The organism is Ruegeria sp. HKCCSA071 (assembly GCF_017872555.1).
In the GTDB taxonomy this organism is placed as follows: domain Bacteria; phylum Pseudomonadota; class Alphaproteobacteria; order Rhodobacterales; family Rhodobacteraceae; genus Ruegeria.
In genome coordinates, this window is the sequence record NZ_JAEDOX010000003.1 from 109,801 (window position 1) to 166,947 (window position 57,147).

The window sequence follows — 57,147 nt, forward strand, 5'->3', positions numbered from 1 at the left end:
TGAAAGCGCGACGTGGAAGAGCACGATTGAACAGGTGACCGCGACAGACGCCTCTGATGCGGGTGAATAATATATGCGAAATGGGCGACATCGTCGCCCATTTCCCTACAATTGGTTCTTTTGCGCCCAATTCTTGCCCAACTTCAGAGCAACTTTGTGAACAATAGGGTGACCTGCGGCCAAATTTGACCGTATTGGGGCGACAGCACATCAATCTGGCGGAATTCGTTCATATGACATGCTGAGCCCTCACGACGAGGATAGTGTTTATGACCAGCGCAACGCCGCAAGACGAAAATTCTGCAATCCTGGCCTGCACCATAAGCCGGGATGTCCAGAACTTTGACCTTCTGATTGAAGACATGGAAACCATTCTGGGCGAGCGCTGGGGCGACCTGGGCTTTGCCGAAGCGCTGGCCTTTTTCAGCCAGCCAGAAGCCGAAGCGCTTGAATTCGTTGCATTGGCAATCGACGGGGAAGATGAAGACAACCTGTCATTGATGGGTGAAATCATCACGCGGGCCAAGGAAAAGAAGATCAAGGTCGTCCTGATCGCAGAAGACGTCACACCAGCTTCGCTCCACCAATTGCTGCGCAAGGGCGCGGACGAATTTGTCCCCTACCCGCTGCCGGAAGGTGAATTGCAGGAAGCGGTCGAACGCATGAAGCAGCCCGATCCGGTTGTCATGGCGCAAGCGGCAGCTGTTCCACTGGCGAATGGCGAATCGAAAGAAGGCGCGCTGTTCGTCGTTCAGGGACTGGCCGGTGGCGTTGGATCCACGACTTTGGCGGTAAATCTGGCTTGGGAACTGGCCTGTGCGTCGGACAAGGATGCACCATCTGTCTGTCTGATCGATCTAGATCTGCAATACGGCACGGTCTCAACCTATTTGGACCTCGCACGCCGCGAAACGGTGTTCGAAATGCTGTCCGATACGGATTCGATGGACAGCGAGGTTTTCTCGCAAGCTCTTCAAACATATGAAGAAAAACTGCAAGTTCTGACCGCTCCATCCGACATGGTGCCGTTGGATCTGATTACCCCCGAAGACATCCAGCGCGTAATCGACATGGCGCGCACGCATTTCGACTATGTGATTGTGGATATGCCCAAGACGCTGGTCTTGTGGTCGGAAACGGTCTTGCAGGCGGCGCATGTGTATTTTGCGATGATCGAACTCGACATGCGGTCCGCTCAGAACGCCCTGCGCCTCAAGCGCGCATTGCAGGCCGAAGAACTGCCCTTCAACAAGCTGCGCTTTGCGCTGAACCGGGCCCCCAAATTCACCGATTTGAATGGAAAAAGCCGCGTGAAACGTATGGGGGAAAGCCTTGGCATCTCAATTGACCTGCTGCTGCCTGATGGGGGCAAACCTGTCATGCAAAGTGGCGATCATGGCCTGCCGCTGGCAAATTCGGCCGCCAAGAACCCGCTTCGCCGGGAAATCGCGAAGCTGGCAAAATCACTTCACAGCCTTGGCAGCAGCAGCGCTGAAGCTGCGTAACATCATCCCAAGGGGGGATCGCCGTGTTCTCAAGATATAAAAAACAGCCAGCAGCGCAGCCGGTAAAAGCAGCTGCGCAGCCAGCCGAGACAGCGGCACCCGCCGCACAAGCGGCCCCCACCCCCGCAGCAACTGCCGTCGCACGCAGACCTCAGAAGAAAGCCGCCGAGGTTGCTGGGGCCGACCGTGATCGAAAGCGCAAAGAGCGGTTGAGTGAGATCAAGATCGAACTGCACCGCGAGTTGCTGGAAAACCTGAACCTCGCGGCTTTGGAGACCGCAGCAGAAGCGGAACTGCGGGCTGAAATCAGCGCGATCGCCAGCGAAGTTCTGGAAACCAGGAACATCGTTCTGAATCGCGACGACCGATCGCAGCTGAACAAAGAACTTTATGATGAAGTAACAGGCCTTGGCCCGCTTGAGACGCTGCTGCAGGACGATACGGTCAACGATATTCTGGTCAACGGACCGCATCAGATATTCGTGGAACGTGCCGGCAAGCTGGAAATCAGCGACATCACGTTCAAGGATGAAAAGCACCTGATGCGGATCATCGATAAAATCGTGTCCGCGGTAGGCCGTCGAGTCGATGAATCCAACCCCTATGTTGACGCCCGACTGGCCGATGGATCGCGTTTCAACGCCATGGTGCCCCCTATCGCGGTTGATGGGTCTCTGGTTTCGATTCGTAAGTTCAAAAAAGACAAGCTGGGTATTGATGATCTGGTCAACTTCGGTGCGTTCACCGAAGAAATGGCCGCCTACTTGCAAGCTGCCGTGTCGACCCGCCTGAACGTCATTGTGTCGGGCGGTACCGGTTCTGGTAAAACGACCACACTCAACGCTCTGTCCAGCTTTATCGACGATGCCGAACGCATCCTGACCATCGAGGATACAGCGGAACTCCAGCTGCAACAGACGCATGTGGGCCGGATGGAAAGCCGCCCGCCCAACGTGGAAGGCAAAGGTGAAGTCAGCCCGCGCGACTGTCTAAAAAACGCCCTGCGTATGCGTCCTGACCGCATCATCGTGGGCGAGACACGCGGCGCCGAGGTGATCGACATGTTGCAGGCCATGAACACTGGTCACGACGGTTCGATGACCACGATCCACGCGAACTCGGCCCGTGACGGGATTTCACGTTTGGAAAACATGATCGCGATGGCCGGCATCGAAATGCCCATCAAGGCAGTCCGCAGCCAGATCGCAAGCGCTGTGAACCTGATTGTTCAGGCCAGCCGATTGCAGGATGGTTCGCGCCGGATGACCTCGATCACCGAGATTACCGGCATGGAAGGTGACGTGATTTCGATGCAGGAAATCTTTCGTTTTCAACGTGTTGGCCTTACACCTGACAACAAGATCATCGGTCACTTTACGGCTACTGGTGTGCGCAGCCACTATTCGGAACGCTTCCGTCTGTGGGGTTTTGATCTGCCCGCATCCATCTACGACCCAACCACAATGTAGGAGAACCGGGTATGCAATTGCCTATGGAGGCGATCATCTATGTCGCCATCTTTGTGGGGGTTCTTGCCCTGGTCGAGGGCATCTATCTGGTTGCGTTCGGCAAATCCATCAGCCTGAACAGCCGGGTAAACCGGCGTCTGGACATGCTGGAAAAGGGTGCCGGGCGCGAACAGGTTCTGGAGCAGCTGCGCAAGGAAATGCAGCAACACATGAAATCACAGAGCATCCCTCTGTATTCGCTGCTTGCTGACAAAGCTCAAAAAGCCGCGATTGCGTTTTCTCCCCGTCAGCTGATCATGATCATGGCGCTGGTCTCGGCCATGGCGTTTGTCGGTCTGAGCATCGGTACCGCGACAGAAACGGCGCTGCGCGCCGCGATTTCAATCGCCATCGGTATTGGCGGTGTTTACGCGTGGGTGAACCACAAGGCCAAGAAACGTATGGGCATGATCGAAGAGCAACTGCCTGACGCGGTTGAGCTGATGGTGCGTTCGCTGCGTGTGGGTAATCCCTTTGTTTCGACAATTCAGGTTGTTTCGAACGAAGTTCAGGATCCGCTGGGTACCGAGTTTGGCGTTATCGCGGATGAATGCGCCTATGGTCGCGATGTGGGCGAGGCGCTGAAGGATATGGCTGAACGTCTGGATATGCAGGATTTGCGGTTCCTGGCGGTTGCAGTGGGTATACAGCAGCAGTCCGGTGGTAACCTAGCCGAGATTCTGGCTGGATTGGCACAGGTGATCCGCGCGCGGTTCCGCCTGTTCCGACGCGTCAAGGCCATCACGGCCGAAGCACAGTGGTCCGGCAAGTTCCTGTCTGGCTTCCCAATTGCGTGTCTGATTTTCATCCTGGTCAAGGATCCGGGGTATTATGACGAAGTGTTGGATCACCCCTGGTTCATCCCTGCGTGTTTCGTTGTCGGCATTTTGCTGACACTGAACCTGATCGTTATGAAGATCATCACCAACATCAAGGTCTGAGGGCAGCACAATGGAATTTCTGACTAACATCAATGACCTGCTGACCCAACACCTGGGTGAGTTCGGCCCCCTTATCGTAGTGGGTGTACTTGGCCTGATCATGGTTCTTGTCGCTGTCTCACTGATCATGAGCCAGCCAGAAGATCCTCTGAAAAAGCTTCAGCGGTCGAATGCGGCCCCCCGGGCAACGAAAAAAAGCAAGAAAGAGCAACTGCGTAACTCTAGCCGCAATGAGCAGCTTGAGAAATTCGCGACCTTCCTGGAGCCAAAAAACGAAGAAGAGTATTCGGCGGTTGAGCTGAAGCTGCGTCAGGCGGGTTACCGGTCAAAAGATGCGGTCCGGTTCTTTCACTTTGCGCAATTTTCGCTGGGTATCATTGGTATCGTTGTCGGTGTACTGCTGATTACGATCCTGTCAAACGGCCAGGAATTCACCGGCCAGCAAATGATGATCCGGGTGTTCGTGCCAGCCGCAATTGGTTATTTCGCCCCGAAATACTGGATCACGCGCCGGGTCGAAGCACGCAAAGAGGCGATTACCGCAGGTTTTCCGGATACGCTTGACCTGATGCTGGTCTGCGTTGAGGCCGGGCAGTCACTGGACCAGGCCATCGTGCGCGTGTCCGGTGAAATGAAATCCTCCTACCCCGATATCGCTCAGGAATTCGAAACCGTCGCACACGAGATGAAAGCCGGTAAGGACAAAGACACTGTTTTGCGCGATTTCGGAGTGCGCTGCGGCGTACAGGACGTGAACTCATTCGTCACCGTGATGATCCAGTCGGCCACTTTCGGTACATCCATTGCCGAGGCATTGCGGGTATACGCCGCTGAAATGCGCGACAAACGCGTGATGCGGGCCGAAGAGGCTGCGAACAAGTTGCCTACCAAGATGACTCTTGTCACAATGATGCTGACAGTTCCGCCTCTGCTGATCATTCTGGTCGGCCCGTCGGCGAACGTCATTTCGACTTTCGGACGTGCAGGATGATAAAACCCTATGAAAGCTGAATTCTGGTGCTTCCCATCCGGGTTTCGCCGAATACTTAAGGCCACCGTGGTTTGCGCCATGGTGGCTTCTTGCACAGAAGGCCTGACACCAAACGGCCTGGATGCGCCGGGAGTTGATCCCAGGGGACAAGCAGAAGACAATATCGAGGTTGGAAACCGGCTGATGGCTGCCGGTGAATACGAACTGGCGCTTGAGACCTTTACCCGTGCCGCGTTGGATCAGGGCATGACGACACAGGTCCTGACTTCTCTGGGTACCGCCAATCTTGGGTTGCGGCGTTTAGGGCAGGCCGAAGAACTGCTGCGCCGCGCCGTGGAAGACGATCCGGATTGGCCTGTTGCATGGAATAATCTGGGCGTTCTGCTGATCGAGAAACAGGAATACCCCGAAGCGGCGCAGGTCTTTCAACGGGCTTATGCGCTGGACAATGGCGAAAGTGACGCAATCCGCGACAATCTGCGCTTAGCGCTCGCAAAAATGGAAAATCCTGTTAATAATATCCCGCAAGAACAACAAGAATTTACACTGGAGCAGCTTGGCGACGGGCAATTCGCGCTACGCAAGATCCAGTAATCGAGGCAAGAGCAGTAAAGGACGCAAAAATGCGCCAGCAATTCTTGATTCCGACTGTTATTATCAGCGGTTTGATCCTTTCGGCCTGTGCAAAGGAAACCGAAGAGGAAAAGGTGGAACGGACGTTTCAGGAAGTGAACGTCATTGACGAAACCAACCTGAACGATGTGTTGTTGAATGCCGCCGACCCGAACGAGGCGGTGACCTATTTTCACGGTGCCGCACTCAAAAACCCTGATCGCATCGACCTTCAGCGCGGGCTGGCAATATCCCTGGGTCGCGCAAAACGCACCACCGAAGCGGCAGCAGCGTGGAAGCGCGTGACGACAATGAAGGGTACGAACGCCGCGGACAAGGTCGAGTACGCCGATGCGCTAGTGCGAAATGGCGACTGGTCTCAGGCCAAAACCATTCTGGATTCGGTTCCTCCAACTTTCGAAACCTTCAAACGCTACCGCCTTGAGGCGGTGGTCGCGGATTCCCGGAAAGAATGGAAGCGGGCTGATCATTTCTATGAAACGGCCGTAGGGCTAACCACCCGCCCGGGCAGCGTGATGAACAATTGGGGGTACTCGAAGCTGACCCGCGGCCAGTATGCCGAAGCCGAACGCCTGTTCACCGACGCAGTTCGCCAGGACAGCTCTCTGTTCACTGCCAAGAACAATCTGGTGTTGGCCCGGTCAGCGCAAGGCAACTACAGCCTTCCGGTGGTTCCAATGACCCAGGTCGAACGGGCCCAACTGTTGAACACGATGGGGATTTCCGCAGTCAAGCAGGGCGACGTAGAAACCGCGAAAAACCTGTTCCGCGAGGCCATTGCCACCCATCCGCAGCATTTCGATGAAGCGGTCCGCTCGCTTCGTGCACTTGAAGAGGCCTGACACATGCAAATCCCCGCTGCGGCGGCGGCATGGTTCCTGCCCTTCGTGCTGCCGATCTGCTTTTACGTGGCCTTTACGGATATGCGTGAGATGCGGATCAAGAACCACGCAGTAGTTGCCCTGGCACTGATTTTTGTCGTGGTCGGGCTGATTGCTATCCCGCCGTGGTCCACCGGCGCGGTTAGCGGCCATCTGCTGCTGATCAATGTGTCGATGCCGATCTATTTCTGGCACCTTCTACATATCCTCGTGGTGTTGATTTTCGGCATTCTCCTGAACGCTTCGGGAGCGATGGGTGCGGGCGACGCGAAATTTCTTGCCGCATCCGCGCCGTTTGTCTGGCTTGGCGATCTGAAGCTGGTTCTGCTTATTCTGACCGCCTGTATTCTGGCCGCTGTGGTCACGCACCGTTTGGCGAAAATCACAAGGTTGCGTACCATTGCTCCACATTGGGAAAGCTGGGATCGGGGCAAACAGTTCCCCATGGGGTTCGCACTGGGTGGATCGTTGGCCATGTATCTGATTCTGGGTACTGTTCTCGGTTCGTAAACTATCATCAGCGCGCCTTGCCGCTGCCTTTGTCCCGCCACAAAGCTGGGTCACTTTTCCTTCAAGTCGCCCTTATTCGGGCAGTTGGCGTTACAATTTGACGAACGAGCACCGCGCATGAATATGCAGACTTCCTCTGTTATGGCCCCCCCTGCCCCGAAGGGGTTAGGCGAAATGAAGCTTCCGCTGGTGATGATGCGGGACATCTTGCTGAAGACCATATTCCGCAAGAATGCGAGCACAGTGTCAGAAGTTTCAGCAGCCATATGTCTGCCCGGCGCAGTCACGCAGGAACTGATCGATATCGCGCGCGAGCAAAAGCTGCTTGAGGCTACGGGGACGCTGAACGCCAACAGTGGCAACGAGATGGGATATCAGCTGACTGATGCCGGCAAGGCCCGCGCACTGGATGCCCTCAGCCAGTCCGAGTATTTCGGTGCGATGCCCGTGCCGCTGGACGTCTATCGCGAGCAGGTCAAGCGCCAGTCGATCCGCAACATTCAGGTCACGCGCGACCAGCTGACCAATGCGATGGGGCACCTGGTTCTGCCCGACAGCCTGCTAGATCATCTGGGCCCGGCGGTCAGCGCAGGCCGGTCGATCCTGATGTATGGCCCGCCGGGCAACGGTAAGTCGTCCATCTCGAACGGCATTCGCGATGCGTTGGGGGACAATGTCTATGTCCCCTATGCCATCGAATATGCGGGGCAGGTGATCACAGTCTACGACCCGATCGTGCATACCGCGATCGAGCAGGAAGCCGACGACCCGAACAGCCTGCGCCGCCGCAAGCGGTTCGACTCACGCTATGTGCAGTGTGAACGCCCAACCGTTGTCACCGGCGGCGAACTGTCGCTTAGTATGCTGGACCTTGTCTACAACCCCACGGCAAGAACCTATCAGGCACCGCTACAGCTGAAATCCACGGGCGGCATCTTTATCGTGGACGACCTTGGCCGTCAGGCCGAACCGCCGCAGGCGCTGGTCAACCGCTGGATTGTTCCACTGGAAGAAAACAAGGATATCCTGGGCCTGCAATCGGGTGAGAAATTCGAAGTTCCGTTTGATACGCTGGTCATCTTCTCGACCAACTTCCACCCGAACGAGATCTTTGACCAGGCAGCCCTGCGCCGGATTTTCTTCAAGATCAAGATCGACGGTCCGAATCAGGAGAACTTTCTGAAGATTTTCGCCATGGTTGCGCGTAAACGCGGGATGCCGCTGGATGAGGCGGCGCTGGTGCATCTGCTGAAGGTCAAATACCCGACCATCAACAACATCTACGCCAACTATCAACCGATCTTTCTGATCGACCAGATGATCTCGATCTGCGAGTTCGAAGGCATCCCCTATCAGATGAGCCCGGAACTGATCGACCGGGCCTGGGCCAACATGTTCGTCAAAGACGAGAAAATCGTCAAATAACGCCGTGCCATTACCACTCCGGGGCGGGTAGTCTGCGTTCATGACGCAGATTCCCGCACGGATTGCCGCGTGGTTTTCCACCAAAGGCTGGTCCATCCACCCGCATCAGCAAGAGATGTTCGACCGCGCATGCAGCCCGGCGACACTGTTGATTGCACCCACCGGTGGCGGCAAGACCATGGCCGGTTTTCTGCCGTCGCTTGCCGAACTTGCGGACGCTGGTCACAATGGATTGCACACGATCTATGTCTCGCCGCTCAAGGCGCTGGCCGCCGACATAAAACGCAATCTGCGTACCCCGGTGGATGAGATCGGCCTGCCTGTCAGGATCGAAGACCGAACCGGTGATACCTCGGCCACGCAAAAGAAACGCCAGCGGGCCGATCCGCCGCATATCCTGTTGACCACGCCGGAAAGTCTGGCGTTGCTGACCTCGTACGAGGATGCCCCGCGTATGTTTGAAGGGGTGCAGCGGATCATTGTCGATGAAATCCACGCACTGGCTGAAAGCAAGCGCGGAGATCAGTTGATGCTGGCGCTGGCGCGTCTGCAACACCTCAATCCCGATCTGCGCCGCGTCGGGTTGTCGGCGACGGTGGAAGATCCTGCTGCGGTTGCCCGCTTTCTGACCCGCCACCCTGATCCCTGCCAGATTGTACAGGCCGACCCCGGCCCGGACCCGGATATCCGAATGCTGGAAACGTCACAGATGCCACCCTGGTCTGGTGGTGGCGCGGCTTATGCGATTCCAACTGTGCTGGAGCAGATCAAGCATCACAAGACCACGTTGATCTTTCACAATACTCGCGCCCAGGCCGAGATTTTCTTTCACAATCTTTGGCTGGCCAATGATGACGGTCTGCCCATCGGCATCCATCACGGCAGTCTGGACCGGCAGCAGCGCGAGCGGGTCGAGGCGGCAATGGTTCGAGGTGACTTGCGCGCGATCGTCTGCACCGGTTCGCTGGATCTGGGCATCGATTGGGGGGATGTCGATCTGGTAATCCAGATCGGCGCGCCCAAGAATGTCAAACGGCTGGTGCAAAGGATAGGACGGGCCAACCACCGCTATAACGCACCTTCCAAGGCGCTTTTGGTGCCTGCCAATCGCTTCGAAGTGGTCGAATGCGTCGCCGCGCTAGAGGCCGCCAAAGCCCATGAATTGGATGGGGAACCCCGCGGTCGCGGCCCGCGCGATGTTTTGTGCCAGCATATCCTGATTGCCGCCTGTGCCGGGCCGTTTAACGCAGATGATCTATATGCCGAGATGACATCCGCCGGGCCTTACGCTCAGCTGAAGCGGGCAGAGTTTGACGCCTGCCTGAATTTCTGCGCCACCGGCGGCTATGCTCTGCAAGCCTATGATCGCTGGCAAAGGTTGCAGCAGCGTACCGACGGGCAATGGCAGTTGCGCGACCCACGCGCCGCATCGCGCATTCGTATGAATCTAGGCACTATTCAGGACACGGATACGCTCAAAGTTCGTCTGAAACGTAACCGGGGCGGTAAACCGTTGGGCGAAGTCGAGGAAGCATTCGCTGCCTCGCTGACGCCCGGCGACACCTTCCTGATCGGCGGGCAAATCGTGCGGTATGAGGGACTGCGCGAGATGGTGGTCGAAGTCTCGCGGCGCGCAGACCGAAAGCCAAAGATTGCGACCTTTTCGGGCACGAAATTCGCAACCTCCACGCAACTCAGCGACCGCATTCTGCGCATGTTTGCCCAAACTGACTGGCCACAGCTTCCCCCTCATACGGCTGAATGGCTGGATTTGCAGCGCCAGATGTCCCGCCTGCCCCAGCGTGATCGTCTGCTGATCGAGAGCTTTCCCAGCGATGGGCGTGAACATCTGTGCGTCTACGGATTTGCTGGTCGCAACGCGCAACAAACACTGGGCCTGCTGCTGACCAAACGGATGGAGGAAACCGGACTGGCCCCGCTGGGGTTTGTCGCCACGGACTATGCCACGCTGATCTGGGGTCTGGACGCGGTTACCGATCCCCGCCCGTTGCTTCAACCCGATGCGCTGCGCGACGGACTGGACACCTGGCTGGCAGGTAACGCCGTTATGAAGCGCACGTTTCGTGCATCGGCCACCATTGCGGGTCTGATCGAACGCAACATGGCAGGGCAACGCAAAAGCGGGCGGCAGGCTACGTTTTCGTCAGATATCCTGTATGACACCTTGCTGAAATACGATCCCGATCACCTATTGATGCAGATCACCCGCGAAGAAGCCATGCGCGGGCTTGTCGATTTCGGTCGGATCGAAACAATGTTGGCCCGAATTGGCGACAGAATCGATCTGGTGCGGCTCGAGCGTGTCTCGCCCTTGTCAGCACCACTGTTTCTGGAGGTTGGCAAAGTGCCGGTGAAAGGCAGTGCCGAAGAAAGGCTTCTGGCGGAGGAAAGCGCACGGCTGCTGCAAGAGGCGGGGTTGGAACAGCTTTGATCTGCTTGCGCCGGGTGCTGAAACAGGTCAAGAACGTATCATGAACGAACTTGAGTTTCCGTTTGCGGGTCAGTGCTTGTGTGCTTTGCCGTCCGGTGCGCTTTGGTGGCCCGACGAAAACTTGCTGTGCGTGTCGGACCTGCATCTGGGCAAATCCGAGCGCGTGGCGCGGCGTGGTGGACCTTCGCTTCCACCTTATGACAGCCGTGAAACGCTGGACCGCCTGAAGGATGATCTGGCGCACACGAACGCCAAAACCGTTGTATGTCTGGGCGACAGCTTCGACGATCTTGAAGCTGCCCGGGCGCTGCCAAAATCAGAAATGCTGAGGATCGCGACCTTACAGTCCGGACGTCAGTGGATCTGGATTGAGGGGAACCACGATCCCGGTCCTATTGAGTTGGGTGGAACCCATCTGTTCGAATGGCACCGTGGTCCGCTTGTTTTCCGTCATATCGCGCAGGATCCCGCGCGAGGAGAAGTTTCCGGCCATTACCATCCAAAAGTCCGGGTCAGGGTCAAGGGGCGTCATATTTCACGGCCCGCCTTTCTGCTGAACGATCATCGCCTGATACTTCCGGCTTATGGCACCTTTACCGGGGGGCTGCGCAGTACGGATAATGTGCTGTCGGCACTCATGGGTTCGCAGGCGATGGCGATCCTCACAGGCCCGCATCCTCACTTGATGCCAATGCCGCGATAGGTTCAGATCAGACCGTCCTCTTCCAGCATGGGTTTGTATTTCCGGCTGACCGGAACCAGATCGTCATTGACCAGTTTCAGAAAGATTTTACCACCTTTTCTTTCGACACTTACAATGGACGCGTCGGTAACCCAATGCGAACGGTGCGAACAATGACCCGGGACAGGTTCCATTTCGGCAATGGCATCCGTGAAACGCGACCTAAGCGTGAAGGTGCCTTCTGAGGTGACAACATCTACATTGTGATCCCGAACGGTCAGGCGATAGATTTTCCCGTTGAACCCGGGTGGCAAGCGTTTGACAAGGCGTGGTTTTTCAGGATCAGATTCAGTACTTGCCGCAGCGTTCAGATCGTTGCGCTGAACAAGCATCAAGCCAGTCGCGAACAAAGCGCCATAAACCACAACCCTTTCGGCGTCCGGTGCCATATATCCACCACAGGTGAAAAGAACCCAGGCCAACATCCAAAGTGAGGGCGTGAACAATGCCAGGGTCAAAGTAACAAATGCCAGGTCCCGCGCCGGAACATTTAGGAAAACGGGATTCTTCCGCATCAGCTTTCTGGCAAGCCCGGTCACCGTCAAAGCAAGGACCATCACTCCGGCCCAGAATACAAGCCGCAATCCAAATGACAGGTCAGAATCATGGAAGGGTGGAAACGCATATGCAAGTAAAGGAAGAAAGACCAAACCCGCTACGACACGCTGCGGCGAAAATGCCTTCTGGATTATACTTATTTTAGACGTCATACCGCTTTTGTGCATGAATTAGCATAGCTCAACCCGAACGCGTCAGACACAATAGTGTCTTCACCTGTAACCAACTGGGATTACAGGGATATCACGATTCATTCGGCTGTCAAACCCATTCAGGGCGCTTTGCCCATGCAGTCAGGGGGCGGTCAGGGAGCAATTTGGCTGGAACTTTGCCTGCCAAAAAAAGGGGGCCGGTCCGAAGTGTCCGATCCGGCCCCCGCGTATATCACGCGGTCAGGCCTTCTGGTTCGGGGAGTTTGTTTGCGCGGCAGCAGGCGGTGAGGGTGTTGGCCAGCAGGCAGGCGATGGTCATGGGGCCGACGCCGCCGGGGACGGGGGTGATGGCGCCGGCGCGTTCGGCAGCGCTGGCATAGTCGACGTCGCCGACCAGCTTGGTCTTGCCATCCCGCTCGATGCGGTTGATGCCCACGTCGATCACGGTGGCGCCTTCCTTGATCCAGTCGCCAGGCACCATTTCGGGGCGGCCAACAGCGGCCACGACGATATCGGCGCGGCGGACCACATCAGGCAGATCTTTGGTGCGCGAATGCGCGATGGTCACGGTGCAGCTGTCCCCCAGCAGCAGCTGCGCCATCGGCTTGCCCACGATGTTCGAGCGACCGATGACAACCGCATCCATGCCCGACAGCGAACCGTGGTGATCGCGCAGCATCATCAGGCAGCCCAGCGGTGTGCAGGGCACCATCGACTTCTGACCAGTGCCCAAAAGACCCACATTCGAGATGTGAAACCCGTCCACATCCTTCGCCGGATCGATCGAATTGATCACCAGATCCTCGTTCAAGTGCTTGGGCAGCGGCAACTGGACCAGAATGCCATGCACCGCCGGATCAGTGTTCAGTTTGTCGATCAGTGCCAGCAGCTCCGCCTCAGAGGTCTCCGCATCCAGCTTGTGCTCGTAGCTGTTCATGCCGACCTCGACGGTCATTTTGCCTTTCGAGCGGACATAGACCTGGCTGGCCGGATCCTCGCCCACCAGAACCACGGCCAGGCCGGGGGTGATGCCGTTTTCCTCTTTCAGCTTTGCAACCTGATCGGCCACCTGCGCGCGCACTTTGGCGGCAAAGGCCTTCCCGTCGATAACCTGCGCTACCATCCTTTGGTTCCTTCTTTCAAAACCCAAACGGGCGCAGAACGCGCCCGGTCTTTACTCGGGGCCGAGCACACGTTCCTCACGTGCAATCGACCAGTCAATCAGAATGCGCCAGAGCGTTTCGGACAAATCGGGGTCCATCCCCGCCGCCTGCGAACTGTCGCGCACCTTTTGCACCACATCCTCGACCCGGTCCGGGATGCGGGCGGGCAGGCCCTCACCCGGCTTCAGCTCAGTCGCGCGGTCGATATAGCTTGCGCGCCTCACCAGCATCCCGATCAGCTGGCGGTCCAGCCTGTCGATCTGAACCCGCAGATCCCGCATCGAATGGCAATCCTGCGGCGGTGTCAGAGTGGGCATCATCGTCTCCTCATGGCCCGGGGGTCCCGGACCACGAGATGTCTTATTCAGCGGCTTAGAACAAGCCCTCAATCTCACCTGCGTCATTGAGGCAGATGGTTTCCGCGGCCGGTTTGCGGGGCAGGCCCGGCATGGTCATGATCTCACCGCAGACAACCACGACAAAGCCCGCGCCCGCGCTCAGGCGGACCTCACGCACCGGAACCGAATGGCCGGTGGGCGCGCCCCGCAGGCTCGGGTCGGTCGAGAAGCTGTACTGGGTTTTCGCCATGCAGACCGGCAGGTTGCCATACCCCGCAGCTTCCCATTCTTTCAGCTGGGTGCGGATCTTGTTGTCGGCCAGAACCTCGTCGGCGCGGTAGATGCGCTTGGCGATGGTTTCGATCTTCTCAAACAGCGGCATCTCGTCCGGGTAGATCGGCGCGAAGTTCGCAGAGCCCCCTTCGACGATTTCCACAACCTTGCGGGCCAGATCGGCGGAGCCCTCCGAGCCCAGCTCCCAATGGCGCGACAGAACCGCCTCGACCCCATGAGAGGCGCAATAATCCTTCACCGCCTGAACCTCGGCATCGGTGTCGGTGACAAAGTGGTTGATGGCGACAACAACCGGCACACCGAACGACTTCACGTTCTCGATATGGCGGCCCAGGTTGGCGCAGCCCGCCTTGACCGCAGCGACATTCTCGGCACCCAGATCGGCCTTGGCGACACCGCCATTCATCTTCATCGCGCGCACGGTGGCAACCAGAACCACGGCAGAGGGCGCAATGCCCGCCTTGCGGCACTTGATGTTCATGAACTTCTCGGCACCCAGATCGGCGCCAAAGCCCGCCTCGGTCACCACATAGTCAGCCACTTTCAGCGCAGTCTTGGTCGCGATCACCGAGTTGCAGCCATGCGCAATGTTCGCGAACGGGCCACCGTGGACAAAGGCCGGGTTGTTTTCCAGCGTCTGCACCAGGTTCGGCTGCATTGCGTCTTTCAGCAGAACGGTCATCGCGCCTTCGGCCTTGATGTCGCGGCAATAGACCGGCGTCTTGTCGCGGCGATAGGCCACGATGATATCACCCAGACGCTTTTCCAGGTCCTTTAGGTCGTTTGACAGGCACAGGATCGCCATGACCTCGGACGCCACGGTGATGTCAAAACCTGTTTCGCGCGGGAACCCGTTCGACACGCCGCCCAGGCTGGCGGTGATCTGGCGCAGGGCACGGTCGTTCATGTCGACCACACGACGCCATGCGACCCGGCGGGTGTCGATCTCGCATTCATTGCCCCAGTAGATGTGGTTGTCGATCATCGCCGACAGCAGCGAATGGGCCGAGGTGATCGCATGAAAATCGCCGGTGAAGTGCAGGTTCATCTCTTCCATCGGAACAACCTGCGCATAGCCGCCACCCGCTGCGCCACCCTTCATGCCGAAGTTCGGGCCCAGCGAGGCCTCGCGGATACAGATCATCGCGTTCTTGCCGATGCGGTTCAGGCCATCACCCAGACCAACCGTTGTGGTCGTCTTCCCCTCACCCGCAGGTGTCGGGTTGATCGCCGTCACCAGCACCAGCTTGCCGTCCTCACGACCCTGCACCGAGTTGATGAACTCCTGGCTCACCTTCGCCTTGTCATGCCCATACGGCAACAGATCGTCACTGGATATTCCAAGCTTCGCGCCGATCTCCTGGATCGGCTTCTTATTCGCTTCACGCGCAATTTCGATGTCGGATTTATAGCTCATTGGCCGGGGTCCTTGATTGAATACCGTGCAAAACCGACGTCTAACGTCGGCGCTACGCATTCCATACCCTTGTGTACAATCTGATTAGCCATGGATTCCGACATTCTGGCGTCGCGAAGCGTCGTCAGGTCAATTCATCTGTAACTAATCGGAAACCTGCATATTTTCAGGGCTCCAGGCAGGCTGGTCTGGAACAAAGAGCTTGAGGTGATCGCCCAGTTGAATGCGCCCAGGACGTTCGACCCAGCCCGTGACACCGCGGCGCCCGACGGCAGCAGGTTTGAACCCTGCACCATACCCCTGATGATCCGCTTCGATTTCGCGACCGGGCAATACGCAGGGTGCGTTTTCCATATCCACAGTAATCGTCAGCCCGTTGACCGCCTGAAGACGCGAGGACGGCGGAATGTGCGAGAAATCCGGTATACCTTTCAGCACTATGGATGCGCCGAGATAAGACGGGTCAAGCTGGTCCAGCCCCATGTTCTGCGCGATCTGCTGCAACTCTTCCAAGGACAGCACCGACAGTTGACGAACATTGCGGATTTCTGTGCCCTTGGGATAGAGGTTCGAGACCCGAACACAGGACGCACGGCTCAGACCTTCGTGCCGTTCGCCTTTCGCACCCTCAAACCCAAGATCCAACAACTCCACGGGCTTGGCACGCAGCGATCCGCCGGCAGGAACAAGACCCAGCCAAACGACTTCGGCTGCAAATTCGGTTTCCCGTAAAAACGGCATACGCGTTTCCCTTCCCATTGGTGTCTGCCAGCGCATAATGCCCAGTAACGCTCTGATGGAAAGAGAATAACCCGGGTCAGAGCCCGGGTTCTTGCTGGTTATGCTGTCGGTTCAGGTTCCATCCCGCCCTCAGGCGGTGATTTCTTGGCCTTGGTCTTGGGGATGGCTGTCACGCTGGGCGCACTGCCCTCGTCCGACTTGTCATTCTGGTCATCGCTGTCGCCGGGCGACTCCCCGTTCATGACGCGTTTGATTTCGTCACCGGTCAGCGTTTCGTATTCCAGCAAACCTTGGGCCAAACGCTCCCATTCCTCGTTCTGATCGGTCAGAATCTTGTGCGCCTGTTCATAGCCTTGCTGGATCAGGCGCTTTACCTCTTCTTCAATCAGCTCCTTGGTATGAGCCGATACCGAGAACCCGGCAGTATTGCCCTGGTATCCCTCATGCGCCTCGGCATAGTCGATATTGCCAACCTTGTCTGACATACCCCAGCGCATCACCATGGCACGTGCCAGTTGGCTGGCCTGCATGATGTCCCCGGCAGGACCGTTCGACACGTGATCTTCGCCATACTTGATGACTTCGGCAGCTTTACCCGCCATGGTCATCGCCAGCTTCTGTTCGCATTCATCACGGTGATAGTTCAGGCGATCCATTTCCGGCAGCGAAACCACCATACCCAGCGCGCCTCCGCGCGGTATGATTGTCGCCTTGTAGACCGGATCGCACATGGGCAGAGACAGACCAACAACAGCATGACCCGCTTCGTGATAGGCTGTTTTTTCCTTCTGATCCTGCGTCAGCACCATCGAGCGGCGCTCGGCCCCCATCATCACCTTGTCCTTGGCGTTTTCAAAATCTTCCATGGTGACAAAGCGACGGCCCACGCGCGCGGCCATCAACGCAGCCTCGTTCACGAGGTTGGCCAAATCCGCACCCGAAAAGCCCGGCGTACCGCGCGCGATGATGCGCAGATCAACATCCGGGCCCAGCGGCGTCTTACGTGCGTGAACGCCCAGAATTTTCTCGCGGCCCTTGATGTCCGGGTTGCCCACTGTGACCTGACGGTCGAACCGGCCCGGTCGCAGCAGCGCAGGGTCCAGAACATCCTTGCGGTTTGTCGCCGCCAGAATGATTACACCTTCGTTGGCCTCAAACCCGTCCATTTCGACCAGCAACTGGTTGAGCGTTTGTTCCCGCTCGTCATTGCCGCCGCCATACCCGGCACCACGATGGCGGCCCACAGCGTCAATCTCGTCGATAAAGACGATACAGGGTGCATTCTTTTTTGCCTGCTCGAACATGTCGCGCACGCGGGACGCACCGACACCAACGAACATTTCGACAAAATCCGAACCCGAGATGGTGAAGAACGGCACGCCTGCCTCACCCGCAATGGCACGGGCCAACAGCGTCTTACCGGTACCCGGAGGGCCGACAAGCAATGCGCCCTTGGGGATCTTGCCACCAAGGCGGCTGAACTTCTGCGGGTTGCGCAGGAATTCGACAATCTCTTCCAGCTCTTCCTTGGCCTCGTCGATACCGGCAACATCGTCAAAGGTCACGCGGCCATGCTTTTCAGTCAGCATCTTGGCCTTGGATTTGCCAAAGCCCATCGCGCCACCTTTGCCACCGCCCTGCATCCGGTTCATGAAATAGACCCAGACACCGATCAGTAACAGGAAAGGCAGCAGCGTGATCAGGAATGACTGAAAGCCTGATTGCTGTTGCTTTACAGCCTGAACGGGGATGTTTTCCTCTATCAGAAGCTTGGTCACTTCGGCGTCGCCGGGTTTGATCGTGACATAGCTTGCACCGCTTTGCATGGTATAGCGAATCTGTTCACCATCCAGGGTCACGTTCTTGACTTCACCGCTTTGGACGGCACCGACAAAGTCGGAATAGGTTTTCTCGTTGCTCTGAAGCGTTCCGCCCGGTCCACTGAACAGATTGAACAGTGCAAGAATGAGCAGGAACAAAACGACCCAAAACGCGATATTGCGAGCGTTGCCCAAGGAAATTCTCCTAAAAGTTCCGGCAGGTGAGACGCTGCCAAGTTACCTCTTAAAATAGAGAGGATTGTCGTATGTTCAATGCGATAAAAAAGATGCGTGGAACTCGGGCCAATCTGACGCAAGCCTAGCCTGCCAACCATTCGCAAGACCCGCAAGCGGGGCGGCCAGCACCCTGTCCGCATTCCAAACCGCAGGCGTCGCCGTCAAAGCTATCCTGGGACGTCCGGTTGCACGCCACTCGGGCACCTGTTGCAACCCTTCACCCCCCAAAGCACGGATTTCTGCGCCCATTGTTGCGGGTCCACTGACCCGCCATTTGCCATCCCACACAGCACCGGGCGCCGCCATCTGAGATTTCACGGCATTAAATTCCCTGCAAATCCAAACACTCCCGCCTTGTGGAACAATCAGACAACCGCCCACTGACGCCGGTTGCCCATTCGCAACTGCATCCATCGCCCGATCCACTGCCGCCTGACGCGGGGGATAACCCGACCCAGCAATCCATGAGAGGATTCCCAGCAGGACACGACGCCGAATCTCAAGGGGCAACGCGGCAAATCCGGCCCGGTTCACCCTCACGTCACTTTGATCGACCTGCGCCACGGACCGTGCGGATTCTTGCGCACAGACGCCAAGTGCCGTGTGTGCCTGCGCCAGATTGTCCGCCACGCGGGACAATGAAAGCGCATCAATTCCCAAAGGTTCTAGACCACCCAAAGCTTCGCGCGCCTTGATCCGGTCGAAACTGGCATCCTGATTCGAAGGATCGTCCACCCATGCCACGCCAGTCTCAGTCAGATAGGTGCGCAGCTGTTCACGGGTGATCCCCAGCATCGGACGCAGCAACGTCAGCCCCTGCTGTTTCCGAATAGCCGACATGCCGGACAGGCCCGTGACCCCGGATGATCGGCCCAACCGCATCAACAGTGTTTCCGCCTGATCATCTGCGGTGTGGCCTAGCGCAATGGCATCGATTCCGCGACCCTTTGCCCATTCGGATAATAAATCATACCGCGCCTGACGTGCCCGGTCCTGCAAGTTGCCAGTACCGTCCCATCCCGACCAACGCAGCGTATCATGAGACATCCCCAACGCAGCAGCCTGCCGGGATACCGTTTCGGCCTCGCGCGCGGATTCGGGGCGCAACCCGTGGTCGACCGTGGTAACGAAAAGGGTGATGGCCTCATCCTGCGCCACCTGATGCAAAAGTTGCATCAAGGCGACGGAATCGCCGCCTCCCGAAACTGCAATCCCCAACTTGCGCGGAAGTGTTTCGGGTAGCCGGGCGCGAAGGTCTGCAAGTAGTTTGCCGGAGTGATGGTTCAAGTACATCCCAACGCGGTCATCTCCTGCGTGGCGCTCGAAAACTCTGGCGCAGAAGGAAAGCGTACTCCGACCTCGTTCAGCGTGATGCAGGCCTGATCGGTCTGTCCCAAACGGCCAAGCGCCGCGCCCAGTTCGTACAGTGCCTCGGGTGCAAATGCGCCCTCGGAATCACCCGTGAAGCTGGCCAGGAATGCCCGGGCTGCTTCTCGTGTGTCGCCAATCCCTTCTAGGGCATGACCGCGTTTCAGGTTGGCTTCGGGCGCCAGCGGACTGCCGGGATAGCTTGTTTCAAACTGCGCAAACAACGTGGCAGCAGTCTGGAAATCGCCGTCGGCCAACGCTTGCGAAGCTGCGTCAAAATCAGCGCGTTCACCTATGGCCAGTTCACCATGATCAGTTGCCGTTGGCGTTTCGATACTTGTTGGCCCGGTTATAGCAGTGGCCGTGTCACCACCAAGTGTCGAGGTCTCACCCAACGTCGACAAATCGCCGCCTTCCAGTTCAACCAGCCTGAACTCAAGGTCACCGATTCGGTTGGTGCCGTCAGTGACAATGTTCTGCACCCGCTGGTTCAATTGCTCGGTCTGGCGGGTCAGGCGCTGCAATTCGGCCTCGATGGCATCCACCCGTTCAAGGACCGAACTGCCGGACAGGTTTGGTGCGGGCGAACCCGTAGTGGAAAACTCGCGCTTCAAACGCTGAATTTCCACATGCAATACCGTCAGTTCCTGACGGATATCCGCAAGGGTCTGTTGATCCTGTGCCTGTGCAACACCAGCCGTCGCCACAACCGCCGCCAAAACCCATCCTGCAATGCGCATCATCTTACCCCAGAGTTGACCCGGTCAGAACTGTTACTGCACGACGGTTCTTGGAATAACATTCCTCGGTGCTGCAAATCTCGATCGGGCGTTCCTTGCCATAGCTCACGGTGTTCAGGCGGCTGCCCGCAACGCCGCGCGAAATCAGGTACTCACGCGCAGCGTTCGCCCGGCGTGCGCCCAGTGCAAGGTTGTATTCCCGCGTGCCCTGCTCATCCGCGTGGCCTTCGATCGTTGCGACAAAATCCGGATTGGCCAGCAGCCAGTCCGCCTGCCCTTGCAGCACTGTTTGCGCCTCGGGCGACAGGGTTGACTGGTCAACGGCAAACAGGACACGGTCCCCGACTGTTTGCTGGAAATACGCGGGCGAGCGCGGATCACTCGGTGATCCGGGGACAATGGATCCAATGCCCCCGTTACCACCACCGCCACCCAAGGCTGAGGGGTCATTGTTTGTGCAGGCGGCGATCACACTCAGCGCGCCCAGCGCCAGAACTTTGCTCAATACGTTCATTTCAGGTGCCTCGTGTTATGTTTATTGCCGCCTGTCTACCACAGGGACGATTTGTTGTGAACTTTGCTGCGATCAATTCTGCAATGGACCCCAGGACGGATCGCTGCCGCCGTCCGGTGTACGTACCGGGCGCAGGTTCCTGCCCGAGATATCCACCGAGTAAAGCGATGCCCTACCACTGGCCCCCTGCGTTTCGCGGGTAAACATGATGACCCGGCCATTGGGCGACCACGTGGGGCCTTCATCCAGGAAAGAGGCTGTCAGCAAACGTTCTTCTGACCCGTCGATGCGCATCACGCCGATATGGAACCGGCCCTGGTTCTGCTTGGTAAAGGCGATCAGGTCGCCGCGCGGTGACCAGACCGGGGTACCATAGCGGCCCGCGCCAAAGCTGATCCGCGTGGCCTCGCCCCCGTTTGCTGCCATCACGTACAATTGCGGTGTGCCGGAGCGGTCGCTTTCAAAGACGATCCGGCTGCCATCAGGTGAATAGCTGGGGGCCGTTTCAATTGCAGGCGTGTTGGTCAGGCGCGTACTTTGCCCCGAGGCGATATCCATCTTCCACAGATCGGTATTGCCGCCCTGAATCAGCGAATAGACAATCGACCGGCCATCTGGCGAGAACCGTGGCGAAAAGCTCATCGTCCCGTCCTGCGTCTTCAGTTCCCGTGGTTTCGGGCGCCCGACTTCAGTCACGTAAATGCGCGGGCTGCCGCTTTCATAACTTGTATAAAGCAGCCGGTCACCGGTGGGTGAGAACCGAGGCGCCAGAACGATTGCGGCGCTGTCAGTCATGTACTGCACATTCGCGCCATCGTAATCCATGATCGCCAAACGCTTCAGGCGCTGGTCCTTCGGCCCGCTTTCCGAAACAAAGGCAACGCGGCTGTCAAAATAACCGCCTTCACCTGTGATCCGGCTATAGACCTGATCGGCCACCTTATGCGCCATGCGCCGCCACCCCTCGGTGGTACCTGCCAGTTGAAGGCCATTGCCCAGTTCCTGGCCCGAAAACACATCCCACACCCGGAACCGGACCGTCAGTTTCTGACCGGACACATTGACAGCGCCCGTGACCAGCGCGTCAGCGTTGATCGCCTTCCAATCCGCAAACTGAACCGGAGCTTCGAAGCTGCTGACCCGGCTGATGAACGCATCCGAGGAGATTTCGCGGAACAACCCGGTCCCGGTCAGGTCAGCCGCCACCACGCGCGAGATATCCTGCGCGAACTGAGCTGCGGCCGGACTGTCCGGCACAAAATCCGGAACGGCAAAGGGCAAGGGTTCGATAATCCCCTCATCCAGTTCCAGACGCAAGGGCCCGTTCTGTGCATAAACCGGCGCAGACATCAGTGTCAGGCCGACAAAGAGGCTGGTCAGAAGCTTCATCATTTGATCCGCATCCTCTCGGGGTTAAATGTAATCTCAACATCCTGCCAATGTTCGTATTTGTCAGCAGGCAAATCATATCCTTTGGCTCCGCAGCGCAAAATAGCGCGTCGCGCGGCTTCGTAGGCTTGTTTAACGGCTCCTGCCGAGCCGCCAGAGCTGTCCAGCATCCGAACACTGCCGTCGACGACCGTACCATCGCGGTTCAGTGAGAACGCAACAACAACCACAATGTTCAGCGCATCCGTGGACAAGGAACCCACATTCCAACATCCAGAAACAGCCAGTCGCATCGCGTCTTTCTCTCCGCTGGTCAGCGGTGGGCCAGAAGGTTCGGACCCGCTGCCCAAGGCTTCGGCCAGGGCGTCGTTGATTGCCGTTTCATCGGTTTGTTTTTCGGGTTCCGCGGTCGCCTCAGGCGTTTTGACCACAGCGGGTTCCTGCGGCGGGTTTGGCCGGTTTGGACGCACGCGCGGCCGCGGAGATGTCAGGGGCGACTGTTCCTTGGCTTCCTCTGCCTCGGTCACAATCTCCGGGGCTGCCTCTTGCGGCGCGGTCTGATCCTGCTGTTCCTGCTGAACCTCTGCGCCTTCATCCAGGGATACCGGCGGCGTTTCAAAATCATCAGGCTTTGCCTCGGGCGGTGGCAGAGCTATCGCCTCGGGCGCGACGCGATCTGATGGACGCGGCTGTGCCTCCGGACCGGGCGGCGCAGGCTGTGCAACAGGTTCGACCTGAGGTTCCGTCAGAACCGGAGGCTCGTCAGGAACCTCCGGTTCTGGCGGCGCTTCCACGATGATGGGCTCTGGCTCTGGTTCTGGTTCAGCCGGTGCAACAGGTTCAGGGCGGGGCTGTTCATCAATCTTGGGTTCCGGCGGCTTGGTCACAGCCTCCGGCTCGGGCGGTTGCTGCAACGCGGTCGGCACTTCGGGGAGTTCCGGCGCATCCCGCTGGGCCGTCATGGCCGCGAATTGTTCAGCCGTGATCACTGAGACATCCTGCACAGCCATCGGCAACGGTTCGGACCGGAAGGTACCGCCGAACATCGCCCATCCGATCAGGCTGACATGCGCAATCGCTGAAATCTTGGTGCCGGTATCCACCGTGCGACCTCACTCTCCACCTTCATCCAGCGTCGGCCCGCCGGTATCGGTTACAAGGCCAACGTTGGAAAACCCGCCCGCGTTCAGCGCACCCATGACCTGCATCACCTGTGCGTAAGGGATTGCACCATCGGCCCGCAGGAAAACCCGGTCACTGCTCCGCTCTGCCGCAATGGCACGCAGTTTACCAATCAATTCTTCGCGCAACACATCGGTGGTCTGGATCTGCACGCGGCCGTCTGCGGTCAGGGTCACGGTCAAAGGCTCTTCATTGTCACCGGGCAGCGCGCTGGCTGCGGTCTTGGGCAGATCGACCGGAACGCCAACCGTCAGCAATGGCGCGGCCACCATGAAGATGATCAGCAACACCAGCATGACATCCACGAATGGCGTCACATTGATCTCGGCCATCGGCTGTGCGCGACCGCGACGCCGACCACGTCTGCGCCCTTTGCCGCCCGACGATTGCTGGATCGCAGCGCCCATCGTCAGCTGTCCAACTGGCGCGACAGGATGGTTGCGAATTCATCCGCAAAAGCTTCATAGCCGCCAACGATCCGGTCACTATCAGCGCTGAGTTTGTTATAGAAAATCACCGCCGGGATCGCCGCCAAAAGGCCCAAACCTGTCGCCATCAACGCCTCGGCAATACCAGGGGCCACAACGGCAAGGTTGGTGTTTTGCTGTTCGGCAATCTCGATGAACGCATTCATGATACCCCAAACGGTGCCAAACAGCCCGATAAACGGAGCCGTGGAGCCAACAGTCGCCAGTATGGGAAGCCCTTTTTGCAGGGTTTCCGCCTCTTTCGCGATAGCGACATCCATCGACCGGTCGATCCGCGCGGTTGCCCCGGCAATCAGCCCGCCATCATTGCGATGCGACCTGCGCCATTCGATCATGCCTGATGCAAAGATTTTTTCCGAGCTGCCATCCGGCTGGGTTCCGATCTGCTCGAACAACTCATCCAACGGGTTGCCCGACCAGAAGCTTTCATCAAAAACCTGCGCCTCGCGTCGGGCCGCGCGATAGTTGATCAGCTTCTGAATGATGATCCCCCAGGACCAGATGGATGCGCCGGTAAGTACCAGCATCACCAGTTTGACGATAAAGGTCGCGCGGGCAAACAGCCCCCACATGGAGAAGTCGATCTCCTGCGCCAGCGCCAGCGTTTCAGCTTCCATGAACCTGCTCTTTGTTTTGCCTGATGGCCGTTCGTTTGGCCTTGTTTTGCCAAACGCTATCTCAGTTGGTCATGAAAAGCCAACAGAACCACCCATGGTCCGCAAATTGTTACATCAATGCGCGAATCTCTGCCGGCAAACGGATCGGCTTGCCTGCTTTATTGATGCAAACGGCCGTGACAGATGCACGAAATATTTCGGTCTCACCGCGTCGGACAAGCTGCGCCATGGTCAGACGCACGCCCGAAATTTCGGTGACTTCGGTTTCGACGATCAATTCATCATCGAACCTCGCAGGTGCCAGATACTCGGCCTCGACCCGCCGCACAACCCAAACAATGCCCTCGTCCCGCATGGCGTTTTGGTCATTGCCCAGATTACGCACCCAGTCCGAGCGCGCGCGTTCGATATAGCGCAGGTAGTTCGCGTGATAGACAACCCCGCCCATGTCGGTGTCTTCATAATACACGCGGATGGGGTAGGTGTGTTTCATTGCAACGCCTCCAGTCGGGCAAACAGCCTTAACGCGTGCGAGGCATCCTGTGCCGCCCGTGGCAAAACCGGATCATAGGCCGCCCGGATCAAGGCCGCGATGTCGGGACGCAGGATCGTGGCCTTACCTGCGATTGCCAGTGGCGATTGATTGCGAAATGCAGTGTCCGACCAGAGCAAGATGGTCTGCACGACCTGATTGAGCGCAAGGGTTTCCGCCGGAACCTTGCACAATTCCTTGTTCATGCGCAGAAAAACAAACGCTGCGCGGATCGCGCCATCTTCTTCGAACCGGAAAATGCGGTACTGGTTTGCATCTGCCGCGACCAGACGCGCGACCAAAGGTTCCAGATCCGGGATCAATCGATCAAGGTCCGGTACCTCCAGCAGCTCCTGCCAGTCCCGGAAAAAGAAAACCATGCAGTTCGCGCCAAGCTCAGGGTCCGTCTCAGCCATTTGGTGACCGGCCAGCGTGACAACCGCCTCAAAAGCCCCCTTTACGGTGGCCAGCGTCTCGTCCTCGACGCCGAAAACGATCGGAACAATTGGCCGCCCCCAACGCGCAAACAGAAACTCGCCGCTTTCGCGTGTGAACAGCGCTTCAATTTCTTCCGGTGTCACCGCCTGCCCTTCATCTTTTCAAAAATACTCTCGCCGAAAGGCATAAAATCTAAGCGCGCGGGCTTCAACCGAACAGATCGCTTTGCCGTTTGGGCGCGGCCATCCCAAGATGCGTCCACGCTTTCTGCGCCAGCATCCGCCCGCGCGGAGTACGTTGGATCAGCCCCTGTTGCAGCAAATACGGCTCAATCACTTCCTCAAGCGAGTCGCGGCTTTCGGACAGCGCGGCAGACAGGGTTTCAATCCCTACCGGGCCGCCCGCATAGTTTTCGGCAATCAGCTTCAGATACCGCCGGTCTGCACCATCAAGACCCAGATTATCGACGCCGAGACGGGTCAAGGCACCATCGGCCAGGTCCCGTGTAATCCGCCCATCCCCTTCGACAATCGCGAAATCCACAACACGCCTCAGCAATCGCCCGGCGATACGCGGCGTTCCGCGCGACCGGCGTGCGATTTCGCGCGCACCATCGTTATCCGCGGGCGCGCCCAGTTTCCGCGCGTTCCGGGTGACGATTTCGTGCAATTCATCGACCGTGTAGAACTGAAGCCGGGTCGGGATACCAAACCGGTCACGCAAGGGCGTTGTCAGCAGACCCATCCGCGTGGTGGCCCCCACCAGCGTGAATGGTTGCAATTCGATCCGAACGGTGCGCGCAGCAGGACCTTCACCAATAACAAGATCCAGCTCGAAATCTTCCATCGCCGGGTACAGCACTTCTTCCACCGCCGGGTTGAGCCTGTGAATCTCGTCGATGAACAGCACGTCACGCGATTCAAGATTGGTTAGGATCGCCGCCAGATCCCCCGCCTTGGCCAGAACCGGGCCTGAGGTCATGCGGAAGTTCACCCCCAATTCACGTGCCATGATCTGCGCGAGGGTCGTCTTACCCAAACCCGGAGGTCCGTGAAACAAGGTGTGGTCCATCGCCTCGCCGCGTTGCCGGGCAGACTGGATAAAGATGCGCAAGTTGGCGCGCGCCTCAGCCTGACCAATGAATTCATCCAGCCCCTGAGGACGCAAAGCGCGGTCATTGTCTTCCGGCAGGGGTTCCGGGCGCAGGGTGGGATCAGCTTCAACCATTCACTTACCCTTTCGGAGCCAACAGCCTGAGGGCCGCGCGGATCAGATCAGCCTCGTCCGCATCCGGCTGACTGGCAGCCGCTTCAGCCACGGCACCTGCCGCCTCGGACGGCCCATATCCAAGGTTGGCCAACGCCGACAACGCCCCGGCAGACGCGGCCGCTGCACCCGATGGCGGTTTCGGAACACGTCTCGGCGCGGGCGTAGCGTCATTTGGTTCAACAACCTCGAGTTCCGGCCCGTCCATCGCCTGAGCAATCGTGCCGCCCATGGCCATCACGCCAGGTGCCTTATCCTTGAGGTCCAACACGATCCGCTGGGCGGTTTTTGGCCCGACGCCCTTGGCCGCCTTGACCGCGCCCCAGTCCCCAAGGGCAATTGCGCGGCTGACACCGTCGGGCCCCAGTGCACTCAGGATCGCCAGCGACACCTTCGCGCCGACCCCCTGGACCGAGCACAGCAGGCGGTGCCACTCTTTCTCGACAAGCGACAGAAACCCGTAAAGCTGCATCAGGTCTTCGCGGACAACCATGTCGGTGTAGATCGATACCGCCTCGCCCGCCCCCGGCAATGCCGCCAAGGTCCGGTCGGAACAATAGACAAGATAGCCGACGCCCCGGACATCGATCAGCACATGGTCCGCCGCGCGGTAATCCAGCCGCCCCGTCAGTTTGCCGATCATGCCCGCACCTCTTTCACACGCGCCTGTTGCGTCTTTCCGTAATAGGCGTGGCAGATTGCAATCGCCAGTGCATCCGCCGCGTCGGCCCCTTTCGGCAAACAGCCCGGTAATTGCAGTTTGACCATGTGCAAAACCTGCTCTTTCTCGGCGTGGCCCACACCCACCACGGTCTTTTTGACCCGGTTGGGGGCATATTCGCCCACCGGCAGACCAGCTTGTGCCAGCGTCAGCAACGCCACGCCACGCGCTTGCCCAAGCTTGAGAGTTCCGGCCCCGTCCTTATTTACGAATGTCTGTTCGATAGCGGCCTGATCGGGCTTGTGATCCGCAATAACTTCGACAATCTGATTGTGCAGCGACAGCAGCCGCTCGCCCAGATCGTCCCCATCCGATTTGCACAATCCATTGGCCACATGGCTCAGGCGGCTGCCATTTGATTCGATGACGCCCCATCCCAGGGTTCTAAGCCCCGGATCGATGCCCAGAATTCGCATATTTTGCCTCGGCCTGCTCGGGTTGTGTGATCTTTTTTCAACGCCTAGCACGAAGCGTGAACATTTTCCAAGCGAATTGACCCCAGGGCTAAAAACGACACGCGTGTCTCAGGCGCGACTTCGAGCGCGTTTTGCGACCCAGTGAAGTCTGAATTCGACACTTTCCCAAAGGCTTTTTCACCAATTGTTAAAGGGGGTTACAGCTTCGTGAAGCCTTGCAGAAAACGCATAGGACACATGCAAAAACTGAACTTGTGCGGACGAAGTTACAGCACTAGATGCCCGGCAGATCGCAGAAATGCAATGTGAACACTAACCAGAAGGAAACAGGATATGGCTGCACTGGACACAACCCGCGTCGCTACCACTGGCTCGTTCGGCCTTGTTGGCCGTATCGGCGCATTTTTCGTATCGGCCGTTAACGCCGCAGTTGAATGGAATGACGCCCGCGTAACCCGCAACGCGCTGACCGGTCTGACCGATCGCGAATTGGATGATATCGGCCTGTGCCGTGGTGACATCGACACCATCGCCGAAGGTCGCCGCTAAGAACCGACCCCAACACTTATTTGCCCCTTCCTCCTCCCTTGAGGGGCACACAAAAACACCGCGCACCGTAAGGGTACGCGGTGTTTTTTTAATCCGAGGGAGCGGATTAGTAGAAAACTTTGTTCAGCTGAGCGGCGAGGGCTTGCGACACTGGATCGATTTGCATCACCCAGGCACCGGCTTTTTCGACCGGCGTTCCTTCGTTCAGGCTGTCGATCCGATATTGATAGCCAGTCGGGCCAAGGTGGGACAAAAGAAATGCTTTGAAGGCGAAGAAACCCACAAGCGTAAGCAACAGTACCTTTGCTGGCACCGCCGAGCTCACCCGCTGCGGTTTCATCACCACCAGGCCATCCTTGCGCATCGTCGCGCGATAGCCACGGCTCATTTTTTGGTGTTTCTTGTTCAGGCGACTTACGCGCTGATTGAATTCCAGTTGTTTACCCGTCATGGCAGCCTCCAAAAAACCGCCCCCCTCGACTTCATTCAGAAAACGGTAAAAAGAGATTGCGACAAAAACGTGGCAAAAACCTATAAAACTCCTGCAAATGGCCTAATTCGCGCCCTGTTTGGTTAAAATTAGGGTCGTCCACTCACCAATCTCGGCCCTATAGGTCTGATTGAACCCGTTTTGTGAATAAACGAAAACCACGTCATCGGCCTGTTCGTTAAGGATTCCCGACAGGATCGCGTGCCCACCTGGGCGGAGATTCGCTGCCATTTCGGGTGACAAAGCCACCAAAGGCCCTTTGAGGATATTGGCAAAGATCAGATCGTATGGCGCGTGCGCCTTGAGGTCGGGATGGTCGAAACCTGCGGCTTCAACACATTGAACCGCGCCGGACATACCGTTTGCCTTCAGGTTGGCTTCGGCCACCTCAACGGCCACCTCGTCGATATCGCTGGCAATGAAATCGCCGTCCCATACCCGGGCTGCCGCCATGGCCAGAACCGCCGTGCCGCAACCGATATCCGCTACTTTCGAGGCACTGAACCCTTCATCCAACAACCGGTCCAGAGCTTTCAGACATCCCAGCGTGGTGCCATGATGTCCGGTGCCAAAGGCCATTGCCGCCTCGATCAGCAGTGGAATGCGACCGTCGGGCAGCTTGTCGGCATCGTGGCTGCCATAAACAAAAAAGCGGCCCGCCTGAACCGGGGCAAGCTCGCGCCGCACATGGGCCACCCAATCGGTTTCAGGCAATTCCGACACAACAAAAGGTTTGGCTTCAAAGGCAACTGCCAGAACGGCCAATGCGGTCTCGTCCGGGGCTTCGGTGAAATATCCACCCACTTCCCACAGACCCGAGCCGTCTTCGACCTCGAACACACCGACGCCGGTGGGTTCGGGCTCCAACCGCTCCATCGCTTCGCCCAGACCTTCGGCGGCTTTCTTACCTGTCAACGTGGTCAGCGCAGTGAATGTGGGCATGGGGGCCTCCTGTGTCAGTTGGCACTGCGCGTAGGACGGCGCGCCGCCAACGTCAAGCTTTGCGACCTACTCCGCCAGGGCCGGTGCGTACTTGCTCAGGATGGTCTCATTACCCGGTTCGGGGTGGCGTGGGACCAGCAGGGACAACAGCAGAGAAACGACCGCCATAGCCGCCGCAAGGCCAAACACAGCACCTGGTGACACGACCCAGAGCAAACCCAGCAACGCGGGCAAGAAAACCGCGGCGATATGGTTGATCGTGAACGCGACTGCGGCAGTTGGCGCAATATCCGCCGGATCGGCGATTTTCTGAAAATAGGTTTTCAGTGCAAGCGCCAGCGCGAACAGCACATGGTCGATGACATAGAGTATCGCCGCCAACAGCACGCCCCAGCCGAACCAGTAGATGCCACCATAGGCCGCGAACACGATTGCCAGACCGGTATATTCAAAAATCAATGTACGCCGTTCGCCAAACTTGGCCACCGCTTTACCCAGCAACGGAGCAACCATCATGTTGATCATCAGGTTGATCAGATACAGGCTGGTCAGCTCATGAACTTCAAAGCCGAACTTCTCGACCATCATGAACCCGGCAAACACGACAAAAATCTGTCGCCGCGCACCCGCCATGAATTGCAGCGCGTAATACAACCAGTATCGACGGCGTACGATCAGTTTCTTTGTTTGCGGCGTGGGGGCATCGAATTGCGGGAAGGCAAACAGGCAAAACAGGGCCAGCAAAGCTGTTGCACCGCCAGCAGCCATGAAGACAAAGTTGTACGACAGATCGAACCGCTCCCAGGTCAGAACGATCAGCCCGTACACCACCATCGTTGCAGCCGAGCCCATTGCGACCAGCCATCCCAAAATCTGCGGCGCGCGATCCTTGGGAAGCCATTGCAACTGAAGCGACTGGTTTACAGTCTCATAGTAGTGAAACCCGATTGAACTGAACAAGGTCACGAACAGCAATCCGCCAAGGCTTGGGAACCAGGCTGTCAAAGCCGTTGCGATCCCAAGCATCATCAGCGAGATCATGGCCAGCACCTGCTCGCGAATGAAAATGATGACGGCAATCACGCCGACCGCCAGAAAGCCCGGAATCTCGCGCACCGTGTGCAGCAGGCCGATATCGGCCCCGTCGAATTTCGCTGCCTCAATGACGAAGTTGTTCAACAGCGCGCTCCACGCGTTGAACGCGATGGGCATGGTCAAGGCCATCACGAACAGAAGCGTGACAGGGCGACGCCAGAACGGAAGGCTCTGCGCCTCGGCAAGGGGCATGGGTTTCAGCATGAGAGTCCTCTACGCCCATTTCACTGCTTTGGCGAGAGGGAAGCGGTCTGCGCACAATCACCCTGCACAGATGCAGAGGTCAGTAAAAACTTTGTGGGTCGATATCGACGGTCAGGCGAATATCACCCTTGAGACGCAAAGGGGCGATCCAGCGGGCAATGGCATCCTGAATCGGCGCCCCTTTCGGGGCTTTCACCAACAAGCGCACTCTGTGGCGGCCGCGTATACGCGCAATGGGTGCAGGCGCGGGGCCAAAGACCTGAGCATCGATCGCGCGCAAGGGCGCATCGTTGCGGGCCATTGCATTGCCGATATCGAAAACCGGGCCGACCTCGGGCCCCGACAACACGATCCCGGCCATGCGACCATAGGGCGGCACACCGGCCGCTTGCCGACCCGCTGCCTCAGCTTTCCAGAACCCTTCCTCATCACCCGACAGAATCGCCCGGATTACCGGATGTTCCGGCTGAAAAGTCTGTAACAGCGCCTGCCCTGGTTTTTCAGCCCGACCGGCACGCCCCGCAACCTGTCGCATCAGCTGAAATGTTCGTTCAGCGGCCCTCAGGTCTGCGCCATGCAGACTGAGATCCGCGTCGATCACCCCCACCAATGTCAGCTTGGGAAAGTTGTGCCCCTTGGCCACCAATTGCGTTCCGATGACGATATCGGCGTCCCCTGCCGCAATCTCTTCGATCTTGGCCTTTAGTGCCCGGGCTGAGCCGAACAGATCAGAACTCAGCATGGCAATCCTGGCCTCGGGGAAGGTTGCTTCGGCCTCTTCGGCTAAACGCTCAATGCCCGGCCCCACCGGGGCCAGCTTGCCCTCGACCCCGCAGGAAGGGCAGATCTCGGGCATCGGCTTGGTCTCACCACATTGGTGGCACATCAGGCGCTTGAGAAACCGATGCTCGACCATGCGCGCGTCGCAATGGTCGCAGGCGATCTGTTCTCCGCACGCACGGCACAGGGTAACCGGTGCATAGCCACGGCGGTTGATGAACAGCAGCGACTGCTCGCCTTTCTCGATCCGCTGCTGCACCGCTTGCCGCAATGTCGGAGATATCCACGTTCCGGCCTGCATCTGTTCGGCCCGCATGTCGATGGGCTTCATCTCGGGCAATACCGCCGCGCCGAAACGCGAAGTCAGGTCGATCCGATCATATTTACCTGCCTCGGCATTCGCCCAGCTTTCCAGCGACGGGGTTGCGCTGGCCAGAATCACCCGCGCGCCGCAGATGGCAGACCGCAGGACAGCCATGTCTCGCGCGCTGTAATGCACCCCGTCTTCCTGTTTGTACGAGGTGTCGTGTTCCTCATCCACCACGACCAGCCCCAGATCGCGAAATGGCAGAAACAGGGCTGACCGCGCGCCAACAACCAGTTGAGCTTCCCCCTGCCCAACCATCCGCCAGACCCGCCTGCGTTCAGTCATGGTCGCGCCCGAATGCCACTCGGCGGGGCGCGCGCCAAACCGCGCCTCAACGCGGGTCAGGAACTCTGCGGTCAGCGCAATTTCCGGCATAAGGACAAGCGCCTGCCGCCCCATGCGCAGCGCTTCGGCCACGGCCTCCAGATAGACTTCGGTCTTGCCGGAACCCGTCACGCCTTTCAGAAGCGTCGTGCCGTATTTCCCCGTCCGTTGCCCGGCGCGAAGCTGCGCAACCGCACTTGCCTGATCTTCGGTCAGAACCTTTCCCGGTAAGTCGGGATCAAGACGTGGAAACGGCAGGTCACGCGGGCTGTCTTCTTCGCGAACCGCGCCTTGCTTGACCAAGCCTTTGACAACGGACGAAGTTACCCCGGCCTGTTCCGCCAGTTCCTTTAACGTAAATGCCAGCCCACCATAGTCGCGCAACACATCAAGTACACGGGTTCTGGCGTCGGTCATCCGGTCTGGCAGGGAGGTTCCCAAACGATAGATCTTGCGCATGGAAGGTGGGTCACCCAGCCCCGGCGCGCGGGTCGCCAATCGCAACATCGCGGGCATTGGCGTCAGGGTGTAGTCGGCAACCTTGCCGAGGAATGCCCGCATTTCCTCGCGCATGGGCGCAACTTCAAGCACACGGATCACCGACCGCGCCTTGTTCAGATCGAATCCACCCTGCCCCGGCCCCCAGACAACCCCCAACACCTTGCGCGGACCAAGCGGTACCTCGACAAACGCACCCAGAAAGCATCCTCCTTCCGGCGCTTTGTAATCCAACGTCCGGTCCAACGGCTGCGTTGTCAGCACCGCAATCAGCTCTCCCTCGTCGAAAAATCCGTTAGCGCTCACAGCATATCCTTTGCAGGGGGTTCCAGCATGGCTCTCTTTGAGGTAAAGCCATCCGCGACCAAGGCCAACCCATCAAAGGACTGCCCTCATGAAATTCTTCGTAGACACCGCCGAGATCGACGCCATCGCTGAACTGAACGACCTGGGCATGGTGGACGGCGTGACCACCAACCCCTCGCTGATTCTGAAATCAGGCCGCGACATTCTGGAAGTGACCAAAGAGATCTGCGATCTGGTCGACGGTCCCGTTTCCGCCGAAGTTGTCGCCACCGAAGCTGATGACATGATCGCCGAGGGCCGCAAGCTGGCCAAGATTGCCCCGAATATCGCAGTGAAGGTTCCACTGACATGGGCCGGTCTGAAAACCTGCAAGACGCTCAGCGACGAAGGGCAGATGGTCAACGTCACCCTGTGCTTTTCGACCAATCAGGCGATTCTGGCTGCAAAAGCAGGTGCGACCTTCATTTCGCCCTTCATCGGCCGTCTGGACGATATCAACCTGGATGGCATGGATCTGATCGCCGACATCCGTCAGGTCTATGACAATTACGGATTCGAAACCGAAATTCTGGCTGCTTCGATCCGCACCGTGAACCATGTCACCGAAAGTGCCCGCATTGGTGCGGACGTCATCACCGCGCCGCCAGCCGTGATCAAGAAACTGGCCGATCACCCGCTGACCGACAACGGTCTGGAAACCTTTCTGGCAGACTGGGCCAAAACCGGTCAGAAAATCCTCTGATCTGGTATGCAACCGCGCGGCGCCATCAGGCGCCGCGCCCGGCCCAACGGCCCAAAGCCTGATCTGCGATCAAGCGTGGCAGGCGGGAGCCAATCCGCCACAGCATCCGGGGAAATCCACTCTTGCGTGCATTTTTCCCAAGGCAAATCCGGTTCGGCATGTTATAAGCCGCCCAACAAAAAAAGACCGGACAGGACATGAGCAGCAATCCCAAACTCGAGGATAATCTCCGCGCGGCAATTCTGGCCGAGCCCGACGTCGTTCTGGACGACAAGGACCTGATGCAAGCCCTTGTGGCCGCGAACGAACGCGCCCGGGGTGATAATGTGATCGATCTGCGCGGCATTGCCATGCAGCGGCTTGAGGCGCGATTGGACCGGCTGGAAGATACCCACCGCTCGGTCATCGCGGCGGCCTATGAAAACCTTGCAGGCACCAATCAGGTTCACCGCGCGATTTTGCGCCTGCTGGAACCGGTCGAATTCGAGGATTTCCTGCGTGCCCTTGGCACTGATGTCGCGAATATCCTGCGGGTTGACCATATCACGCTGGTTCTGGAAACCACCGTGGTTCAGAACGATCCTGCTGTCGACAGGCTTGGAGGCGTTCTGACGATCGCAGAGCCCGGCTTTATCAACCAATACCTGACGAACGGTCGCGGCGGCCCTGTCCGCGACGTGACCTTGCGCGAAACTCATCAGCCAAACCGACGTGTTTTCGGCGCGCTGGCGGATCAGTTGCGCTCGGAAGCCTGCCTGAAGCTGGATCTCGGTCCGGGTCGCCTGCCGGGCATGATCGTCATGGGGGCCCGTGATCCGCGGCATTTTACACCGCAACTCGGCACCGATCTTCTCACCTTCTTTTCCGGCGTATTCGAACGCTCGATGCGCCACTGGCTGTCGTGAACCTTATCTCACCCGCTTGCCGCGACGCGCTCCAGCACTGGCTGGACACTCTGGGCGCGCTGGCGGGGCGGTCGCAAAACACGCAAACCGCCTATCGCGGCGATGTTACCGAGTTTCTGTCTTTCATGACCCTGCATCACGCAGAGCGGCAGGGGCTGAAGGCGCTGGAACGGATCACCGTGTCGGACATGCGCGCCTGGATGGCGGATCAGCGCAACGGGGATATTGGCGCGCGATCCCTGGCGCGCAAGCTTTCTGCTGTCAAAAGCTTCTATCGTTGGCTGGCCGAGCGAGAGGGGTTTGAACCCACCGCCGTTCTGTCGACCCGCGCGCCCAAATTCACCAAGAAACTGCCCCGCCCTCTGGCCGAAGACGCCGCGCGCGCCATGATTGACACGGTCGAGCTGCAATCTGTGTCCGACTGGGTTGCGGCCCGTGATGTTGCGGTTGTCACCCTGCTTTATGGATGCGGCCTGCGGATATCCGAGGCCTTGTCTCTGACCGGTGCAGACGCGCCCTTGCCCGAGACGTTGCGCATTGTCGGGAAGGGCGGCAAGGAGCGGGTCGTCCCGGTTCTTCCAGCTGCCCGAGACGCGGTTGACCGATATCTTCAGCTTTGCCCCCACCCGCAAGCGAAGGACGCAGCCTTGTTCCGGGGCGCTCGTGGCGGCCCGCTGAACCCGCGCGCGATTCAAGGCGTCATGGCCAAGGCACGGATGCAACTGGGGCTACCTTCAACCGCCACACCTCATGCCATGAGACACAGCTTTGCCACCCATCTGTTGTCCGCAGGAGGAGATCTGCGGGCCATTCAGGAACTGTTGGGGCACGCCTCATTGTCAACCACACAGACCTATACCGCCGTGGATACTGCACGGCTTATGGAAGTCTACAACCGTGCGCATCCAAAGGCGTGACTGACACATTGAACAGAAACCTCGGGCTTTTGGTTTGCATCTCTGGCGTGCATCGGTCATGACCCTAGCATGACACTCAGATTCAAAGCTCTTGCCGTACATCTCTTCACTGCCACGGGCGCCGTCTTCGCAATGCTGGCCATGCTGGCCGCCGTGGAAGAGAAATGGAGCCTCATGTACCTTTGGCTGGTCGTATCCTTCGTTGTTGATGGCATCGATGGCCCGTTGGCGCGGCACTATCACGTCAAGAAAAACGCACCCGAGTTTGACGGCGTCTTGCTGGATCTGATCATCGATTATCTGACCTATGTGTTCATCCCGGCCTTTGCGTTGTTCAAGTCCGGATTGATGGATGGATGGACCGGCTGGTTCGCTATCATCGTCATCACCTTCGCCAGCGCGATGTATTTCGCGGACACTCGCATGAAAACCAAGGACAATTCCTTTTCAGGCTTTCCCGGATGCTGGAACATGTTCGTTGTCGTGATCTTCGCGTTGGAGCCCAATTTCTGGATCATCCTGCTGCTGGTCACTCTGTTGTCGCTTGCGATGTTTCTGCCTTTGAAATTCGTTCACCCCGTGCGCACCGAGCGTTGGCGCAGTCTGACCTTGCCGGTCGCCCTTGCGTGGACGTTCTTTGCGGGCTGGGCCGCATGGGTCGATTTTCATCCCGAAAGCTGGGCCCACTGGGGTCTGGTCATCGCCAGCCTGTACCTGACATTTGCAGGCATAGCACAGCAGGTGTTGCCGCAGCGCCGTACCTGACACGAACGCTGCCGGACCGGGTTCAAAGAACGTCCTGAACCTCAAATTCAGTACCGTTATGGGTAAAGACGTCACCCGCGCGCAGACCAGCCATGGCCAGGTAGATCGGGCTTTGTGTCGAGATCCCCATATATGTATCTCCACCCACCTCGAACCGGGTCGTCGAAACGCAGACGACAAAGCTGCGGTTGTTGAACCTGATCACCGATCCCGGCCTGACTGTATCTGTCAGACCAAAATCGGTATTTTCGATCACATCGATCTTAGCATGATGCGCATGAACAGGCGCGTCAAACGCAGCCGCCAGATCGGCATTTTCGCGCGATGCGGCTATGTCATCCTTGTCGTGGCCTTCCCGGTCATCCAGTTGGGCATCCTTCAGAAATGCATCGTAATGGGCCTGCGCCGTTGCAAGCTCCTCTGCCTCAAGCGACATCAACCGGTCGATAATGGCCTTCTTTTTGGCTGCGCGATCTTTTTCGGTGCTCATTCAATGCGATCCTTCAAATTCAACAACGGATATAAGTTGTGCTTCCCAGAACCGGATTGCAACCGAATTTCGAGGCTCAGATCAAAAGACCCGCCGCCCGTTCATGCCTTAGCAGTGCAACCTTTGTCTCGATCCCGCCGCACCCGGAAAACCCGCCCAGCCCATTGGCGGCAAGCACCCGGTGGCAGGGAATAATAACGGGGATCGGGTTTGCCCCGCAGGCCTGACCGACCGGCTGCGCCGGTTGCCCCAACGCCTTGGCGATATCCCCGTAGGTGCGCGTTTCACCCAAGGGAATGGCATACATAAGATCACAGACCTGTCTTTGAAACTGCGATCCATGAATGCGGTAGGGCAGATCGAAACGGGCAAGCCGCCCAGCGTCATAGGCCGCCAACTGCGCCGCCGCCTCGCGCAGCAGAGCGGTCGGCTCGCCGTCGTCCTGACCGTCCCAGACCAACCGCGTGAGGGCGCCATCCGTTTCCTCGATCCCAAGTCTTCCGAACTGAGTATCAACTGCAATCATCGCCATGGGCTGACGGTTTCAGATCAATCCTCCAAGTTCAAGTGGGGAAGCCACGGGGGTCTGCGCGACGCGCGGATTTTGCGAAATGCGGCAATCATGTTAGTTTGGCCGCATTGTCAAAAAGAGATTTGGAGCATGAGATGGGTCGTCATTTGATCCTGACGGTTCACGGAATTGGCGAACAAATACCCGGTGAGACCGTCGATCAGGTGGTCGGGGCCGCGACAACCTGGCTGGATGGCAATCCCGAACCACCGATTGAGGTTCAGCGCGGGATGATCGAGCTGGCCGAAACAACCTTCGACGGCACGCGCCGAAGCGCAAAACTATTCCCGGTCAACCTGCGCAAGGTGACGAAACCGTCAGCACCGCAGGACGAGGCCATGTTTGCCGAGGTTTTCTGGGCCGACCGCTCGCCTGCCCCGAAAGGAGCCATTAAGACAGCATTGGACCTGATCTGGGTTGTTCTCGCGCTGGGTTATCTGGCCATGGACAATGCCGAACAAACGCATAGCCGCGCGGATGTGGCCGCGGACCAAGCCAACGGCAGGAACACTTTGGCCGCCCGGTTGGTTCACCTTTTTACCTGGGTTTTCTTCGGCGCAGTCGCGACTCTGAATGCCTATCTACTGATCGGAGCGGTCGCGGTGATGGTTGATCGCGTTCCCGGGATTTTCTTTCAAAGCACGATCCTGCTGTTCTGGCTCTTGTTCACCCTTTACGCCGCAGGGGCCGCATACGGACTAAGGCGCAGTTTTACAGCCCCGACTTATCTGAGACGCGTATTCTGGCGCGGCATTTTCGGGATGGGGTTCTTGCTGCTGATCTGCCTGATCATAGGTCCGCTTGGTCTGGAAATCCGAGCCTGCACACCCTTGCCGGATAGCCCAGCTTGCCCTTCGGCGCTGGAGCAGTTTGTAGCTTTTCAGGTTTACCTGCTGGCTTTCTTCTGGGCTTCGCTGATCTTCATGACAATCATTTTGTACGTGCTTTCTGCGACCAGGCTTGATGAAAAGGTTCAGTCAGACAATCTGAAAGAACACAGGCGGCTGTACCCCAGCATTTGTGCAGGCATGCTGGTGTTCTGGATGTTCTTTATATCCGGGTTGTGGCTAATGCTGCGGGAAATGCTCAACACGGTTCCGGGGCTGTCGGATGGAAAACTGACCGGTCTGTTTGACAATTTCCTCAGTGACTCCATCGAAACACTCAGTGTTGCCTTTGCGGCAATTGTCCTTCTTGCATTTGTCGGCGTTGGCCTTTTTGCCGGTCGCAGAAGGTTGAAGGCAAACCTGCATATCCGCGACGGGCTGATCAGTCGCGCCATCCTCAATCGTTTTGCGCAATGGGTCTTTTTGTTCGGTGCAATCGTACTGGCGATGGTCACTATCCGAGAGATCGCGACGAGCCAGCACGTCGATCCCCTGTGCCAGATCGGAACGGATAATTGCAACCTGATTGGCCGGGTTTTGAACAAGCTGGCAAGTTTACAGGGCGAGATCGGCCTGATCGTCCTGGGCGCAACAGCATTGATGTACCGCTTTTCCGATTTCGTCGCAGCAGGGCTGGGCGTGGCAAGAGACATCGTCACCTATGCCATTCGCGACAAGTGTTTACTGAAAGCAGACCTGAAAACGAGGCTGCGCAATTATCCCGATCGCAAGGCGATAGATGAACGGTTTTATCGTGCACTGCATTACGTGGTGGATATCTTTGCCGCGGACCACATCACTGTGATTTCACACTCGCAGGGCACGGTGATTGCCACGCAGATGCTGGCTGATCCACGCGTGCAAAAGCTTATCAATGGGCGCAACGTGACGCTGATTACGATGGGCTGTCCTGTGACCCATATCTATCAGCGCTATTTTCCCGAGATGTTCACAGTCGTTCCCAAAAACCTGAACGCCGCATGGTTCAACATCTTCAGGCAGGATGACTTTGTAGGGACCGAGATCGAAGGCGGGCTGATATCCGCAAACCGCAACATTCCGGTCGAGCCCGGTGGTCACACCGGATATTTCACGGATTATCAAGTTTGGAAGGTCCTGAAGGATCCTGCCATAGGCTTTGACCTGTTCAGCCCGACACCTCAGAAAAAACAGACATAATCCGGCAAAACGCCCCCTCGAATGTACCCAAGGGGGCGTATTAGTTTACCCCAAAGCCTCATCGCAGCGTCGGCAAACTCCGGTGTGGGTGTGACGGTTCACGTCAGGCAGGATTTTCCAGCAACGCTGACATTTCTCGCCTTCTGCTTTTTCGAACACGACGGCCACGCCTTCGATTTCGGGCACACGGAACGCCTCGGCAGGGGCCGGGTCGCCGGTCACGGTCAGGCCCGAGGTGATGCACATGTCGTCCACGTCGAACGTGGCCAGCAGATCGCGGGTATCGCCATCATCGACATGCACGATCGGGGCCGCTTCGAGGCTTGAGCCGATCACCTTGTCCTGGCGCTGGATTTCCAGCGCGGCAGTTACGGCCCGGCGCACTCGGCGCACCTTTGCCATGTTGGCCTCAAGCTCGGCATCGCGCCAATCGGCAGGTGTGTCCGGGAAGTCGACCAAATGGACCGAGCTATCATCGCCCGAGAAGCGCTCCAACCAGACCTCTTCCATGGTGAAAACCAGAACCGGTGCCAGCCACGTGGTCAGGCGATGGAACAGGATATCCAACACCGTCCGCGCAGCACGACGGCGCGGCGTGTCGCCGTCACAATAAAGAGCATCCTTGCGAACGTCGAAATAGAAGGACGACAGATCAACCGTGGCAAAGGTAAAGACCGCACTGAATACGCCCTGGAAATCAAAAGACGCATAGCCCTTGCGCACCTGCTCATCCAATTCCGCCAGCCGACTGAGCACCCAGCGTTCCAGACGCGGCATATCTTCGGGCGCGACGCGATCGGCCTCGGTGAAATCCGCCAGCGAGCCCAGCATAAACCGCATGGTGTTGCGCAGACGGCGATAGCTGTCGGCGGTGCCTTTCAGGATCTCCGGCCCGATCCGCTGGTCGGCGGTATAGTCGGTCTGTGCCACCCACAGACGCAGGATATCGGCACCATATTGTTTGACGACCTCTTCCGGCACAATCGTGTTACCCAGCGACTTGGACATCTTGTTGCCCTTGGCATCCAGCGTGAAACCATGGGTGACGACGTTCCGATATGGCGCGCGGCCCTTGGTGCCGCAAGCCTGCAGCATCGACGAGTGGAACCAGCCGCGGTGCTGGTCGGTGCCTTCCATATAGACATCGGCGATACCATCCTCGGTCCCGTCCTCGCGATCGCGCAGAACGAACGCGTGGGTCGAACCAGAATCGAACCACACATCCAGAACATCAAAGACCTGTTCGTAATCGTCCGGGTTGGCGATGCCGTCTAAGATCTTCTCTTTGAACCCGTCGGTGTACCAGATATCCGCGCCGTCTTTCTCGAACGCCGCTTTGATGCGCGCGTTGAGCTCGGCGTTGCGCAGCAGGTAATCCGCGTCGGTTGGCAAGGCACCTTTCTTGGTGAAACAGGTCAGCGGCACGCCCCAGGCACGCTGGCGCGAGAGAACCCAGTCCGGGCGCGCTTCGATCATCGAATAGAGGCGATTGCGACCGGTCTGCGGCGTCCACTTCACCAACTCGTCGATCGAGCGCAGCGCACGTTCGCGGATGGTGTCCCCCATCTCACCCATGCCGTCATCCAGCTGGCGGTCAACGGATGCGAACCACTGCGGCGTGTTGCGATAGATGATCGGCGCTTTCGAGCGCCACGAATGCGGATAGCTGTGCTTGATCTTGCCGCGCGCCAGCAGCCCGCCAACTTCGGCCAGCTTGTCGATGACGGCCTTGTTCGCGTCACCCTCGCCACCCTTGCGGGACAGGATGTATTTGCCGCCAAAGAACGGTAGATCAGCGCGGAAGCTACCGTCATCCATCACGTTATAGGTGATGACCTGCTCCAACATACCCAGATCGCGGTAGAGTTCGAATTCTTCCATACCGTGTGACGGCGCACAATGAACGAAACCGGTGCCTTCGGTATCGGTCACGAAGTCAGCCGCGCGGAAGTCGCGGATATCGTCCCATTCGCCATTGCCACCTTCGGCACCGGCCAGTGGGTGGGTCAGTTGAACACCTTCAAGTTCATCGGTGGCGACATCACGTACACGGGTCCACTGATCATCGTTCAAACGGGCACGACCCAGCACATCTGCGGCCAAATTGTCAGCCAGCAGGAACCTGTCACCCACATTGGCCCAGCATTCCTCAGGCGCGCCAGTGACTTCGTACAGGCCGTAAGAGATGTCTTTGCCATACACGATCGCTTTGTTCGACGGCATAGTCCAGGGAGTCGTGGTCCAGATCACCACAAAAGCGTCATCCAGATCACCCGCGTTCACGACCTTGAACTTCACCCAGATGGTAAAGCTTTCCTTGTCGTGATACTCGACCTCGGCCTCGGCCAGCGCTGTCTTCTCGATGGGCGACCACATCACGGGTTTCGAGCCCTGATACAGCGTGCCGTTCATCAGGAATTTCATGAACTCGTCGGCAATCACGGCCTCGGCATGGAAGTCCATGGTGATGTAGGGATCAGGCCAGTTGCCGGTGATACCCAGACGCTTGAACTCTTCCCGCTGGATGTCGATCCAGCCTTCGGCGAACTTGCGGCATTCCTGACGGAAGTCGACGATGTTCACCTCGTCCTTGTTCTTGCCCTTCTTGCGGTACTGTTCTTCGATCTTCCATTCGATCGGCAGGCCGTGGCAGTCCCAACCGGGCACGTAACGCGCGTCAAAGCCCATCATCTGATGGGAACGCACGATCATGTCCTTGATCGTCTTGTTCAGTGCGTGGCCTATATGCAGGTGGCCATTCGCATAGGGGGGACCGTCGTGCAGAGTAAAGGGTTTGCGCCCCGTTTTCTCGCGCAGGCGGTCATAGACACCGATGGTCTCCCACCGCTCCAGCCATGCGGGTTCGCGTGCAGGCAGGCCCGCGCGCATGGGAAAATCGGTTTTGGGCAGGTTCAGCGTGTCTTTATAGTCAGGTGTTTGGGTCGTGTCGGCGCACATTTTGAGCGTCCTTTGGATGATCTGGTCGTACTAGGATCGAAGCGGTCGGTGCGAATTCTCAAACACCTTTGCCCGGCGTCTCAGAGGGTCAGAGCGCCGGGGATATAATTCGAATAATGATGGCCGTCCGGTCATACATGGCCGCGCTTATAAGACGCCTGCCTTCAATGGTCCAGAGGTTCCGGCCCATGCGGCGAATGGCGCAGCTTGGCCCAGCGATTCAACCATGCCAGACCGGCCAGCCCAAGCCCCAGCGCCAGCAGTGAGAACACGCGGATCAGCCCGCCCAGACCGGCAATATCGATCAGAAAGACCTTGGCCACAGCCAGCCCTATCACCACCAGCCCCGCCTTGCGCATCGCATCCGAACCACGTGCCAGAGATTGGTAGAACAGCGCCGCCCCGACCAGCAGCAGAACAAGGGTATATGTATAAAGCTCGGGCTGCGTGACGCCGTTGCCTTCAAACATGCCTGCTGCGCCCTGCCAGAAATGGCGGATGGTCAACCCGAACCACACGGCAACCAACGCACCCGCAATGGCATAGCTTGCCAGCCTGATCTGCTTTGGCATGTCCATGATCCGCCATGCCGAGAATCCGATGGTCAGTGCAGGCACCAGATAGGCAAGGACAAGGGTGTTCAGAACCGGTGGGCCAAGCACCGGGTCGGCGTTGGGGTTCAGAAGCGGGTTTTGGTCGGTCAAAGCCAGGGTCAGTCGGAACACGCCATGACCGGCAAAGAACGCCGCCAACACGTACCGCGCATAATTCAGCTTGCCACCCAGCCCAAACCTCTGAACCTGAGCGAAGGCCAGCAGCAGCCAGATGACCGCCAGCAGGCCCAGACCCCAATGGCTGTTGTCGGCCCCGCCTTCACCGAAACCTTCAAGCCACCGAAGTAGCAACAGGGACAGCAGAATGCCGCCCGTCGCCCATGCCGCGCTTTCCAGCAACAGCGCTGCAACCGGCCGCTGCAAGGGACGCAACAGCCACCAGCCAGCCACGAAACCCAACGTGGCCGCACCATAGACCATCGCCATTTCGGGCACCGGGGCCGCATTGGCCCAGTCCAGACCCGGGTCAAGCACCAAGCGCACCGTGACGGTAAAGACACCGGCCCAGATAAACCAACTCATCTGCGGCAAGGTGAACCTGCGATCCAAGGCTGCTGCTGCGACGATGCTGGCCACCAGCGCAATCGTCAGCGCGGCCGAGCTGAGCACGATGACGCAAGCAAAGACCAGACAAGACAACGCGGACAACGTGGCCAGAGCAGCCCGCATCCGGTCGTCGCCATCGGCGCGACCAAAACGCCCGGCCAGAACCACCATCAGAATTGCCAGGACAATCGCGTGCAGGGCCCAGGCGTACGCACCGATAACCGTGGCAGGACGCCAGCCCAATTCCAAAGCGATAGCCAGCGCTGGTGCAAGAATTACAGCGCCCCCGGCCCAGATTGCACTATACTGGTTTGCCCTGAATGACCGCCATGCCATCAAAATCGACATGAGCGCGCCCAAAGCAACCAGCGCGGTGGCTGCCATCGGAAAGTCGGCCTCGGGTGTCTCGGCATAGGTGTCGGTGAAACTGCGCAGAACTGCGCCGTATTCCAGGCCGTGAGAGGCAACAAAAAACACAAGGCCCGTCGCAGGCAGGACGGTCAGATCCTGTAACGCAGGCGCATCCTTGGCCCACAAAAGCAGTGCCAGAAGCAGGACGGACAGCAGGCAGACACCCAACCAGAATTCAGCCGCTGAGTCTGCCCAATGCCAGGACAGGATCGCGGCACTGGCCGCAATCGCTCCGGCGGCGAGCCGAGTTGGAAACTCGGGCCACGGGCGGGTTCTGGGATTGCGGATCACCTGAGACATCATGCGCCCTGCATGATCGGGCCAAACGCGCCGCACCGGAATGGCCGTCGCCAGAAGTGCAATCACTGTTGTCGCGACCAGATATCCCGGTTCCGTATTCGGAGCGCCACTGACCAAAAGCAGGTTTGCCGCATATACCCCGACCAACGTCAGAACCGAAATCCACGCCCAGCGCCGCACCGTGTCGATACCCAGCCCCAAAACGGCAACCAAAAGAAAATAGGCATAGAGCCACGATGGATCGTCAGATGCGCCTCCAACCAGAAAGGGAGCTGCAAAAGCTCCGATCAGTCCAACCGCAGCCAGCAGCGGGCCGTGGAACCACCCCAGAACAAGCCCAACAAGCGCAATGACAACCATTGCTGCCAAGGCCGTCTCGGCCCCGATCAGGCCATAAAGCTGCCGCGCAGACAGGATGGCGCCGAACAAGGTAACAAGGCCGGCCCCGGAAAAGACCGATGGCAAATAGGCAGTGGCCACCGCTTCGTCATCCCCGAACCTGCGGCGCAGAACCTCACCCCCGATAATCAAAACCGAGCCGAAGCCAAGCGCGGCGAAAACGCGGGCCGCCGGAGGTAACAATCCGCTCTCAACACCATATTGCACGAGGAAAATACCGGCCAATGCGAGCGACAGTGCTGAGACCGCGTAAAACCAGTTCTCACGCAGCCACGCGCCCAGCGCGGCAAACCTGTCATGGCGAAATACAATTGCAGGCGTAGCGGCCTCGGTGTTTAAATCTTCGGCACTTTCGTCTTCCTGTCGCTTTGGCGCGGCCCACGGCCCCGGGCTGTGAATCTGTTCCTCTGCCGCAGGTTGCGGTGCAGGTGCATCCTGTACCGGTTGCAGCGACGCCGCATCGCCCGACACCAACGCATTGATCTGCGCTTCCAGTTGTTCGACCCGGCGACGCAATCGTGAATGTCCGACCAGAAGTGCAATCAATGTCACCGGGATGGCCAAAACTACCAGGCCAATAAGAACAAGCAGCGTTTCCAACCGAGTCTCTCCGATCCGTAATTTCGGCTAAGCTATCTTGTGCTGTCGGTCAGCAACAGTCAGGAAAGCCATGAGAAAGCCTAAAGTACAGAAATCGCCGGACGGGCGATCATCAGCCAAAGGATAGTCAAAACCGCCAGAAACGCCGGAACCCCGCAAGCGAACCAGAACCGAAACAAGTGGTGATACTCCGGTGGCAGTTGCGTTCCCTGCTCTGCCACCGTTCGCGCGTGGTCCCGCAACCGGATTTGGATCCAAACCCCAGGCAGGACCTTTGCCCCTTGCTCAAGATTGCGCCCCATGCCCTGAACTCTGGCACCTGCGGCTGACAACGCCCGCGTGACGGCGGCGCCAATGAACCCATAAGCACCCAGAACCAATACGCTCTTTCCAGAAAGCTCGTGATCTGCCATCGGCCTTTGCACCCGTTTTGCACTACTCTACCTATCCGGGTAGGTTTGACCAGTCGCGACCACCGAGCTGCGACATTTATGGATGGAACAGAGACCCGACGAGATACGCGATCAGTGCCGCCAGACCACCGATCAACAGCGTTTCGATACCTGACCGCCACCAGGGCGCCAACGACCACCGGCTTTTGAACGCACCAATCGCAAAGAAGACCCCCATCGTCATCCAGACCGACATCTCAAAAGCGTTCTCCACCGATGCCAAAAACGGCAACAGCGGGATCATCCCGGCCACAAGGAACGCGAAAAACGTGGCCAACGCGGCTTTCATTGGATGCGGGTCGACACTGCCCAGCCCATATTCACCCTCGATCATCAGGTTGACCCAATGTTCGTGGCTCGATGTGATCGCGGTGGTAGCCTCGTTCAGAATTTCCCCTGACAACCCTTTTTGTGACAGAATTTCACGGACCTCCTCGCGCTCGCCGTCGGGGTAGAGTGCGATGTGGCGTTCCTCGATCGCCCGAATGCGCCGTATGTTGTCCAGTTCGGCCTTGGTGCCCGAGTAATTCCCGGCAGCCATTGAAAACCCGTCCGCCAGAACGTTTGCCAAACCAAGTGCCACGATAACAAACGGGGAAAGACCCGCCCCCGCGACACCGGCAACAATGGCAAACGTGGTGACGGAACCATCAATGCCGCCATACACAACGTCGCGTAACACACCGCGCCCAGGCGGAGCGTTGATCCGGTCGGCAATTTCCTGCGGACTGTGACCGTGATCCGTCATGGTTTGCTCCTATTTTTCAAAGGTAGAGTGCAGAAGGGTGTGGTCCGACGCTTTGCTCTGGATCAACCCTTGGAGAACAGACCCTGCAAGGCCCGTTTAATGATGCCTCGTGTGGAAGGTTTGTGGCGCTTAGAGAACGGTAAGGGGCGGCAGACCTCCATCGCGGCCACACCCACTCGGGCGCTGAGTGCACCGTTAACCAGACCTTCTCCGAACCGTCGGGACAATTTGCTGAGAACAGATCCGCCCAGAACAGGTTCCAGCAGATCGTCACCAACGGCCACCGCGCCTGTTGCGACCAGATGCACAAAGACGGCACGGGTCAGACGCCAGCTTCCCAACGTGCCAGCCCGCCCCCCGTAGATTTCCGCAATGCGACGGATCATTCGCAGGGACGCAGCCAGTGCCGTTACAACATCCGCCAGTGCCAGAGGGACCAGGGCGGTCACGGTGGCAACCTGCCGTGCGGCGGCCTCAACCTCACGGCTGGCGGCGGCGTCGAGCGGGGCCAGCAATTCATCCTCGGCAAGGTTCAAAAGCGCCTCGGCATCGAACTGTTCCCCCATCCGTTCGGACAATCGCTCGCGACCCCATCGGGTATCCTCGCGCCCTTTGTAGAATGCAATGATGCGATGTGTGACAGCACGCGCCTGAGCCAGGTCTTCATCAGCCAATGCAATATCCGCTGCACGGCGCATCCCATCAACACGGGACAACCGCCCCAAAGCCGCGAGTTCGCGCAGCGCGATGATCACAACCACCAGAACCAATGCAGCCAACAGTCCGGCAACGATCCAACCCAATACAGGCGTCCGCGCCACCAGAGAGGTTGCAAAATCCCAGGCGGCCACCGATATGGCGGCCCCGATCACCGAAAGCGCAAGCCCCCAGAACCAGCGCGCAAGAGCCGAAGGTTTGCGGGCCGCCAGCCGGGCCGCGCTTTGCATCGCCTGTCCCTGAGGCGGCACAATATCCGGCACCGGTACAGCCTGCGCGACATCAGCAGCGGGTTCATCATCGTCAAGATCGATCAGAACCGGACCTTTAGCCATTTGTCGCATCCTTTCTGTGCCAGACAAACCTAATGTCCGGTAGCTTTTCGTCGTTTTCCGCCCCATCGCTGCGTGCCACTTCGGCAAAGCCGTTTCGCTCATAGAACCGACAGGCACGGGAATTATTCTGAAACGCGTACAAGCCCAGCCGCCGCTGGCATGATTTCGCGTGATCCAGCAATTGCTGACCGATCCCCTGCCCCCGAGCTTGCGCATCCAGATAAAGTGAATGGATTTCACCCCCATTCAGCGCCAGAAACCCGACCACGCCTGTCTCGGCCTCGGCCACAGTGACCCAGTCCTGATCAATCATCCGGCCGCAAAAGGCGATGGTTTCAGCACAGCTGTGCAATTTGGGCATCCAGTCGTTTTCCAAAGCGAAGCCGTGCAAGATCATACCGATTGTACCGGCATCCGTGGTGCGTGCGGGGCGCAGTGTCGCGATCACAATCTGTCTCCGATCAGGAACTGCGCCGCACGATCCAGTCGAATATGCGGGGGGCCGTCACCAGGTTTCAAGGTTAGTTTTGCCGGGGCAAAGGCCATGAACCCATAGTCTTCGTTCAACCAACTCTCCGCCCCTTTTCGCGCCGGACCCAACAGATGCGCCGGATCCTCGGGCAATTCTCCGGGATAAAAAGCGGCCTGTTTGCCGCTGCCTAACAAAGTGCCACGCACGCATGGCAGATCGGTTCCGTCGTGGCTGCGTATCTCTTCGGTTGTTGCACGTAACGAGGCCAGAGACAGGGCCGCAGTCCGGGCTCCGGCGAAACTCGCACGATCGCGCGCCTCGCGTGTCAAAGCCTCGATAATTGCGGTCAGGCGGGGATGCTGCGTGTGGTGCAGGTGGTCCGCTTTTGTCGCAGCAAACAGGATGCGTTCGACTTTTTTACCCAGCAAAAGCTGGCTCAGCCATGCGTTCCGGCCCGGACGAAAAGCCGACAGAATATCCGCCATCGCGCGGCGCATATCTTCAACCGCCTGAGGACCCTTGTGAATTGCGCCCAGCGCGTCAACCAGAACCACCTGCCGGTCAATCCGCGAGAAGTGATCCCGAAAGAATGGTTTGACGACCTGAGATTTATAGGCTTCGAACCGCCGTTCCATCTCGCGCTGAAGGGTCCTGCGCCTCGACGGGCCCGTGATTGCCAACGGTGCAAAGGTCAGAACCGGAGACCCCGCCAGATCGCCCGGCAACAGGAACCGTCCCGGAGTACAGTCATAAAACCCGGCATCGCGCGCTGCGTTGAGATAGGCGGTGAACGACGCGGCCAGAGCTTGTGCGGCAAGTTCATCGTGCCCTGCCGACGGGTCTGTATCTTGGACCAGCGCCAGATATGCGGTTGCCTCTGCGCGGGTCTTAATCAGTGCCAGTGTTTCCTGAGACCAGTCTGCGTAAGATTTGTCCAGCAAGGCCAGATCCAGCAGCCATTCTCCGGGATAATCGACGATATCCAGATGGATCGTGCGCGGCCCCTGCAACCCGGCAAGCAGCCCGGCGGGGCGGGCTTTGAAGGACAAGCGCAATTCAGACACAGCGCGCGTGCTGTCTGGCCAGTGCGGTGTCGGTCCAGTCAGGGCAGACAGGTGCGATTCATAATCGAACCGGGGCACGGTGTCATCCGGTTGGGGTTGCAGAAAGGCGGCATTGATTCGCCCCTCCTGCTGCGCAACCAGCCCGGACATACGGCCCCGATCCAACAGATTGGCAACCAACGAAGTGATGAATACTGTTTTGCCGGACCGCGCCAGCCCGGTGACACCCAAACGGATGACCGGCTCGAAAAATGTCTCGGACACGCTGTCGCCGATGCTTTCGACGCCACGTGCAAGACTGTCTGCCAGTGAAGAGATGACCAATCCGCCGCCCCGCAATTTTCCTTTTACCCAAGATAGGTAGCGGTCGCGACACATACCAGCGCTTTCGCCCCCTTGCCCGATCCTGCGCCGCGCTGTACCAGCGGCACATGCCCAGATACGCGTTGAAAATTGAATACCAGGGGGAACCGTTTGCCGGATGGCAGCGGCAGAAGGATCAGCCAACCGTGCAGGGCGCAATCGAACAGGCCCTGTCCCGTATCCAGCCGGGTGCGCATACGATTGCTGCCGCGGGGCGCACCGACGCCGGGGTTCATGCGTTGGGTCAGGTCGCCCATTGCGAAATGGCCAAGGAGTGGGACCCGTTCCGCCTGTCCGAGGCGCTGAACTATCACCTCAAGCCTCTCCCAGTGGCCATCGTAAAGGCCGCCCCCGTGACCGAGGATTGGCACGCGCGGTTTTCAGCGGTTGAACGGCAATATCTGTTCCGCATCCTGATGCGCCGAGCGCCCGCAACCCACGACCGGGGACAGGTCTGGCAGATTAGCCACCAGCTGAATGTCGACGCCATGCAGGAAGGCGCAAACATGCTGCTGGGTCGGCATGATTTCACTACGTTCCGGTCGTCGATCTGTCAGGCGGCCAGCCCGGTCAAAACCCTTGATGAACTGCGCGTTGAACGGGTGGAGGGCTTTTCCGGCCCCGAGGTTCATTTCCACGTGCGCGCCCGGTCGTTCCTGCACAATCAGGTACGCAGTTTCGTCGGAACGTTGGAACGTGTGGGCGCCGGAGCGTGGACCCCGGAAGATGTGCGTGAGGCTTTAGAAGCCGCCGACCGCGCTGCCTGCGGGCCGGTGTGTCCGCCGCACGGGCTGTATCTGGCGCGGGTCGGATATCCGGACCCGGTGTTCGACTGATCTAAACCGCGCGCAGAAGCAACCCGCCTGCAATCACCGCAATGACAAGTCCCGCCACCAGTTCGATGGAGGGTGCCAGAACCGACGCAAAGCGCGTGGCCGACGCCGAAGCCAGTAGCCCGCCGCGCAGACCAAAAGACGTCCACCCGACCAGCGTAGTCACAGTCGCCGTGCCAAGCGCCATGGCGAAAGCACCCGCGATCCCCACCATGGCGATGCCCATTTGCCACGTCAGGATCAGTACAAACAAGGCACCGGTACAAGGCCGCGCTGCTATGCCTGCGATCAGGATCAGGGCTTCGCGCAACGTGCCCACATTTGCGACCTCGTCCGCGGTTGGACCATGACGATGACCGCACTCCGCACAGGCTCCCTCATCATGATGGTGCTGATGGGTGTGATCGAAAGGGACATGCTTTTTTCGTTGTCGTGCGAAATTGCGCACAGCCCGTACGACCAACCAAAGCCCAATCAACGCAATGGCTCCGTAGCTGATCGGAGCCATCACCTGTTCGGTCGTCCCAACTAGGCTTTCGCGGGACATCTGAAAGACCAGCACCCCCGCGTAGACCAGCACAACCGCCGTCACCGCCTGACCAAGGCTGGACAATACACTGATCGCCGACAACCGCCAGAAGGCGACACGCCGACCCAAACCGTAGCCCCCTATCAAAACCTTCCCGTGGCCCGGACCCACAGCATGAAAGAACCCGTAGGCGAAACAGACGGTCAGAAGCGTGGCCACCGCCTGAGGCTGTTCCGCGCGCGCGGCACGCAGGGACCGTGCGATCTGGTTCTGAAAGTCCCGCTGCTCTCCGGCGGCCCAACCTGCCAGACTGTCAAACCCACCGCTGCCCCAGAACCAAAGCAGCAAACCAAAGGCCAGAGCGACCGGAACAATCAGGAAACGGGACATGAAACAAGGATCTCAGTCGCAAAGCTCTCACCAACCAAGGGAATATCGTTTTCCTCAAGGTCGTAATCCGCGTCCAGTGTCAACAGAAACGCCTGCATCTGTGCAAGCTGCCCATCTATGTCGGGTTCGTTACGATCCATCTGGCATAAAGCTGGGCCTGTCACAGTTACAGGGCGCGTTATCTCATAGGCCGTATAGAAGGACTCATCAAATGCCTTGGCGGAAAGCCCTGTGGCAAGTATTGCGTCGCCTTCGACCACCCGCAAATGGGTGGTTACAATCCGCCCGTCTTCCGTTGTCGCACTGGGCTCCATTGGACCGGACAGAGCCACCAGTGCGCCGTCTTTGGTGAGCACGAGGTCGCCGTTGTACCCCTCGACCCATTGCATATCGAACCCGCTCAGACGTTTTTCTTCGTTTTCCGTCAGAATGCCGTCAGCATCCTGATCCAGATTCATGTCTTCCAGAACAAGCAGAGAGTAGAATTCGTCATATGCCCACGTCACCCGGATATGGGTCAGGTGACCGGCCTCATCCACGATGAATTCCAGCCCGGTGTCGATAAAGACATGCGGGTGGGATAGTGCCGGGATCGGCAGGCAACAGGTCATGAAGGAGAAGAGCCAGCGCATATGCGCAAGATAGGTCTGACGGGACACGGCGACAACGGCCTTTACACACGCATGCGGAAACTGGCCGACCTTCAGACTGGCGGGAACAGCACCAGTGTTTGCAGGGCGGTTCCTACAGGGCCTTGCGTGTCGAAAAGCACGGACTGAGACATGCCGATTCCCGTAGGTTGCCAATGTGAAACCGAACTGGACGCCAGCCAATCTGACACCGGTTCGCGGTGGATATTCACGGTCAGATCGGTGTTCATGAACCCCATTTCCGACGTCGGAGCATTCCACGAGATTCCATTGCCGCAATCCGCCAACGGGCACAGTGCCTGAATGGGCGACTGATCTTCGCCGCTCAACAGCTTTGGGGTGCGCATCCAGACCGTTTTGGGTCCGGCCCCCTGTTTGCCGTCTTTGGGATAAAGGATGTCACTGCAATGGGCGAACCCTGGCAAATCGTGACGAATCTCGCCGATTGGAAAAGGGCCTTCTACCGCGTCTTCCAACTGTGGCGCGCTGGTTTCGACGTTTGCCACCGCGCCAAGATCGCGCCGCGCCAGATGCATGGTGGTGGCCGTGGCGCAGAGTGTGTCATCCAGATCGTGCACCGCAACCCGTGTGGTCGCCAGCGTCTTGGTATGGCGCGTGGTTTCTGCGGCAACCCGCAACCCGGCCAAGGGCAGAGGGCGCAACAGGTCAACTGTCAGGCGGGTCAGCATCTTTTCGGGGCCAATCTCGGTTTCCGCTGCCCGCACAATCAACCCGCTTACCGGCCCTGCGTGGCAATGATCGGCAGACCATGGACCGCGTGCGGGATCATTTCCGACAAACGCCCCATCCTCGCGCTGACAGAAATAAGTCTGATCCGTGAAGTCGAGCCCTGCCATCAGTCCCCTCTGATCATTCGCTGCGTTGTGTGCCTCGGCTCACTCATACCGGTAACCGATTGCGATGTAACGTGGTTTCCCCGGCGCGCGGTAAGTGGTACCTTCACGAAACTGTCCTTTTCGGGTTTTGAAACCAGGCTGTACTTTTGGGCACGAGGATGGCTTAACTGACCTGATCCTGTCCACCGCTGTGACGGGACGTCACCACATCACATCCAAGTGGGGTCGCATATGGCGTTGTTGATTGAAACCGGGTTGTCGGACTGGATCGGGGATGAGGAAATCGCCGCCACATTACAGGCCTTGGCACCCGGTGCCGACATCCGCACACCCGAAACGCTGGGCGACCCCGGCGACATCACGATGCTGGCCGTGGTCAACATGCAAAGCAATCACCCTGCGAAGTTGCCCAACCTGAAACTGGTCCAGAAGCTGGGGGCTGGGGTTGAGACCATTGTCGGCCATCCTGACCTGCCTCCGCATATCCGTGTGGCGCGATTGAAGCCAGACGCGCCTGCGCAGGGCATCGCCGAGTGGTTTCTGGCCTATATCCTGCGCGCTCAGCGCCACATGGTTTTTCACGAGGCATCCCAGAGTCGCGCCGAGTGGTTGCCGCGCGCGCCCGTTTTCACACCTGATACGGTTGTGGGCGTTCTGGGTCTGGGCCATATCGGGGCCCGCACTGCCCGCATGTTACGTGCCGTCGGGTTTCAGGTCATGGGCTGGAGCCGCTCACCAAAGTCCATCGATGGTGTCACCTGCCTGCATGGGCAAGACGCGCTGCCTCGGCTGTTGGGGCAATGTGATCACGTCTGCGCCATCCTGCCTTCGACGCCGCAAACCGTGGGTCTGTTTGACGCGCAGACGCTGGCCGCGATGAAGCCGGGCAGTCAGTTGCTGAACGCCGGACGCGGAAACCTGATTGACGAGGCCGCACTGATCGCGGCGCTGGATAACGGCTCACCAAGCCATGCCGTGTTGGATGTTACATCACAGGAACCGCTGCCAAAAGACAGCCACTTGTGGCGGCACCCTGCCGTTACGATCACACCGCATGTCTCGGGCTGGTATCTGGGTGATGCACTGTCGGATGTGGCCGAGAACTACCACAGGCTCAGGTCCGGCGATCCCCTGTTGCACGAAGTCAGCCGGGATCTGGGGTACTGATAACCAAGTCAGAGATCAGGGCGTCAGGATCCAGTTTCCGTTACCGTCATTGCACCGGCGAGTCCTGATCTCGCGGCTTTGATCGCTGCCTTCAGGCTGGATGACATGCTGAAGGCCGACGCAGTTGCCCTGAACGTTTTGCACCCGGACCGTTCCTTTCGAGCCGGTTTCGTCGTTTTGCCAGGACCGTTCCTGCCCTACAGAGGGCGTGCCATTGTTCAAAAGCGCATTCGAGGTTGCGCTGACCACTTCAAAGTCTGCCGGGGACAGCCCCATCTCAGCTATGATTCGGGAGAGTGACTTGGCGTCGGCGGAACCGGTCATCAATAGGGTGCCGCACGCGGCAATGACGGGTAAAAACTGGGCTTTCATAGCGGCCTCACAGAACTGAAATCATTTGTGACCAAGGATATACCTCTGTTTCAGCAGGGCCAAGCCCCCGGGGTACCGACCTTCAAAATATCCCGAACAAACCTATCGCGCGTCAGGACCTAATAGCGCCGCGCCTTTGTGCCCATAGTGCCATTCAAACGATCCCGAGGCACACAAATGACCCATCCGACCTATTTCGCCCCGACCGGCGGCCATCCCGGCCAGAACCAGTTGCTGACCGACCGCGCCATGTTCACTGACGCGTATGCGGTCATTCCCAAAGGTACGATGCGCGACATCGTCACCAGCTATCTGCCGTTCTGGGAAGGAACACGCCTGTGGGTTCTTTCACGCCCGCTCAGCGGATTTGCCGAAACGTTCTCGCAATACATCATGGAAGTGCAGCCCGGCGGCGGCAGCGATCAGCCAGAGACAGACGCGCAAGCTCAGGCGGTGCTTTTTGTCGTCGAAGGAACAGTCACTTTGACACTGAATTCGGAAAACCATGTGTTGGAGACAGGCGGATATGCCTATATCCCCGCCAGCAGCGACTGGACATTGCGGAACACTGGCCAGACGGCAGCCCGGTTCCACTGGGTCCGCAAAGCCTATGAGGCCGTTCCCGGGTTGCCCGCGCCAGACCCGATCATCACCAACGAACGTGATGTGACGCCTGTAGAAATGCCGGGCACCGACGGCCGATGGTCCACCACGCGGTTCGCTGACCCACAGGACCTGCGCCATGACATGCATGTGAACATCGTCAATTTCGAACCGGGCGGGGTCATTCCCTTCGCCGAAACCCATGTGATGGAACACGGTCTTTATGTTCTGGAAGGGAAAGCGGTCTATCGCCTCAATCAGGACTGGGTCGAAGTTGAGGCCGGAGACTACATGTGGCTACGCGCTTTTTGCCCGCAAGCCTGTTACGCAGGGGGGCCGGGCCGGTTCAGGTATCTGCTTTATAAAGACGTCAACCGGCATATGTCCCTGTCCCTGTCGCACCGCTAAGCGGCGGGTTGGGAAAAAAATCGCAGTGATTATTTGCCCCAGGGCTTCACACAAGGGTCGGAATTTGCTGAAATCCAAGTAATTTCTTGTCTTGAGCATTGGAGATTGGTCCATGAAACTGCGACTTGCCCTGATAGCCGTTGCCGCACTCGCTACCTCTGCAATCCTGCACACCGCACCCGCCATTGCAGGGGAAGAGACCAAATCCGTCTTCGTCATGAGCCGCAACTGGGCTGTGACACAGGTCGCAGACGAACCGGTCGTTTATCGCGCCACACGCGACAACAACAACCTGAACCCGTTCGGTCCGCCCCCACGCCTTCGGACAACGCAAGCAATTGCTGCCATTCAACAAGCGACGGGCTGCAAGGTGATCTTCAACAGCATGTACCAGAATATTTCGGGTCAGTTCTTTTCTCAGGTCAGTTGCAAGTAAGCTGTTGTTGATCAGGCATTGAGGTCGCCCCGACGCCCTGCCATAGCTTGCGCATGAAACTCGCGATTAATGGATTCGGCCGCATTGGCCGCACGATCCTGCGGCAGGTTCTGGCCCTGCCTGAAGGGTCGGATATCGAGCTGGTGGTGATCAATGACATCGCGCCGCTGGAGACCTGTGCTTACCTGTTCAAATACGACAGCACCTTCGGCCCCTATCCCGGCGATGTGTCACAGGGCGATGCCGCGCTGATCGTAGACGGACGCACTGTTCCTATGACGCACAGTGCCGATCTGACACGCGTTGATTTATCCGGCGTAGACGTGATGCTGGATTGTACCGGGGTCGCGCGCGCATCCGACGTGGCGCGTCGCGGATTGTCTGCGGGCGCCAGCAAGGTCCTGATCTCGGGTCCTTCGCCTGCGGCCGACTTAACCGTCGTTCTGGGGGCGAACGAGGATCAGTTGGGCAGCGCCCGGATCGTATCGAACGCCTCCTGCACAACGAATGGGCTGGCACCGCTGGTCAAAGTGCTGGACCACATTGGCGGTATTTTGTCGGGCCATATGACAACCATCCATTGCTATACCAACAGCCAACCCATGGTTGACGCCCCGCGCGGCGACCTTGCCCGGTCGCGGGCCGGTGCGCTGTCCATGGTTCCGACAACGTCCAGCGCCACACACCTGATCGACGTGGTCCTTCCACATCTGGCCGGGCGCATCTCGGGTGCCGCAGTTCGCGTCCCGACAGCCAGCGTTTCGGCGGTCGACCTCGTGGTCACGCTGGAACGCGGTATGCGGGCCGAGGATTTCGATTATGCTTTGCGTCAGGCTGTTGTCGCATCACCGGTTTTGGGTTGGACGGATATGCCGCTGGTCTCTTCCGATTTGCGGGCGCGCCCGGATTCGCTGGTCATTGCCGGGCCGGAAA

At 58.5% G+C, this 57,147-nt stretch carries 57 protein-coding genes (2 of these 57 cut by a window edge); 22 read left to right on the top strand and 35 right to left on the bottom strand.

The window, feature by feature from the left end; genetic code table 11:
- The 11 genes from I9188_RS10170 to pdeM all read left to right on the top strand — a co-directional run.
- A protein-coding gene (locus tag I9188_RS10170; RefSeq protein ID WP_209505564.1) for an OmpA family protein crosses the window boundary here: on the top strand, nt 1-70 show its 3' end. It extends 563 nt beyond the left edge of the window; 70 of the gene's 633 nt are visible here — the last part of the coding sequence; its start codon lies off the left edge, out of view; the stop codon is at nt 68-70.
- A gap of 199 nt (nt 71-269) precedes the next feature.
- Nucleotides 270-1,505, top strand: a complete 1,236-nt coding sequence (locus I9188_RS10175) for an AAA family ATPase (RefSeq protein WP_209505562.1) — start codon at nt 270-272, stop codon at nt 1,503-1,505.
- Nucleotides 1,506-1,528: 23 nt separating this feature from the next.
- Complete coding sequence (locus I9188_RS10180) at nt 1,529-2,974, top strand: CpaF family protein (protein ID WP_209505559.1); 1,446 nt, start codon at nt 1,529-1,531, stop codon at nt 2,972-2,974.
- 11 nt (nt 2,975-2,985) lie between these two features.
- Complete coding sequence (locus I9188_RS10185) at nt 2,986-3,954, top strand: type II secretion system F family protein (RefSeq protein WP_209505557.1); 969 nt, start codon at nt 2,986-2,988, stop codon at nt 3,952-3,954.
- A 10-nt stretch (nt 3,955-3,964) separates the two neighbouring features.
- Nucleotides 3,965-4,945, top strand: a complete 981-nt coding sequence (locus tag I9188_RS10190; protein ID WP_209505555.1) for a type II secretion system F family protein — start codon at nt 3,965-3,967, stop codon at nt 4,943-4,945.
- 78 nt (nt 4,946-5,023) lie between these two features.
- Entirely contained in the window at nt 5,024-5,539 is a 516-nt protein-coding gene (locus tag I9188_RS10195) for a tetratricopeptide repeat protein (RefSeq protein WP_245220543.1), read from the top strand.
- A gap of 29 nt (nt 5,540-5,568) precedes the next feature.
- Nucleotides 5,569-6,420, top strand: coding sequence for a tetratricopeptide repeat protein (locus tag I9188_RS10200; protein WP_209505551.1), 852 nt, complete (start codon nt 5,569-5,571; stop codon nt 6,418-6,420).
- 3 nt (nt 6,421-6,423) lie between these two features.
- The gene (locus I9188_RS10205; protein WP_209505549.1) at nt 6,424-6,969 is read left to right on the top strand and encodes a prepilin peptidase; all 546 of its coding nucleotides are present in this window, start codon (nt 6,424-6,426) and stop codon (nt 6,967-6,969) included.
- Nucleotides 6,970-7,086: 117 nt separating this feature from the next.
- Nucleotides 7,087-8,394 (top strand): ATPase, encoded by a 1,308-nt coding sequence (locus I9188_RS10210; RefSeq protein WP_209505546.1) that lies wholly within the window; start codon nt 7,087-7,089, stop codon nt 8,392-8,394.
- Nucleotides 8,395-8,434: 40 nt separating this feature from the next.
- Nucleotides 8,435-10,846: a ligase-associated DNA damage response DEXH box helicase gene (locus tag I9188_RS10215; RefSeq protein WP_209505544.1), complete on the top strand. Its 2,412-nt coding sequence runs from the start codon at nt 8,435-8,437 to the stop codon at nt 10,844-10,846.
- Nucleotides 10,847-10,886: 40 nt separating this feature from the next.
- Complete coding sequence (pdeM, locus tag I9188_RS10220) at nt 10,887-11,549, top strand: ligase-associated DNA damage response endonuclease PdeM (RefSeq protein WP_209505542.1); 663 nt, start codon at nt 10,887-10,889, stop codon at nt 11,547-11,549.
- Between the two features lie 2 nt (nt 11,550-11,551).
- Here the strand turns inward: pdeM and I9188_RS10225 are convergent, their stop codons facing one another.
- The 18 genes from I9188_RS10225 to ruvC form a co-directional block, all read right to left on the bottom strand.
- On the bottom strand, nt 11,552-12,103 hold the full coding sequence (locus I9188_RS10225; RefSeq protein WP_245220529.1) for a LytTR family DNA-binding domain-containing protein: 552 nt from the start codon (nt 12,101-12,103) through the stop codon (nt 11,552-11,554).
- Nucleotides 12,104-12,530: 427 nt separating this feature from the next.
- On the bottom strand, nt 12,531-13,421 hold the full coding sequence (gene folD, locus I9188_RS10230) for a bifunctional methylenetetrahydrofolate dehydrogenase/methenyltetrahydrofolate cyclohydrolase FolD (protein ID WP_209505538.1): 891 nt from the start codon (nt 13,419-13,421) through the stop codon (nt 12,531-12,533).
- A 51-nt stretch (nt 13,422-13,472) separates the two neighbouring features.
- Nucleotides 13,473-13,778 (bottom strand): chorismate mutase, encoded by a 306-nt coding sequence (locus tag I9188_RS10235; RefSeq protein ID WP_209505536.1) that lies wholly within the window; start codon nt 13,776-13,778, stop codon nt 13,473-13,475.
- A 55-nt stretch (nt 13,779-13,833) separates the two neighbouring features.
- On the bottom strand, nt 13,834-15,510 hold the full coding sequence (locus tag I9188_RS10240) for a formate--tetrahydrofolate ligase (RefSeq protein WP_209505534.1): 1,677 nt from the start codon (nt 15,508-15,510) through the stop codon (nt 13,834-13,836).
- Between the two features lie 144 nt (nt 15,511-15,654).
- Nucleotides 15,655-16,251 (bottom strand): sulfurase, encoded by a 597-nt coding sequence (locus I9188_RS10245; protein ID WP_209505532.1) that lies wholly within the window; start codon nt 16,249-16,251, stop codon nt 15,655-15,657.
- 98 nt (nt 16,252-16,349) lie between these two features.
- Nucleotides 16,350-18,266 (bottom strand): ATP-dependent zinc metalloprotease FtsH, encoded by a 1,917-nt coding sequence (ftsH, locus tag I9188_RS10250; RefSeq protein ID WP_209505530.1) that lies wholly within the window; start codon nt 18,264-18,266, stop codon nt 16,350-16,352.
- A 75-nt stretch (nt 18,267-18,341) separates the two neighbouring features.
- Entirely contained in the window at nt 18,342-19,601 is a 1,260-nt protein-coding gene (tilS, locus tag I9188_RS10255) for a tRNA lysidine(34) synthetase TilS (protein WP_209505528.1), read from the bottom strand.
- Nucleotides 19,592-20,416 carry a tol-pal system protein YbgF gene (gene ybgF, locus I9188_RS10260; protein WP_209505817.1) on the bottom strand — a complete coding sequence of 275 codons (825 nt, stop codon included), beginning with the start codon at nt 20,414-20,416 and terminating at the stop codon, nt 19,592-19,594. Before ybgF ends, tilS begins: the two co-directional genes overlap by 10 nt.
- Nucleotides 20,417-20,420: 4 nt before the next feature.
- Nucleotides 20,421-20,930: a peptidoglycan-associated lipoprotein Pal gene (gene pal / locus I9188_RS10265; protein WP_209505526.1), complete on the bottom strand. Its 510-nt coding sequence runs from the start codon at nt 20,928-20,930 to the stop codon at nt 20,421-20,423.
- Nucleotides 20,931-21,002: 72 nt separating this feature from the next.
- The gene (gene tolB / locus I9188_RS10270; RefSeq protein WP_209505524.1) at nt 21,003-22,322 is read right to left on the bottom strand and encodes a Tol-Pal system beta propeller repeat protein TolB; all 1,320 of its coding nucleotides are present in this window, start codon (nt 22,320-22,322) and stop codon (nt 21,003-21,005) included.
- Nucleotides 22,319-23,422 carry an energy transducer TonB gene (locus I9188_RS10275; RefSeq protein WP_209505522.1) on the bottom strand — a complete coding sequence of 368 codons (1,104 nt, stop codon included), beginning with the start codon at nt 23,420-23,422 and terminating at the stop codon, nt 22,319-22,321. Before I9188_RS10275 ends, tolB begins: the two co-directional genes overlap by 4 nt.
- A gap of 9 nt (nt 23,423-23,431) precedes the next feature.
- Nucleotides 23,432-23,908 (bottom strand): protein TolR, encoded by a 477-nt coding sequence (gene tolR, locus I9188_RS10280; protein ID WP_209505520.1) that lies wholly within the window; start codon nt 23,906-23,908, stop codon nt 23,432-23,434.
- A 2-nt stretch (nt 23,909-23,910) separates the two neighbouring features.
- The gene (gene tolQ, locus I9188_RS10285; protein WP_209505518.1) at nt 23,911-24,606 is read right to left on the bottom strand and encodes a protein TolQ; all 696 of its coding nucleotides are present in this window, start codon (nt 24,604-24,606) and stop codon (nt 23,911-23,913) included.
- A 109-nt stretch (nt 24,607-24,715) separates the two neighbouring features.
- The gene (ybgC, locus tag I9188_RS10290; RefSeq protein ID WP_209505516.1) at nt 24,716-25,099 is read right to left on the bottom strand and encodes a tol-pal system-associated acyl-CoA thioesterase; all 384 of its coding nucleotides are present in this window, start codon (nt 25,097-25,099) and stop codon (nt 24,716-24,718) included.
- Nucleotides 25,096-25,719, bottom strand: a complete 624-nt coding sequence (locus tag I9188_RS10295; RefSeq protein ID WP_209505514.1) for a hypothetical protein — start codon at nt 25,717-25,719, stop codon at nt 25,096-25,098. Before I9188_RS10295 ends, ybgC begins: the two co-directional genes overlap by 4 nt.
- 64 nt (nt 25,720-25,783) lie before the next feature.
- Nucleotides 25,784-26,803: a Holliday junction branch migration DNA helicase RuvB gene (ruvB, locus tag I9188_RS10300; protein WP_209505511.1), complete on the bottom strand. Its 1,020-nt coding sequence runs from the start codon at nt 26,801-26,803 to the stop codon at nt 25,784-25,786.
- A 4-nt stretch (nt 26,804-26,807) separates the two neighbouring features.
- Nucleotides 26,808-27,485 carry a Holliday junction branch migration protein RuvA gene (gene ruvA, locus I9188_RS10305; protein WP_209505509.1) on the bottom strand — a complete coding sequence of 226 codons (678 nt, stop codon included), beginning with the start codon at nt 27,483-27,485 and terminating at the stop codon, nt 26,808-26,810.
- A complete protein-coding gene (ruvC, locus tag I9188_RS10310) occupies nt 27,482-27,979 on the bottom strand; it encodes a crossover junction endodeoxyribonuclease RuvC (RefSeq protein WP_209505507.1) in 498 nt (165 codons plus the stop codon). The genes ruvA and ruvC overlap by 4 nt, the downstream gene beginning before the upstream one ends.
- A 333-nt stretch (nt 27,980-28,312) precedes the next feature.
- Here ruvC and I9188_RS10315 point away from each other — a divergent pair, with 333 nt between their 5' ends.
- The gene (locus I9188_RS10315; protein ID WP_209505505.1) at nt 28,313-28,528 is read left to right on the top strand and encodes a DUF1127 domain-containing protein; all 216 of its coding nucleotides are present in this window, start codon (nt 28,313-28,315) and stop codon (nt 28,526-28,528) included.
- Nucleotides 28,529-28,634: 106 nt separating this feature from the next.
- On the opposite strand, the gene I9188_RS10320 is transcribed toward I9188_RS10315, so the two are convergent.
- The 4 genes from I9188_RS10320 to I9188_RS10335 form a co-directional block, all read right to left on the bottom strand.
- Nucleotides 28,635-28,991 (bottom strand): hypothetical protein, encoded by a 357-nt coding sequence (locus I9188_RS10320; RefSeq protein ID WP_245220528.1) that lies wholly within the window; start codon nt 28,989-28,991, stop codon nt 28,635-28,637.
- A gap of 90 nt (nt 28,992-29,081) precedes the next feature.
- Nucleotides 29,082-29,960 carry a 50S ribosomal protein L11 methyltransferase gene (locus I9188_RS10325; protein ID WP_209505503.1) on the bottom strand — a complete coding sequence of 293 codons (879 nt, stop codon included), beginning with the start codon at nt 29,958-29,960 and terminating at the stop codon, nt 29,082-29,084.
- 66 nt (nt 29,961-30,026) lie between these two features.
- Complete coding sequence (locus I9188_RS10330) at nt 30,027-31,259, bottom strand: MFS transporter (RefSeq protein WP_209505491.1); 1,233 nt, start codon at nt 31,257-31,259, stop codon at nt 30,027-30,029.
- 79 nt (nt 31,260-31,338) lie between these two features.
- On the bottom strand, nt 31,339-33,534 hold the full coding sequence (locus I9188_RS10335; protein WP_209599611.1) for a primosomal protein N': 2,196 nt from the start codon (nt 33,532-33,534) through the stop codon (nt 31,339-31,341).
- A gap of 88 nt (nt 33,535-33,622) precedes the next feature.
- Here I9188_RS10335 and fsa point away from each other — a divergent pair, with 88 nt between their 5' ends.
- The 4 genes from fsa to I9188_RS10355 all read left to right on the top strand — a co-directional run bounded on the left by fsa (nt 33,623) and on the right by I9188_RS10355 (nt 36,863).
- The gene (gene fsa, locus I9188_RS10340; protein ID WP_209599612.1) at nt 33,623-34,276 is read left to right on the top strand and encodes a fructose-6-phosphate aldolase; all 654 of its coding nucleotides are present in this window, start codon (nt 33,623-33,625) and stop codon (nt 34,274-34,276) included.
- Between the two features lie 197 nt (nt 34,277-34,473).
- Nucleotides 34,474-35,181 (top strand): DUF484 family protein, encoded by a 708-nt coding sequence (locus tag I9188_RS10345; RefSeq protein ID WP_209505485.1) that lies wholly within the window; start codon nt 34,474-34,476, stop codon nt 35,179-35,181.
- Complete coding sequence (locus tag I9188_RS10350; protein ID WP_209599613.1) at nt 35,178-36,098, top strand: tyrosine recombinase XerC; 921 nt, start codon at nt 35,178-35,180, stop codon at nt 36,096-36,098. Before I9188_RS10345 ends, I9188_RS10350 begins: the two co-directional genes overlap by 4 nt.
- A gap of 69 nt (nt 36,099-36,167) precedes the next feature.
- Nucleotides 36,168-36,863 carry a CDP-alcohol phosphatidyltransferase family protein gene (locus tag I9188_RS10355; protein ID WP_209505481.1) on the top strand — a complete coding sequence of 232 codons (696 nt, stop codon included), beginning with the start codon at nt 36,168-36,170 and terminating at the stop codon, nt 36,861-36,863.
- A 22-nt stretch (nt 36,864-36,885) separates the two neighbouring features.
- Here the strand turns inward: I9188_RS10355 and I9188_RS10360 are convergent, their stop codons facing one another.
- Nucleotides 36,886-37,353 carry a hypothetical protein gene (locus I9188_RS10360; protein WP_209505479.1) on the bottom strand — a complete coding sequence of 156 codons (468 nt, stop codon included), beginning with the start codon at nt 37,351-37,353 and terminating at the stop codon, nt 36,886-36,888.
- Between the two features lie 76 nt (nt 37,354-37,429).
- Nucleotides 37,430-37,885, bottom strand: a complete 456-nt coding sequence (locus tag I9188_RS10365) for a methylated-DNA--[protein]-cysteine S-methyltransferase (protein WP_209505477.1) — start codon at nt 37,883-37,885, stop codon at nt 37,430-37,432.
- 134 nt (nt 37,886-38,019) lie between these two features.
- Here I9188_RS10365 and I9188_RS10370 point away from each other — a divergent pair, with 134 nt between their 5' ends.
- A complete protein-coding gene (locus I9188_RS10370) occupies nt 38,020-39,990 on the top strand; it encodes a hypothetical protein (RefSeq protein WP_209505475.1) in 1,971 nt (656 codons plus the stop codon).
- 45 nt (nt 39,991-40,035) lie between these two features.
- Here I9188_RS10370 and ileS read toward each other — a convergent pair whose 3' ends face one another.
- The 7 genes from ileS to I9188_RS10405 all read right to left on the bottom strand — a co-directional run bounded on the left by ileS (nt 40,036) and on the right by I9188_RS10405 (nt 49,930).
- Complete coding sequence (ileS, locus tag I9188_RS10375; RefSeq protein ID WP_209505473.1) at nt 40,036-42,948, bottom strand: isoleucine--tRNA ligase; 2,913 nt, start codon at nt 42,946-42,948, stop codon at nt 40,036-40,038.
- 164 nt (nt 42,949-43,112) lie between these two features.
- The gene (locus tag I9188_RS10380; RefSeq protein ID WP_209505471.1) at nt 43,113-45,818 is read right to left on the bottom strand and encodes a DUF2339 domain-containing protein; all 2,706 of its coding nucleotides are present in this window, start codon (nt 45,816-45,818) and stop codon (nt 43,113-43,115) included.
- An 80-nt stretch (nt 45,819-45,898) separates the two neighbouring features.
- Complete coding sequence (locus tag I9188_RS10385; RefSeq protein ID WP_209505469.1) at nt 45,899-46,231, bottom strand: DUF2269 family protein; 333 nt, start codon at nt 46,229-46,231, stop codon at nt 45,899-45,901.
- Between the two features lie 76 nt (nt 46,232-46,307).
- Nucleotides 46,308-47,018 (bottom strand): VIT1/CCC1 transporter family protein, encoded by a 711-nt coding sequence (locus tag I9188_RS10390; RefSeq protein WP_209505467.1) that lies wholly within the window; start codon nt 47,016-47,018, stop codon nt 46,308-46,310.
- A gap of 62 nt (nt 47,019-47,080) precedes the next feature.
- A complete protein-coding gene (locus I9188_RS10395) occupies nt 47,081-48,070 on the bottom strand; it encodes a TIGR01620 family protein (RefSeq protein ID WP_209505465.1) in 990 nt (329 codons plus the stop codon).
- Nucleotides 48,063-48,518 (bottom strand): GNAT family N-acetyltransferase, encoded by a 456-nt coding sequence (locus I9188_RS10400; RefSeq protein ID WP_209505463.1) that lies wholly within the window; start codon nt 48,516-48,518, stop codon nt 48,063-48,065. Before I9188_RS10400 ends, I9188_RS10395 begins: the two co-directional genes overlap by 8 nt.
- A complete protein-coding gene (locus I9188_RS10405; RefSeq protein ID WP_209505462.1) occupies nt 48,515-49,930 on the bottom strand; it encodes a YcjX family protein in 1,416 nt (471 codons plus the stop codon). The genes I9188_RS10400 and I9188_RS10405 overlap by 4 nt, the downstream gene beginning before the upstream one ends.
- A gap of 107 nt (nt 49,931-50,037) precedes the next feature.
- On the opposite strand from I9188_RS10405, the gene truA reads away from it, so the two are divergent.
- Nucleotides 50,038-50,805, top strand: coding sequence for a tRNA pseudouridine(38-40) synthase TruA (truA, locus tag I9188_RS10410; protein ID WP_209505461.1), 768 nt, complete (start codon nt 50,038-50,040; stop codon nt 50,803-50,805).
- Between the two features lies 1 nt (nt 50,806).
- Here truA and I9188_RS10415 read toward each other — a convergent pair whose 3' ends face one another.
- The 3 genes from I9188_RS10415 to I9188_RS10425 all read right to left on the bottom strand — a co-directional run bounded on the left by I9188_RS10415 (nt 50,807) and on the right by I9188_RS10425 (nt 53,228).
- Entirely contained in the window at nt 50,807-51,721 is a 915-nt protein-coding gene (locus I9188_RS10415; RefSeq protein ID WP_209505460.1) for a hypothetical protein, read from the bottom strand.
- Entirely contained in the window at nt 51,706-52,353 is a 648-nt protein-coding gene (locus I9188_RS10420; RefSeq protein WP_209505813.1) for a DUF1007 family protein, read from the bottom strand. The genes I9188_RS10415 and I9188_RS10420 overlap by 16 nt, the downstream gene beginning before the upstream one ends.
- A 71-nt stretch (nt 52,354-52,424) precedes the next feature.
- On the bottom strand, nt 52,425-53,228 hold the full coding sequence (locus I9188_RS10425) for a thioesterase family protein (RefSeq protein ID WP_209505459.1): 804 nt from the start codon (nt 53,226-53,228) through the stop codon (nt 52,425-52,427).
- A 231-nt stretch (nt 53,229-53,459) separates the two neighbouring features.
- Here I9188_RS10425 and I9188_RS10430 point away from each other — a divergent pair, with 231 nt between their 5' ends.
- Nucleotides 53,460-54,395, top strand: coding sequence for a glyoxylate/hydroxypyruvate reductase A (locus tag I9188_RS10430; RefSeq protein WP_209505458.1), 936 nt, complete (start codon nt 53,460-53,462; stop codon nt 54,393-54,395).
- A 15-nt stretch (nt 54,396-54,410) separates the two neighbouring features.
- Here I9188_RS10430 and I9188_RS10435 read toward each other — a convergent pair whose 3' ends face one another.
- Complete coding sequence (locus I9188_RS10435; protein ID WP_209505457.1) at nt 54,411-54,767, bottom strand: hypothetical protein; 357 nt, start codon at nt 54,765-54,767, stop codon at nt 54,411-54,413.
- A gap of 177 nt (nt 54,768-54,944) precedes the next feature.
- Between I9188_RS10435 and I9188_RS10440 the strand changes: the two genes are divergently transcribed.
- The 3 genes from I9188_RS10440 to I9188_RS10450 all read left to right on the top strand — a co-directional run.
- Nucleotides 54,945-55,778, top strand: coding sequence for a bifunctional allantoicase/(S)-ureidoglycine aminohydrolase (locus I9188_RS10440; protein WP_209505455.1), 834 nt, complete (start codon nt 54,945-54,947; stop codon nt 55,776-55,778).
- 112 nt (nt 55,779-55,890) lie between these two features.
- Nucleotides 55,891-56,214, top strand: coding sequence for a hypothetical protein (locus I9188_RS10445; RefSeq protein WP_209505453.1), 324 nt, complete (start codon nt 55,891-55,893; stop codon nt 56,212-56,214).
- 53 nt (nt 56,215-56,267) lie between these two features.
- On the top strand, nt 56,268-57,147 hold the 5' portion of the coding sequence (locus I9188_RS10450; protein WP_209505451.1) for a glyceraldehyde 3-phosphate dehydrogenase NAD-binding domain-containing protein. 107 nt of this gene lie beyond the right edge of the window; 880 of the gene's 987 nt are visible here — the first part of the coding sequence; it begins with the start codon at nt 56,268-56,270; its stop codon lies beyond the right edge, outside the window.

What these genes read in the sequence shown, in the direction of transcription:
- I9188_RS10360 (WP_209505479.1), bottom strand. Translation starts at nt 37,353, where the DNA reads ATGAGCACCGAAAAAGATCGCGCAGCCAAAAAGAAGGCCATTATCGAC.
- tilS (WP_209505528.1), bottom strand. Translation starts at nt 19,601, where the DNA reads ATGTACTTGAACCATCACTCCGGCAAACTACTTGCAGACCTTCGCGCC.
- I9188_RS10390 (WP_209505467.1), bottom strand. Translation starts at nt 47,018, where the DNA reads ATGACGGATCACGGTCACAGTCCGCAGGAAATTGCCGACCGGATCAAC.
- I9188_RS10225 (WP_245220529.1), bottom strand. Translation starts at nt 12,103, where the DNA reads ATGCGGAAGAATCCCGTTTTCCTAAATGTTCCGGCGCGGGACCTGGCA.
- folD (WP_209505538.1), bottom strand. Translation starts at nt 13,421, where the DNA reads ATGGTAGCGCAGGTTATCGACGGGAAGGCCTTTGCCGCCAAAGTGCGC.
- I9188_RS10210 (WP_209505546.1), top strand. Translation starts at nt 7,087, where the DNA reads ATGAATATGCAGACTTCCTCTGTTATGGCCCCCCCTGCCCCGAAGGGG.
- I9188_RS10355 (WP_209505481.1), top strand. Translation starts at nt 36,168, where the DNA reads ATGACACTCAGATTCAAAGCTCTTGCCGTACATCTCTTCACTGCCACG.
- I9188_RS10330 (WP_209505491.1), bottom strand. Translation starts at nt 31,259, where the DNA reads ATGCTGAAACCCATGCCCCTTGCCGAGGCGCAGAGCCTTCCGTTCTGG.
- I9188_RS10200 (WP_209505551.1), top strand. Translation starts at nt 5,569, where the DNA reads ATGCGCCAGCAATTCTTGATTCCGACTGTTATTATCAGCGGTTTGATC.
- I9188_RS10315 (WP_209505505.1), top strand. Translation starts at nt 28,313, where the DNA reads ATGGCTGCACTGGACACAACCCGCGTCGCTACCACTGGCTCGTTCGGC.
- I9188_RS10345 (WP_209505485.1), top strand. Translation starts at nt 34,474, where the DNA reads ATGAGCAGCAATCCCAAACTCGAGGATAATCTCCGCGCGGCAATTCTG.
- ruvB (WP_209505511.1), bottom strand. Translation starts at nt 26,803, where the DNA reads ATGGTTGAAGCTGATCCCACCCTGCGCCCGGAACCCCTGCCGGAAGAC.
- tolB (WP_209505524.1), bottom strand. Translation starts at nt 22,322, where the DNA reads ATGATGAAGCTTCTGACCAGCCTCTTTGTCGGCCTGACACTGATGTCT.
- I9188_RS10195 (WP_245220543.1), top strand. Translation starts at nt 5,024, where the DNA reads ATGGTGGCTTCTTGCACAGAAGGCCTGACACCAAACGGCCTGGATGCG.
- I9188_RS10205 (WP_209505549.1), top strand. Translation starts at nt 6,424, where the DNA reads ATGCAAATCCCCGCTGCGGCGGCGGCATGGTTCCTGCCCTTCGTGCTG.
- I9188_RS10445 (WP_209505453.1), top strand. Translation starts at nt 55,891, where the DNA reads ATGAAACTGCGACTTGCCCTGATAGCCGTTGCCGCACTCGCTACCTCT.
- pdeM (WP_209505542.1), top strand. Translation starts at nt 10,887, where the DNA reads ATGAACGAACTTGAGTTTCCGTTTGCGGGTCAGTGCTTGTGTGCTTTG.
- I9188_RS10235 (WP_209505536.1), bottom strand. Translation starts at nt 13,778, where the DNA reads ATGCCCACTCTGACACCGCCGCAGGATTGCCATTCGATGCGGGATCTG.
- truA (WP_209505461.1), top strand. Translation starts at nt 50,038, where the DNA reads ATGCCCAGATACGCGTTGAAAATTGAATACCAGGGGGAACCGTTTGCC.
- I9188_RS10185 (WP_209505557.1), top strand. Translation starts at nt 2,986, where the DNA reads ATGCAATTGCCTATGGAGGCGATCATCTATGTCGCCATCTTTGTGGGG.
- ruvC (WP_209505507.1), bottom strand. Translation starts at nt 27,979, where the DNA reads ATGCGAATTCTGGGCATCGATCCGGGGCTTAGAACCCTGGGATGGGGC.
- I9188_RS10395 (WP_209505465.1), bottom strand. Translation starts at nt 48,070, where the DNA reads ATGGCTAAAGGTCCGGTTCTGATCGATCTTGACGATGATGAACCCGCT.
- ileS (WP_209505473.1), bottom strand. Translation starts at nt 42,948, where the DNA reads ATGTGCGCCGACACGACCCAAACACCTGACTATAAAGACACGCTGAAC.
- pal (WP_209505526.1), bottom strand. Translation starts at nt 20,930, where the DNA reads ATGAACGTATTGAGCAAAGTTCTGGCGCTGGGCGCGCTGAGTGTGATC.
- I9188_RS10425 (WP_209505459.1), bottom strand. Translation starts at nt 53,228, where the DNA reads ATGGCAGGGCTCGACTTCACGGATCAGACTTATTTCTGTCAGCGCGAG.
- I9188_RS10370 (WP_209505475.1), top strand. Translation starts at nt 38,020, where the DNA reads ATGGGTCGTCATTTGATCCTGACGGTTCACGGAATTGGCGAACAAATA.
- ruvA (WP_209505509.1), bottom strand. Translation starts at nt 27,485, where the DNA reads ATGATCGGCAAACTGACGGGGCGGCTGGATTACCGCGCGGCGGACCAT.
- tolQ (WP_209505518.1), bottom strand. Translation starts at nt 24,606, where the DNA reads ATGGAAGCTGAAACGCTGGCGCTGGCGCAGGAGATCGACTTCTCCATG.
- I9188_RS10440 (WP_209505455.1), top strand. Translation starts at nt 54,945, where the DNA reads ATGACCCATCCGACCTATTTCGCCCCGACCGGCGGCCATCCCGGCCAG.
- I9188_RS10325 (WP_209505503.1), bottom strand. Translation starts at nt 29,960, where the DNA reads ATGCCCACATTCACTGCGCTGACCACGTTGACAGGTAAGAAAGCCGCC.
- I9188_RS10190 (WP_209505555.1), top strand. Translation starts at nt 3,965, where the DNA reads ATGGAATTTCTGACTAACATCAATGACCTGCTGACCCAACACCTGGGT.
- I9188_RS10435 (WP_209505457.1), bottom strand. Translation starts at nt 54,767, where the DNA reads ATGAAAGCCCAGTTTTTACCCGTCATTGCCGCGTGCGGCACCCTATTG.
- I9188_RS10175 (WP_209505562.1), top strand. Translation starts at nt 270, where the DNA reads ATGACCAGCGCAACGCCGCAAGACGAAAATTCTGCAATCCTGGCCTGC.
- I9188_RS10385 (WP_209505469.1), bottom strand. Translation starts at nt 46,231, where the DNA reads ATGGCAGATCACGAGCTTTCTGGAAAGAGCGTATTGGTTCTGGGTGCT.
- ybgC (WP_209505516.1), bottom strand. Translation starts at nt 25,099, where the DNA reads ATGAAACACACCTACCCCATCCGCGTGTATTATGAAGACACCGACATG.
- I9188_RS10215 (WP_209505544.1), top strand. Translation starts at nt 8,435, where the DNA reads ATGACGCAGATTCCCGCACGGATTGCCGCGTGGTTTTCCACCAAAGGC.
- I9188_RS10430 (WP_209505458.1), top strand. Translation starts at nt 53,460, where the DNA reads ATGGCGTTGTTGATTGAAACCGGGTTGTCGGACTGGATCGGGGATGAG.
- I9188_RS10240 (WP_209505534.1), bottom strand. Translation starts at nt 15,510, where the DNA reads ATGAGCTATAAATCCGACATCGAAATTGCGCGTGAAGCGAATAAGAAG.
- I9188_RS10420 (WP_209505813.1), bottom strand. Translation starts at nt 52,353, where the DNA reads ATGCGCTGGCTCTTCTCCTTCATGACCTGTTGCCTGCCGATCCCGGCA.
- tolR (WP_209505520.1), bottom strand. Translation starts at nt 23,908, where the DNA reads ATGGGCGCTGCGATCCAGCAATCGTCGGGCGGCAAAGGGCGCAGACGT.
- ybgF (WP_209505817.1), bottom strand. Translation starts at nt 20,416, where the DNA reads ATGCGCATTGCAGGATGGGTTTTGGCGGCGGTTGTGGCGACGGCTGGT.
- I9188_RS10245 (WP_209505532.1), bottom strand. Translation starts at nt 16,251, where the DNA reads ATGCCGTTTTTACGGGAAACCGAATTTGCAGCCGAAGTCGTTTGGCTG.
- I9188_RS10415 (WP_209505460.1), bottom strand. Translation starts at nt 51,721, where the DNA reads ATGTCCCGTTTCCTGATTGTTCCGGTCGCTCTGGCCTTTGGTTTGCTG.
- I9188_RS10365 (WP_209505477.1), bottom strand. Translation starts at nt 37,885, where the DNA reads ATGGCGATGATTGCAGTTGATACTCAGTTCGGAAGACTTGGGATCGAG.
- fsa (WP_209599612.1), top strand. Translation starts at nt 33,623, where the DNA reads ATGAAATTCTTCGTAGACACCGCCGAGATCGACGCCATCGCTGAACTG.